This window comes from Luteococcus sp. H101 (assembly GCF_038433155.1).
GTDB lineage: Bacteria > Actinomycetota > Actinomycetes > Propionibacteriales > Propionibacteriaceae > Luteococcus.
In genome coordinates, this window is sequence record NZ_JBCDMW010000012.1 from 1 (window position 1) to 43,016 (window position 43,016).

Consider the following 43,016-nt stretch of genomic DNA (forward strand, 5'->3'; position numbering starts at 1 on the left):
CCACAAAAGGGATCCAATCAATGGCCACGGGTAAATTTAGGCATTGACCTTAGACACGCTGTTGAGTTCTCAAGTTTCGGGCACGACCCGCGCTCACATCCCACGACGCTCGCTTGGGGCAACTCGACCAACCTTACCGACTTTCATCCAAGAGTTCAACTCCGTGATTCCTGCCGGCTGGAGCGTTCCTCTCGGAACCCTCCAGTCGCTTTCAGCGACTCGTCCTACTCTATTCATCCGCATCCCCGGAGTCAAATCCGGTTCTGCTGGATTTTGCAGTCTCCACGAGAGTATTTTCAGCTCACACGGTTCCTGCAGTAGAACTTGTTGCCGCTGTGGCGACTCGGACTACTTTATTGGGTCGTCCGCATCCCGTCAAACGGGGCAGAGTCCCACACTCGGCGTCCACGAGAACCCGACATCCGCGGTCTGACATGCAGACACACTTCTTGCCGGAGCATCGTTGGAGTGGAGTGGCCTGCCGGGCTGTCCGGGCCGACCCTGAGGGCCGATCCGTCCGTCGCACCGACGAAGCTTGGACTAGATTAGTCAGCCGCCAAAGACAACGCAAATCGCGCTGCAGTGACATGCACCACAGCGCGATTCGCCTTGTCAACCGGGTTCGGGACCGCTCAGTGGCCAAACTCCAGCGCCCCGAGGGTCTTCTTGCCGCGCCGCAGCAGCGCAAACCGGCCGTCCAACAGGTCGGCCTCGGTCAGTCGCTGTTCCGGATCGGTCACCTTCTGGTTGTTCAGGTAGGCGCCGCCCTCGGCCACGGCCCGTCGGGCCGCCCCCTTGGAGGCCACCACCCCGGCAGTGGTCAGGGCATCCACGACGGTGGGCAGCTCCCGCCCCTCCACGGCGGTGACCCCCACCTCCGCCATCACGGCCGCCAGGGTGGCCGCCGGCAGTTCGCCCAGCTCCCCCCGGCCGAACAGCGCCTGGGCGGCGGCCACCGCGGCCTCCCGCTCGGCCACGGAGTGCACCAGGTCCGTGACGTCGTCGGCCAGGGCCTTCTGTGCGGCCCGTCGATGCGGCTCGGTCTGGGTGAGATGGTCCAGCTGGTCGATCTCGTCGTGGCTGCGCGGGCTGAAGACCTTGAGGTAGTCCACCACCTTGGCATCCTCCGCATTCAGGAAGAACTGGTGGAAGGCGTAGGGGGAGGTCATCGTGGGATCCAGCCAGACGGTCCCCGTCTCGGTCTTGCCGAACTTGGTGCCGTCGGCCTTGGTCAGCAGCGGGGTGCACAGGCCATGCACCTTGCCGCCCTCACTGCGCCTGATCAGCTCCACACCCGACGAGATGTTGCCCCACTGGTCCGAGGCACCGGTCTGCAGGGTGCAGTTCTTGGTGCGGTAGAGCTCCCGGTAGTCCAGCGACTGCAGCAGGATGTAGCTGAACTCGGTGTAGCTGATCCCGGATTCCAGCCGGGTGGCCACCACGTCGCGGGCCAGCATCCGGTTGATGCTGAAGTGCTTGCCCACGTCGCGCAGGAAGTCCAGCGTCGACAGGTTCTTGGTCCAGTCGTAGTTGTTCACCAGCTCGGCCCCATTGGAGCCGTCGAAGTCGACGAACTTGGTGACCTGAGCCCGGATCCGCTCCACCCACTCCTCCACCACCTCACGGGGGTTGAGGTTGCGCTCGCTGGACATCCGCGGGTCACCGATCAGTCCGGTGGCGCCGCCCACCAGCAGCAGTGGCTTGTGCCCGGCTGCCTGCAGGTGGCGCCAGACCATCAGCTGCACCAGGTTGCCGAAGTGGATGCTGGGGGCCGACGGGTCGAAGCCCACATAACCGGTGACGGGGCCGTCATCCAGGTGTGCGGCCAGCGCGGCCTCGTCTGTGGACTGGTAGACCAGCCCCCGCCATTTGAGTTCCTCCAGGACAGCATTCACCCGGCCAGCCTAGTGGACGGGTGAATGCTGTCTCGAATGGGTTTCAGCTGGCGCGGACGGGGCTCCACCCGTCGAGTTCGGCCAGCAGGCCGTCCAGCACGGTGGTGCATTCCGCCAGCTGGGTCTGGACCTGGCTGGCGGCCGTGCCACCCCGGCCGTCGCGGGCATTGATGGAGCCCGCGACGGACAGGACCTCCAGGACCTCGGGGGTGAGGCGCTCGTCGATGCCGGGCAGGTCCTCGGCGGTCAGGTCGAACAGCTCGATCCCCTTGGCCTCGCAGTACTGCACCGCCTTGCCGGAGATGTCATGGGCCTGGGCGAAGGGCACCCGCTGGCGGACCAGCCAGTCGGCCACGTCGGTGGCCAGGCTGAAGCCCTGCGGGGCACGCTCGGCCATCCGCTCGGTCCGGAAGACCAGGGTGGCGATCATCCCGGCCATCGCGGGCAGCAGCATGTGCAGCTGGTCCAGGCCGTCGAAGATCGGCTCCTTGTCTTCCTGCAGGTCCCGGTTGTAGGCCAGCGGCAGGCCCTTGAGTGTGGCCATCAGCCCGCTCAGGTTGCCGATCAGCCGGCCGGCCTTGCCTCGGGCCAGCTCGGCGACGTCGGGATTCTTCTTCTGCGGCATGATCGACGAGCCGGTGGACCAGGCGTCGTCCAGGGTGGCGAAGCCGAACTCCACCGTGGACCACAGGATCACCTCTTCGCTCACACGGGAGAGGTCGACGCCGATCTGCGCCAGCACATAGGCGGCCTCGGCGACGAGGTCCCGGGCGGCGGTGCCGTCGATGGAATTGGGCACCGAACCGGTGAAGCCCAGGTCCTGGGCGACGGCCTGCGGGTCCAGCCCCAGCGAGGTGCCGGCCAGCGCCGCCGACCCATAGGGCGAGACCGCGAGCCGACGATCCAGGTCGGTGATCCGCTGGATGTCACGCAGCAGCGGCCAGGCGTGCGCCAGCAGGTGGTGGCTGAGCAGCAGCGGCTGGGCGGACTGCAGGTGGGTGCGGCCCGGCATCGGGTCACCCAGGTGCTTGCTGGCCTGGCCGTGCAGCGCCCGCACCACGTCGCCGACCTCGGCGGCGACCACCCGCAGCTCCTCGCGCAGGTAGCTGCGGACCAGGGTGGCGATCTGGTCATTGCGCGAACGCCCGGCGCGCAGCCGGCCACCCAGCTCGGGACCCACCACCTCCACCAGACCGCGCTCCAGGGCGCCGTGCACATCCTCGTCGCCGGCGGCCGGCAGGAAGTGCCCGCTGGCCACCCGCTGGTCCAGCGTGGCCAGCCCGGCCACCAGGTCCCGGTGCTCGTCGTCGGTCAGCAGACCGGCGCGGTGCAGCGCATGCGCATGCGCCACCGACCCGGCCAGGTCGTGCCGGGCCAGCCGCCAGTCGAACTGGGTGGACTTGCTCAGGGCAAACATCGCCTCGGCGGGGCCGCCGGCAAACCGGCCTCCCCACAGCATGCCCTCGGCGTGGCCCTCTTCCTTGCTGTTCACGGCTTCTCCTGTGCTTGCGGTGTTGGCTTCTGATGGTAGACGAGGGCCCCTCGACAAGCTCGGGGACCGTGGTGGGGTGTTGCTCGGGGACCGTGGTGGGGTGTTGCTCGGGGACCGCGGTTGGGTGGTGCTCGGGGTCAGGCCGTCCCAGTCATCTCAGGGCTGGGCGCCGGAGCCCCCGCCCATACTCATGAACCGCGCGGCCAGCTTCTCCCCGCCCTTGGGGTCTCGGGTCACCAGCAGCACGGTGTCGTCCCCGGCGATGGTGCCCAGGATCGAGCTCCAGGCCACCTTGTCGATGGCCGACGCGTAGTACTGCGCGGCACCGGGTGGGGTGCGCAGCACCACCATGTTGGCCGAGGCATCGGCGCCCAGCAGCACCTCCTGGCTGAGCCGCGCGAGGCGGGCCTCCAGACCGCTGGCGTCGGGAGCTGTGTCCGCCCCGGGCGCGGCGTAGACCAGGTTGCCCTTGGGGCCACGGATCCGCACCGCGCCGATCTCCAGCAGGTCCTTGCTCAGGGTGCCCTGGCTCACGCTGATCCCCTCGTCGGCCAGCAGCTCGGCCAACTCGCTCTGGCTGGAGACCTCGCGGGACTCCACCAGGGCGAGGATCCGGGCCTGTCGGCTGGCGCGTGTGGTCATCGCTCGGCCCCTCCGCCGGGAGCATGGGCGTCCAGCGCGGCCGGCAGGGCGGCGACGAAGGCGTCGAGCTGGTCGGCGGTCACGATCAGCGGCGGCGCCACCCGCAACACCCCGGGCCGGGGGGCATTGATGATGAAGCCGGCGTCCAGCATCGCGTCGCTGACCGCGGCGGCACGGTCGTCGGCCAGCACGATCCCGCGCAGCAGCCCGGCGCCGCGGACCTCCCGGATGGCCGGGTGCCCCAGCGCCTCGACCGAGCTCTTCAGGTGTTCCCCCATCCGGCGGGCGTGGACCAGCAGGTCATCGCGTTCCAGCACGCCGATCACGGCCAGGCCGGCGATCGCGGCGACGGGATTGCCGCCGAAGGTGGTGCCGTGACTGCCAGGGGTGAGCAGGTCGGCGGCGCGGCCGGTGGCGATGCAGGCGCCGATCGGGAAGCCATTGCCCAGCCCCTTGGCCAGGGTGACCAGGTCCGCGGTGACGCCGCTGGAGGCGCTGGCCAGCCACTCGCCGCAGCGGCCCATCCCGGTCTGCACCTCGTCCAGCCAGAGCAGCGCGCCGTGGGCGGTGGTCAGCTCCCGGGCCAGGGCCAGATAGCCGTCGGGGGCCGGGACGACGCCGTTCTCCCCCTGCACCGGCTCGACCACCACGGCCGCCACGGTGTCGTCGACGGCGGCCCGCAGCGCCTCGGCGTCGCCGTAGGGGACGAAGACAACCTCACCGGGCAGCGGCTCGAAGGGCTCGCGGTACTTGGGATTGGCGGTGATGGCCAGGGCCCCCATGGTGCGGCCGTGGAAGGCACCGTCCATCGCGATGATCTTGGTCCGGCCCGTGAGCCGGGTGGTCTTGAGGGCGGCCTCGTTGGCCTCGGTGCCGGAATTGGTGAAGAAGACCCGGGCCGGGGTCTGGGGTGCATTGGCGGTGGCGATGGCCACCAGCTTCTCGCCCAGCGCGATCTGCGCCGGGGTGGCGAAGAAGTTGGAGACATGCCCCAGGCTGGACAACTGGCTGGTGATGGCGCTCAGCACCGCCGGGTGGGCGTGGCCCAGGGCGTTGACGGCGAGCCCGCTGAGCAGGTCCAGGTACTTGGTGCCGTCGGCATCCCAGACGTGCACGCCCTCGCCGCGGACGAAGACCCGCTTGGGCGCGCCGAAGGTGTTCATCATGACCTGGCCGTAGCGCCCGGTGAGGTCGGCCTGGGTGAGCTGGTTCTGGGCGGTGGTGGGAACGATCTGGCTCACTTGGCTTCCTTCTTCTGCTTGGGCTTGGAGTGGTCCATCCTTGCCGGGTCGGCCATCACCATCGTCCCGATGCCGTCGTCGGTGAAGATCTCCAGCAGGAGGCAGTGCTGCACCCGGCCGTCGATCACGGTGGCCCGCGGCACCCTGCCCTGCACGGCGCGCAGGCAGGCCTCCATCTTGGGCCGCATCCCCGATTCCAGGCTGGGCAACAGCTCGTGCAGCTCGCTGGCGGTGATCTGGGTGATCACCTCGTCGGAGTGTGGCCAGTCGGCGTACAGCCCGGCCACGTCGGTCATCATCACCAGCCGCTCGGCGCCCAGCGCGACGGCCAGGGCGGAGGCGGCGGTGTCGGCGTTCACGTTGTGAACGGCCCCGGTCCTGTCCGGGGCGACGGTGGCGACCACGGGAATCCGCCCGGCGTCGATCAGGTCCTGCACCGCGGCGGGGTTGACGCTGGCGACGTCACCCACCAGACCAAGATCAACATCCTCACCGTCGATCACCGTGCCCTTGCGCTTGGCGGTGAACAGGCCGCCGTCCTCGCCGGACATGCCGACCGCGAAGGGCCCGTGCTGGTTGATCATGCCCACCAGTTCGCGCCCCACCTGGCCCACCAGCACCATCCGGACCACATCCATGGCCTCGGGGGTGGTGACCCGCAGGCCGCCCTTGAACTCGCTGGTGATGTTGAGCCGTTTGAGCATGGAGCTGATCTGCGGGCCGCCACCATGCACCACGACTGGACGTACTCCGCAACGCCGCAGGAAGACGATGTCCTCGGCGAAGGCGTGCTTCAGCTCCTCGTTGATCATGGCATTGCCGCCGTACTTGATCACCACCACCTTGCCGGCATACTGCGCCAGCCAGGGCAGTGCCTCGATCAGGGTGCTGGCCTTGCTGACCAGGGCCTCGGTGTCCACCGCGCGCTTGTGGGTCATGACGAATACTCCGCGTTCTCCTTGACGTAGTCATAGGTGAGGTCATTGGTCCAGACGGTGGCCTGCTGCTTGCCGTGGTTGAGGTTCACCACGACGTCGACCTGACGGCCGGACAGGTCCACCAGGCTGCGGTCCTCGCCGATGCCGCCCTGCCGGTAGACCTGCACCCCGTTGAACCAGACGTCCAGGTTCTCCACCTCGAAGGCGGCGCCAGTGGTGCCGGCCGCGGCCAGCACCCGGCCCCAGTTGGGGTCATTGCCAAAGATGGCGCACTTGAACAGGTTGTTGCGGGCAATCGAGCGGGCCACCTCCAGCGCGTCGGCCTCGGTGGCGGCATTCTTCACGGTGATCGCAATGTCGTGCGCCGAGCCCTCGGCGTCGGCCAGTAGTTGCATCGCCAGGTCCAGACAGACGGCGCTCAGGGCGGTGGTGAACTCGTCGGGAAGGGGCGCGAAGCCGCTGGCGCCCGACGACATCAGGACGACGCTGTCATTGGTGGACTGGCAGCCGTCGGAATCCACCCGGTCGAAGGAGACGCTGGTGGCCTGCCTCAGCGCCTTGTCCAGGGCCAGCGGCTTGACGTCGGCGTCCGTGGTGAGCACCACCAGCATGGTGGCCAGGGCGGGCGCCAGCATGCCCGCACCCTTGGCCATCCCGCCGATGGACCACCCGTCGGGGCTGGTGTAGCTGGCCATCTTGCGCACCGTGTCGGTGGTCATGATGGCCGCGGCGGCATCGGGGCCACCCTGGGCGGACAGCCGGGCGACGGCCTGGTCCACGCCGGACAGGAGCTGGCCCATCGGCAACCGGACCCCGATCAGGCCGGTGGAGCAGACCGCGACATCGGTGACCACACAGTCCAGCCCGGCGGCCACCCGAACCGCGGTCTTCACCGAATCGGCCAGGCCCTCCTTGCCGGTGCAGGCATTGGCACCGCCGGAGTTGAGCACCACGGCCTTCAGGACGCCGTCGGAGGTGACATCCCGGGACCACTGGACCGGGGCGGCGAAGATCCGGTTGGAGGTGAAGACCGCGGCCGCATCCTGCAGCGGGCCGTTGTTGACCACCAGCGCCAGGTCCGGCTTGCCGGACTCCTTGATGCCGGCGGCCAGCCCGGCGGCGGTGAAGCCCTTGGGGGTGGTGACGCTGCCCGAGCGGTCCGGAGTGAAGTCATCCATGCTGAACTGCGACTTGCTGGTCACGGGGCAACTCCGATCGTGCTGAGCCCGGTGGCCTCGTCCAGGCCGAGGGCGATGTTCATGGACTGGATGGCGCCGCCGGCGGTGCCCTTGCACAGGTTGTCCAGGGTGCCGACGGCCACCAGCCGGCCGGCATCGGCATCCAGGGTGACGTTCACGTGCACCGCATTGCTGCCGACGATGTGCTGGCTCTGCGGCCACTGCCCCGCTGGCAGGACGTGCACGAAGGGCTCGTCGGCATAGGCGTCGACGTAGGCGGCGTGGATGTCGTCGGCGGTGACACCGGGCTTCACCGGCGCGGTGACGACGGCCAGGATCCCCCGCGCCATCGGCACCAGCAGCGGGGTGAAGCTGACGCTGGGATTGCTCCCGCCCAGCTTGGCGAAGTTCTGCAGCAGCTCGGGGACGTGCCGGTGCACTCCCCCGACGCCGTAGGCGCTGGCGGAGCCGAACAGCTCGGCGCCCAACAGGTTGGGCTTGGGGGCCTTGCCCGCCCCGGACGAACCGGAGGCCGCGGCCACCACGACGTCGTGACCGTCCACCAGGCCGTGGGTCAGCGCCGGCAGCAGGGTCAAGGTGGTGGTGGTCGGGTAGCAGCCGGGCACCGCGATCCGCTTGGTGGCCTTGAGCAGCTCCCGCTGGCCGGGCATCTCGGGCAGGCCATAGGGCCAGGTGCCCGCGTGCTCGGACTTGTAGTACTTGACCCACTGGTCGGCCGATTCCAGCCGGAAGTCGGCCCCACAGTCAATGACCAGCACATCCCCGCCGCCGGGCTGCGCGGCGATCTGCTCGGCCACCGGGCCGGAGGTGCCGTGTGGCAGGGCGAGGAAGACGACGTCGTGCCCGGCGAGGTTCCCCGCGGTGGTGGGCAGCACCTCGCGATCGGCCAGCGGCACCAGGTGCGGCTGGTGTTCGCCCAGGCGCGAGCCGGCGCTGGAGCCGGCGGTGAGGTTTCCGATGGTGATCTGGGGATGGCCGAGCAGGAGGCGCAGGACCTCTCCCCCGGCGTAGCCGGTGCACCCGGCGACTGCCACTGTGAACGTCATAGGCATAACTATGCCACAGACGGAATAACTATTCCGTCGGATTCCGAGACCGACCTTGGAGGCGGGAGTCAGGCAGCCGAGGGCAACAGCCCGTCCACCAGCGCCCCGACGGCGTGGGCGAAGGCAGCGTCCTGGTCCACCGTCGGCGCATCCAGCTTGCCGAGTTGGGCGAACAGCGCGATGTTCTGCTCCTCGGCCACGTGGCCCAGCACCAGGTGGAGCAGGGCCCGGGCACCCCAGGCCGCGGTGTCGCCGGATTCCCGGCGGGCCAGCAGGACGACGATCCCGGTCAACGGGTCCCGCTCACACAACCCGCTGGCCAGAGCGGTGGCCACCAGGTCCGCGGAGTCCCGGTGGCCCAGCAGCACCCGTCGCAGGTCATGGGCCCACGCCACCAGGGCCGCCCGCGGCTCGGCGTCGGGCTGGGGAGTGGGCAGCTCGGCCAGCACCCGGTCCGCGACGGCGGCCAGCAAGGTCTGTTTGTTGGCGACGTGCCAGTACAGCGCCCCGGCCTTGACCCCCAGCGCGTCGGCCAGCCGTCGCATGGAGAGATCCGCCAGCCCGTACTCGTCGAGGATGCCGACGGCGGCCGCGATCACCTCGTCGCGAGCCAGACTCATGAGACCCCACTTTCACCAGGACCGAGCACACGCTAACGTGACACCGTCACTTGAACACCGTTCAACACCGCCGTTGATGCCGGCACGACCCCTGGAGGAATCGTGGATCTCGACTCTATGACACGCACCGCCCTGACCGGCGAATCGATCAGCCGCGAGCAGGCGCTGGAGGTGCTGACCTGCGCCGACGAGGAGATCTTTGCGCTGGTGGCGGCCGCCTCCCGGGTGCGTCGCAAGTTCTTCGGCAACCGGGTGAAGCTGAACTACCTGGTCAACCTGAAGTCCGGCCGGTGCGCCGAGGACTGCGGCTACTGTTCCCAGCGGCTGGGCGGTGAGGCCGACATCCTCAAGTACACCTGGCTCAAGGACGAGCAGGTGCACGACGTGGTGGAGGCAGGCCTGGCCAGCGGCGTGAAGCGGGTCTGCATGGTGGCCTCGGGCACCGGCCCGTCGAACCGGGAGACGGACAAGGTGGCCGGCATGATCGAGGGGATCAAGGCCGCCCACCCGGAGGTGGAGGTCTGTGCCTGCCTGGGCTTCGTCACCGACGAGCAGGCCAAGAAGCTGCGCGCGGCCGGGGCCGACGCCTACAACCACAATGTGAACACCGCGGAGAGCCACTACGCCGACATCTGCTCCACCCACACCTACCAGGACCGCACCGACAACATCGAGAAGGTCAAAGGCGCGGGCCTGTCCCCCTGCTCCGGGCTGATCGCGGGCATGGGTGAGAGCAAGGAGCAGCTGGTGGAGGCCATCTTCGCGCTCCGCGAGCTGGGCGTGGACTCGGTGCCGGTTAACTTCCTGCTGCCCTTCGACGGCACCCCGATGGAGGGCCAGAAGACCCTGCAGCCGCTGGAGTGCCTGCGGATCCTGGCGATGGTGCGGCTGGTGCACCCGGACACCGAGGTGCGGGCCGCTGCCGGCCGGGAGCAGCACCTGCGCAGCCTGCAGACCACGGCGCTGGAGCTGGTGAACTCGATCTTCCTGGGTGACTACCTGACCAGCGAGGGCCAGGCCGGTCAGGACGACCTGCGGATGATCGCCGACGCCGGCTTCGTGGTGGAGGGTCAGGAGTCCCCCGCCGAGCGGCTGGAAAGCACCCAGGTGCCGATCCGCCGTCGCGGCGCAGGCACCGAGCTGGCACCCAACGTGTAGTTCCATCGACCACGCAACGGCCCCGATCTCCGGTTGGAGATCGGGGCCGTTGGCGCAGGGGCCTCGACACGATCGGCCGCCGTGGTCACCGGCAACGAGCGGAGGCCAGGCCGCTGCGAGTCGGTGGATCAGGCGCGCTGGACGGCCCCGAAGCGCTCGCCGGCCAGCTGCACCGCGGCATCGCGGGCGGCGGCGCTCTCGGTGTCCTTCAGCGTCTTGTCGGCGCCGCGGAAGTGCAGGGCGTAGGCCAGCGACTTCTTGCCGTCGCCGATCTGCGGGCCACGGTAGATGTCGAAGAGCTGGCAGCTCTCCAACAGCTCACCGGCACCCTCCACCAGGGCCAGCCGCAGTTCCTCGGCGGCCACGGATTCGTCGACCACCAGGGCGACGTCCTCCTTGGCCAGCGGGAAGCTGGACAACGGGCTGATCTGCCCGGCGCCAGGGGCGGCGGCCAGCAGTGCGTCCAGGTCGAACTCCACCGCACAGGTCCGCTCGGGCAGGCCGAAGTCCTTGACCACCTGCGGGTGCAGCTCCCCGGCGCAGCCGAAGACCTCGCCGTCCACCAGCAGCTCGGCGCACCGGCCGGGGTGCCACGGGCTGACCGCCGCATTGCGACGGGTGATCCGCACCCCGAGGGTCGCGGCGGCGGCCTCGGCCAGCGCTACCACATGGGTCCAGTCGGCCTTCACCGCCGAACCCTGCCAACCGGCCGGAAGCCAGTTGCCGGTGACCGCGCCGCCCACCATCGACGGCTGCTGCGGAAGCGCGGCCTGCAGCGCCGCCACGTCGGAGTCGCTGGGCCGGTCCTCGACGCTGGGCCGCGGGGCCGGCGTCGGGCTGCCCTGCAGGAAGACCCGCCCCACCTCGAACAGCGCCAGGTCATCCTGGCTGCGGGAGGTGTTGCGGCTCACGGCCTGGAAGAGCCCCGGCAGCAGGCTGGAGCGCAGGTGGCCGTGGGTGTCGTCCAGCGGGTTGGCCAGCTTGACCAGGTCCCGGCGGGGATCGTCGGCCTCCGGCGCGATCCGGGCGATCTCCTGCTCGGAGACGAAGGGCAGGCTGATCAGCTCGACGAAGCCCAGCTGCGCAATGGCGCGCAGCACGGCCCGTCGCCCCTGCTGGGCCGGGGACAGGCCACGGCCGATCGGGGCGGTGGGCACGATCCCTTGGATGGTGTCCAGGCCGATCTTGCGGCCCACCTCCTCGACGTAGTCATAGGGGTCGGCCAGGTCCGGCCGCCAGGTGGGCGGTACCAGGTCCAGGGACTCGCCGGCGGCGCTGACCTGCACCCCGGAGGCGGTGAGGATCTCGGTGACCTGCTGCGGGGAGACGTGGGTGCCCAGGATCCGGGCCGGCAGGTCGGCGGCGATGCGCTGGCCGGGCATGGCGGGCACCTGGCCCACCACGGTTTGGGCGTCCTGCAGCGTCCCGCCGCCGAACTCCACCAGCAACTCCGCGGCCCGACGGGCGGCGGCGTACCCCACGGCCGGGTCCACCCCGCGCTCGAAGCGCCGGGAGGCCTCACTGGGCAGCTTGTGCCGACGGTGGGTGCGGCCGATCGCCAGCGGGTCGAAGTGGGCGGCCTCCAGCACGATGTTGCTGGTCTGCTCGCCAACCTCGGTGCTCTGGCCGCCCATCACCCCGGCCAGGCCGATTGGCCCCGAGCCGTCGGTGATCAGCAGGTCGTCGGCCACCAGCGTGCGGGTGGCGTCGTCCAGGGTGACCAGCTTCTCCCCCGGGTTGGCCTGCCGGACCACGATCTCGCCGGTCAGCCGGTCTGCGTCGTAGGCGTGCAGCGGCTGCCCGGATTCCAGCATCACGTAGTTGGTGACGTCGACGGGCAGGGAGATGCTGCGCATCCCGCTGCGTTCCAGCCGCTGCTTCATCCAGTCCGGGCTGGGCGCCTGGGGGTCCACCCCGGTGACGGTGAGCGCCACGAAGCTGCTGCAGTTCGGGCTCTCGATCCGCACCGGCTGGCCGTCGGCCACCTCGGCCGGGCGCGGCGCGCCATAGGGGTCGGTGAAGGCGACGCCGGTGGCCTGGGCGGCCTCCCGGGCCAGGCCGCGCAGGCTCAGGCAGTAGCCGATGTCCGGGGTGATGTCCAGCTCCAGCACCTCGTCACCACCGCCCAGCAGCGGCATGGCCGCCATGCCGGGGGCCAGCGGCTGGCCGTCGATCTGGGTGGGCAGCACGATGATCCCGGAGTGGTCCTCCCCCACGCCGAGTTCGTCGGCGGCGCAGATCATCCCGTCGGAGACGTGGCCATAGGTCTTGCGGGCCGCGATCGCGAAGTCGCCGGGCAGCACCGCCCCGGGCAGCGCCACCACGACGAGGTCACCCACAACGAAGTTGTGCGCCCCGCAGACGATCCCGCGGCCGGCGGGGATGGTGCTGCCGTCCTCGGCAGTGGTCTCGGGCTCGTTGTGCTCGTCGCCGACGTCCACCCGGCACCAGTTGATGGTCTTGCCGTTCTTCTGCGGCTCGGGATTCAGGCTGAGCACCCGGCCCACGACGACGGGACCACTGACCTCGCCGCCGATGGTCTCGATCCGCTCGACGTTCAGCCCGGCGCGGGTGAAGGCGGCGGCCAGCTCGGCGGTGGTCAGGTTCTCGGGCAGGCTGACCAGCTCGCGCAGCCAGGAAATCGGGGCCTTCATCGTGCTCCTCCCAGAAGCGAACGGCTGAAACGGATGTCGCCCTCGACGAAGTCGCGCAGGTCGGGGGCGGAATTGCGGGTCATCACGGAGCGGTCGACGCCCATCCCGAAGGCGAAGCCGGAGTAGACCTCGGTGTCGATCCCGCAGGCGGTCAGCACTCGCGGGTTGACCACGCCGCAGCCGCCCCACTCGATCCAGCCCTCGCTGCGGCAGGTGCGGCAGGGGCGCGACGGGTTGCCGACGCTCTCCCCCCGGCAGACGAAGCACTCGACGTCCACCTCGGCGCTGGGCTCGGTGAAGGGGAAGTAGTGCGGGCGCATCCGGGTGCGGATGTCGTCGCCGAACATCGCCTGGGCGAAGTGGTCCAGCGTGCCCTTGAGGTGGGCCATGGAAATGCCCTTGTCCACGCACAGTCCCTCGATCTGGTGGAAGACCGGCAGATGGGTGGCGTCGTACTCGTCGGCCCGGAAGACCTTGCCGGGGCTGACCACGTAGACCGGCAGCTCACGCTCCAGCAGGGTGCGGATCTGCACCGGGCTGGTGGCGGTGCGCAACAGGGCGCCGTTCTCGACCGGGTCGATCCACAGGGTGTCCTGCAGTGCACGGGCGGGGTGTTCGGGGTGCAGGTTCAGGGCGTCGAAGTTGTACCACTCGGCCTCGGCCTCGGGCCCGTCGACCACCTCCCAGCCCATGGAGACGAAGACGTCGGCCATCTTCTCCATCAACGCGGTCACCGGGTGCAGCGCGCCCTGCGGATGGGCCGCCACCGGCAGGGTCATGTCGACGGTCTCGGCCGCCAGCTGCGCCTCCAGCTCCGCGGCGGCCAGCACCTTCTCCTTGGCGGCGATCGCCTGGTTGATCTGGCCGCGAGCCCTGCCGACCCGGGCGCCGGCCTCCTTGCGGGCCTGCGGCGGCAGCGCGCCGATCTCCCGGTTGGCCAGGGCGATCGGCGAACGATCGCCATTGTGCTCGATCCGGGCCTGCTTCAGCTCGGCGGTGGTGCCGGCTGCCTCGATGGCGGCGAGCGCCTCGGCGACCATCTGCTCCACCTGCTCGGCCTTCAGCGGCGTCACCTGGACGGGGTCATAGTTCGTGTTCGGCCCGCTCATGGGCTCCTCTTCTCCTGGTTTTCGGGCATGCCTGCCCGGGGGTTGGCGTGCGGGGTTCACCCCCGACCAAGGACCTGCGGAATCAGCTGGCGTCCAGACGCCGACGAGCCTCCCCACAGCCGTCACCCGGCCGGGGGCTCAGAAATCGACGTCCCACCATGCGGCCGAGAATATCAGCCCACCCGACGCTGGGCGCTCGCGGTCGCATAGAGGCAGACCGCGGCGGCGGTGGACAGGTTCAGGCTCTCCGCCTGGCCCCACATCGGCACCCCGACCACCTTGTCCGCCAGGGAGCGCTCCCGTTCGGGCAGGCCCCAGGCCTCATTGCCCATGATCCAGGCGGTGGGCCGGGCCAGCTCGCCGGTCAGCTCGTCCAGGTGGGCTCCCCCGCCGTCGGCGGCGAAGACCTGCATCCCCTGCTGGTGCAGCCAGGTCACGGCGTCGCCGATCTCCACCCCCACCACGATCGGCAGGTGGAAGATGCTGCCCACGGTGGCCCGCACCGTCTTGGGGTTGAAGACCTCCACCGATCCCTTGGTGAAGACCACGGCGTCGGCCCCGAAGGCGTCGGCGCACCGGATCACGGTGCCGGCATTGCCCGGGTCCCGCACCTGGGCGCAGACCACCACCAGTTTGGGGGCGGTGATCTCGTCCAGGTGGGACAGGTCCTGCCGGCAGATTGCCACCACGCCCTGCGGGGTGACGGTGTCGCTGAGCTGCACCATGTCGTCGGGATGGGCCCGCCAGCACAGCTGCGGATCGGCCATCGCCAGCAGTTCGGCGTGGGCGTGCTGGTCGTCGACGATCACCGCCTCCACCAGTTCCGGGCGGCGCAGCGCCTCCCGCACCGCCTGGGCGCCCTCGGCCAGGAAGAGCCCCTGCTCGTCGCGCTCCCGGCGGGCCAGAAGCCGCCGAGCCGAGCGCTGCTGGCCCCTGGAGATCAGGGGTAGCACGCTCGGCTCGTCGAAAGTCATGCCGAAACCCTAACGTACGCGGGCCCCGGCGGTTCAGCCTGGATCAGGCAGCGGCCTGCTCGGGCTGGTTGGCCTTGGCAATCTCAACCAGGGCGGCGAAGGCCTTCGGGTCGCTGACGGCCAGCTCGGCCATCATCTTGCGATCCACCTCGACGCCGGCATTCTTCAGGCCGTTGATGAAGCGGTTGTAGGTCATGCCCTCGGCGCGGGCAGCGGCATTGATCCGCTGGATCCACAGCTGACGGAAGTCGCCCTTCTTCTTGCGACGGTCGTTGTAGGAGTAGGTCATCGAGTGGAGGACCTGCTCCTTGGCCTTGCGGTACAGGCGCGAACGCTGGCCGCGGTAGCCCGAGGCCTGCTCGAGGATTTCGCGGCGCTTCTTCTGCGCATTCACAGAACGCTTGACGCGTGCCATGTCTTACTCCTTGTGGTTGTGCCGGCCGGTCACGAGGCTGCTCGTGCGGGCCGAAGTGCGTGGTGCCGCGTGCCTGCGGCGGTGGTCCGGGGATCCCGGCGGGTACTGGACGAGCCAGCGATGATGCCGAAGCGCTGCGGTCAGCGGCCCTTCATCTTGCCGAGCAGCTTGCGCATCTTCTTGGCGTCGGCGCCCTCCAGCATCTTGTCGCCGGACAGGCGACGGGTGCGGGTGGTGGCCTTGTGCTCGTTCAGGTGGCGCTTGCCGGCCTGACGGTGCGAGAGCTTGCCGCTGCCCGTGACCTTCACGCGCTTCTTGGCACCGGAGTGCGTCTTCATCTTCGGCATGGTTGCCGCTCCATTTCATTCTTCAGGTGGCCCGTCGCAGGCTGCTGCGACGGGTGAACCGGTTGCCCGGCTCTGGGGTGGGCCTCCCCAGCGAAGGAGACCCGTGGTCTGTCACAGATCGATGTCAGGATCCATGTTGTCGGCGGGGCCGCGCTTCTTCTTGGTGGCCGACGGCACGTGCTGGGCACGCAACTCGGCCTCCGCCTGGCGCTCGGCCTCCTGGGCCGCGGCCCGCTCCGCCATCCGACGGTCCCGCTCGACCTTCTCCTCGACCCGGGCCTCGGTCTTCTTCTTCGTCGGGCCCAGCACCATCAACATGTTGCGCCCGTCCTGCTTGGGCGCCGACTCGATGAAGCCGAACTCGGTGACGTCGTCGGCCAGCCGCTTGAGCAGGTTGAAGCCCAGCTCCGGGCGGGACTGCTCCCGGCCGCGGAACATGATGGTGATCTTCACCTTGTCACCGGCCTTGAGGAAGCGGACGACGTGACCCTTCTTGGTCTCGTAGTCATGCTCGTCGATCTTGGGACGAAGCTTCATTTCCTTGATGACCGTGTTGGTCTGGTTACGACGCGACTCGCGGGCCTTCTGGGCGTTCTCGTACTTGAACTTGCCGTAGTCCATGAGCTTGGCCACCGGCGGCCGAGCCTGCGGAGCCACCTCAACCAGGTCCAGGTCGTGTTCCCGAGCAAGCTGCAGCGCCTGGTCGATCTTCACGATGCCCACCTGTTCACCGGCAGGCCCGACCAGACGGACTTCCGGTACACGGATCCGCTCGTTGATGCGAGGTTCGTTGCTGATTGCGTCCTCCAAGGTTTGAAATCTGGATGATCGGCCACCCGGGACCGCCACACCCCACAGGAAACGAAAAAGGCTCCCGCAGCAGCGGAAGCCTGACACCCGTCGGCCGAAGCATCGCGCGTCGAACACGCAACACCGGCGACGGTGGGTACCGACCCGCCGAGCTGGACCCGGCCGGGTGGGAGGTCAGGCCTCCACTTGTGTGGCCGACGACGAGCGCGACCAATCCCGATGATGATATCCCAAGCCCCCCGGCAGCACGAAATCGGGCCTCGACGGGCTCTGCCGACGACGGTTGGGCACGACCGGCGGTGGCTGGCCCGGGCGACGACGGGTGTTCAGGACTCGTCGGCCAGGAACATCCAACCGAACTGACCCGGCTCCACCTCCACCAGTCGGTGCCCCTGTGCCAGCTCGGCCACCAGCTCCGGCCCCAGCTCGAAGGGCACTGGACCGGCCGGGTCCAGCAGCAGGTGACTGGCGCCGGTCTCACCGACGGTGGCGGCCAGGTCATCCAGGGTGCAGGGCACCGGCCGCGCGTCGGCGCGCCAACCGGTCAGCGAGTCGATCCCGGTGAAGGCGATCAGCGCCCGCTCCCCCGTCGCGCTGGCCACGGTGACGGCGGCCATCTCCGCATGGCGCTCGGGGTCCGGGCCGGCCATCGACTCGTCGCCGCTGGCCACGATCGGCATCAGCAGGCGGGAGGTGCACAACCGCACGATGGCGCGCAGGTAGCCCAGCTGGTCGGTGGCGGCGGCGATGGCCTGCCGCACCTGCGGATCCGGCTCGCCATGGTCGCCCTGGAAGGCGGGATTGGGCTGGGCCAGCCGCTGGCCGTGGGCGACGCCGTGCGAATCGCTCACTGGATGCCGTGCTTGTTGAGGATGGCGTTGACCTCGTCGTCGTCATCCACCACGGGCGCGGACTGCTTGGCCGCGGGCTGCGTGCCGGCGGGCTGCGTGCCGGCGGCCTGACGGGCGGAAATCATCGGCTCGTGGCGCTGCCCGGGGGCCTGGCCACGTCGGGACATCCGGGCCGCCTTCAGCTGCTCCTTGGTGCGGGGCCGCAGGATGGTGCCGATCAGCCAGAACAGCAGCCCGACGCCGATCAACGAGAAGCCGATGATCATCGGATTGCTCATCACGGTGCGCTGCGCCCAGTCATAGATGGAGCGGGCACCATTGCCGGCCAACCCCATCAGGCCGCTCAGGTAGAGCCCCACCAGCATCAACACCACCCCCAGGCCACGCAGCAGCACCCGGGCGCCGTGGCCCATGGACCAGCGGGTCCAGGTCCAGAACAGGGTCAACAGGCACAGGACGACGGTGGCGGCAATCACCAGCACATTCATGGAGGGCATGACACCATGCTGGCACACCCCGCCGGCGCACCAGCTCCGACCGGCCGACGTGGCGCGCACCAACCGGGCCGGTGAGTCCGCGTGTGGTCAGCCCCGATGGCTGTCGATCAGCTCCTGCAGCTGGGCGATCCGCTGGTCGGCCACCGGACCCTCGGAACGCTGGATGGCCAGCGCCAGCTGGGTGCGCCCCTCCGGGTGCTCCGCGGTGGGGGCCAGCCGGATGTAGGCCCACGGGTCGCCGTCGCCCATGTGCGCCCCCAGCACCTCCGACCACGCGAAGCGGCGGGTCCACACGGCATTGCGGACCGTCAGCCCTTCGTCGGCGACGACGATGGTGCTCAACCCCACCGACATCATCATCCCGACCATCACGGCCAGGAAGAACAGCAGGGTGAGCACCTGGGGCAGGGTGAACAGGCTGCGCAGCTGCGGACCGAGCGCGAACCACAGGCCGAAGGAGAACAGCACCAGCACCGTGGACATCACGGCGCCCATCATCAGGGCCGGGCGGGAACGGAACTCCACGCGGCCCGGCTGCCGGCTCACAGCCGACACGCAGCGATGTCGGTGAGCAGGATGGCCCGCGCCCCGGCGGCCCACAGCTCATCCATCATCTTCTGCGCATCCTTGCGGGGCACCATGGCGCGCACCGCGAACCAGCCGTCCTTGGCCAGGCTGGAGACCGTCGGCCCCTCCAGCCCGGGAGTGATGGCGGTGGCGCGGTCCAGGTTCTCCTGGGCGACGTCGTAGTCCACCATCACGTAGTTGCGGGCCACCAGCACACCGGACAGGCGTCGCTTCAGCAGGTCCAGCAGGGCGGTGGGCACCTCGCCGCGACGCTGGATCAGGATCCCCTCGGAGTGGCAGATCACCTCGCCGAACAGCTCCAGCCCGGCCTTGCGCAGGGTGGTGCCGGTCTCCACCACGTCGGCGATGGCATCGGCCACGCCCAGCCGGATGGCGGACTCCACCGCCCCGTCCAGCTTGATCATCCGGGCCTCGATGCCGCGCTCGGCCAGGTAGCCCTGCAGCAGGCCCGGGTAGGAGGTGGCGACGCGCTTGCCGGCCAGCGACTCCAGGGTCATCGCGGCGCCGCCGGGCGCGGCGAAGCGGAAGCGGGAGCGGCCGAAGCCCAGGGCCATCACCTCGTCGGCATCGGCGCCGGAGTCCAGCAGCATGTCCCGGCCGGTGATCCCGATGTCCAGGGTGCCCTCCCCCACATAGACCGCGATGTCGCGCGGGCGCAGGTAGTAGAACTCGACGTGGTTGTCCTCGTCCACCAGGACCAGTTCCTTGGAGTCGGTGCGCTGCCGGTAGCCGGCCTCGCGCAGCATCTGGGCGGCCGACTCGCTCAGCGCCCCCTTGTTGGGCACCGCGATCTTGAGCAGCTGCTCCTGCGACATGGACGTGTCTCCTTGGTCTTGCCGATGGGGTGGGTTGGTCAGAGATAGCGGTAGAGGTCGTCCAGCTCCAGGCCGAGAGCCAGCATCATCACCTGCACGTGGTAGAGCAGTTGGCTCATCTCCTCGGCCGCCTCCTCCCGGGACTGGAACTCGGAGGCCATCCAGACCTCCGCGGCCTCCTCGACGATCTTCTTGCCGATCTCATGCACACCGGCATCCAGCCGCTTGACGGTGCCCGAGCCCGCCGGCCGGGTCTGGGCGGTCTCGGTCAGCTGGGCGAAGAGTTCCTCGAATGACTTGCTCACGATGCACACCCTATCCGGGTGCGCTGGGGCTGCCCGCACGGTGCCTGCGCCGCGGACACGCCCGTGGCGGCGGGGGTTGTCCGGGTCAGGTCAGGGCGACGCCCAGCACGGCGTCGACGAAGGTGGCCAGCTGGGCGGGAGCCTGGGGATCCAGGCCGTCAGGGCCAGCAGCCAGGCTCTGGGAGGCCCAGGCGTCGATCTCCCGCAGGGCAGCCGGGGCGTCCAGGTTTGTGCGCAGCGCCGTGCGCGCCGCCTGGATGGTGTCGACGACGCCCACCGCGGCCGACAGCGCGACGGCGCGGCGCCACTGGTCCAGCCGCTCTTCGGCCGCGGCCAGGTCCGCGGCGGTCCACTCCCAGTCGCTGCGGAAGTGGTGACCCAGGAGCGCCAGCCGGATGGCCATCGGGTCATGGCCCTGCTGGCGCAGCCGGCTGACCAGCTCCAGATTGCCCTTGGACTTGCTCATCTTCTCCCCGTCGAGCGCCACCATGCCGGAGTGCAGGTAGACCTCGGCAAAGGGCTGGCCGGTGGCGACGGTGCCCTCGGCGGCGCACATCTCGTGGTGCGGGAAGGCCAGGTCCGAGCCGCCGCCCTGGACGTCGAAGTGCGCGCCCAGGTGCTGCAGCGCGATCGCGGTGCACTCGATGTGCCAACCGGGCCGGCCGCGTCCCAGCGAGGAGTCCCAGGCGGGCTCGCCGGGGCGCTCCATCCGCCAGACCAGACAGTCCAGCGGGTGCTGCTTGCCGGGGCGCTGCGGGTCTCCGCCCATCTCGGTGAACCTGGCCACCATCTGGTCGGCGCCCAGCCGGCCCACCTGACCGAAGCCGGGGGCCAGATCGCACCGGAAGTACCAGTCGGGGTGCTCGGGATCCTCAACCTGGTAGAGGGTGCCGCTGTCCTTCATGGACTCCAGCAGCCGGACCACCTCGGGGATGGACTCGACGGCGCCGATGTAGTCGTCGGGCGGGATCACCCGCAGCGCCTCCATGTCGGTGCGGAAGAGCTGGGTCTGGTCCTCGGCCAGTTCGGTCCAGTCCTGCCCGGTGGCCTCGGCCCGCTCCAGCAGCGGGTCGTCGACGTCGGTGACATTCTGCGCGTACTGCACCGCCAGCCCCAGGTCCCGCCAGACGCGGTTCAGCAGGTCGAAGGCGACGTAGGTGTTGGCGTGGCCCAGATGGGTGGCGTCATAGGGGGTGATGCCGCAGACGTAGAGCCGCGCGGTGCCCTCGGCGGGGCCGGCCGGCACCAGCCGGGAGCGGGCGGTGTCGTGCACCTGCAGGCGCTGGGGGGCGTCCGGGGTCTCGACGTCGGACTGCGGAATCTGGGGTGCGGGCCATGCCTTCATGCCCCCAAAGGTAGCGGCCGACGGCAAGATCCCGGAACGCAATGACCGGGATGAGAGGTCAGATCGGCGGCCACGGGATGACGGGCCAGGCATCTCCCGGTTCCGGGAAGTGCCCGTCGGCCAGCAGGCCCAGGGCGCGCTGCTCGCAGGCCTCCGCCTCCCGGGCCCCGAGCCACGGGTCCAGCACCTGAGCGGCCACCTCGACGGTGCGGCGCAGCAGGTCGGTCTCCGCGGGGGTCAGTGGCTCACCGGCCCACCCCCACAGGATGGTGCGCAGCTTGGGTTCGGCGTGGAAGCTCACCCCGTGGTCACAGCCCAGCACGCCGTCGCCCCGCCGGATCACGTGACCGGCCTTGCGGTCGGCATTGTTGGCCACCACGTCGAACAGCGCCAGCCGGCGCAGCCCGGGATGGTCGGCGTGCACCAGCACCACCTCGTGGTCCTCGTCGTCCAGCCCCAGCACGACGCCGAACCATCCGTCGGGCACCTGGTCCACCGGCACCAGGGCCGCCAGGTCATCCCCGTCGGCCTCCACCCAGCGCTGCACCGAACCTGGGCCCAGTGGCGCGTCGTCGGCCCAGCGGGTGGGCGGCACGACGTCGAAACCGGCGGCCCGGCTCAGCTCGTAGGCGGCCACCTCGCGTCGGCCCAGGGTGCCGGACGGGAAGTCCCACAGCGGCGCCTCGCCGGCCACCGGCTTGTAGACCACGTGGCCGCCGTCACCCTCCTCCGCCAGGAAGGTGGCATTGGAGGCCTCCACCAGCCGCCCCAGCAGCCGCATGCTCACAGGAACAGTGGCCGGCGGTAGCCGTTGGCCCGGGGACAGATGTGTCCGGTGGGATTGATCGGCTGGCTGCAGAAGGGGCAGGCGGGCCGTCCGGCGTGCACCAGGGCCCGCGCCCGGGCGGTGAAGTCCCGCGCCTGGTCGGCACTGAGGGTGACGCTCAGGCACTCGGCGGCATTGGCCACCTGCGCCAGCTCGTCGAAGTACTGCCCGGCCTCCTCGGGAATGTCCAGGTCCTCGTCGTCGGCGACGCTGAACAGTTCCACCTGCACGGCCTCCAGCTTCCCGTCCCAGGCGATGGTCATGGTGCCCGCCCGGAAGTCCTCCTCCAGCGGCGCGTCCAGCGGGTCCAGGTCCCGCGCCGCCACCCGTTGCGGCGGGATCTGGGCGGTGCCGTCGGTCAGCTTGGCCAGCTCGTCCAGGATCCGTTCCAGGTGGTCGGCCAGCACCTCCACCTGCTGCTTCTCACAGACCACGCTGACCAGCCGGTTGCGCTCCCGGGCCTGAACGAAGAAGGTGCGCTGCCCGGGTTGGCCCACGGTGCCCGCGACGAACCGGTCGGGGAACTCGAAGCGATGCGTGATGCGCGGCATGGCTCCACTCTAGGTGCTGGGTCTAGGCGCTGGTCCCGAGGCCACCGCCCAGCTCGGGGCCGGCCGGGGCGCCGGGCAGCCGGTGCTTGAGCTGACCGGCGGTGGTGTTCATGGCCAGCACCATCGGCGGCCGACCCTCGGCCCGTTGCTGATCGGACGGGTAGTGGATGATGCTCACCGAGGCCGGGTCCACCACGATCCGCTGGAAGTCGTCCAGCCGCTGGCCCAGCGCGTCGGAGAGCAGGGCCTTGATCGGGTCGCCGTGGCTCACCAGCAGCCAGACCGGCTCCCCGTCGGGCTGGGCCTGTCCGAGCCGACGGTTCCAGTTCGCGACGCCGGACACCATGCGTTCGGCCATCTCGGCCATCGACTCCCCGTCGGGGAACCTGACCCGGGAGGGTTCGGCCTGGACCCGGCGCCACAACGGCTCGGCGGCCAGCTCGGCCAGGCTGCGTCCGGTCCAGTCGCCGTAGCCGCATTCGGTGAACCGGCCGTCCTCGGTGACCGGCACGTCCAGCGCCCCGCTGGCCAGCGCCAGTTCCAGGGTCTGGCGGCAGCGTTGCAGGGGCGAATGCACCGCGGCCGCCAGCCGCACGCCGCGCAGCCTCTCCCCGACGCCCATCGCCTGCGACTCGCCCTGCTGGTCCAGCGCGATCCCGGGAGCCCGGCCGGCCAGCGTGCCGGCGGCATTGGAGGTGCTGCGGCCGTGGCGCACCAACAGGAGGATGGTCATGGCCCGAGCCTATGCGGATAGTCTCGGTGACATGCAGACCCGACGTGTTGGCCGCAGCGGCCTGGCGGTCTCCCGGCTGGGGCTGGGGACGATGACCTGGGGTGGCGACACCTCCACCAGCGACGCCCGCGCCCTGGTGCGCACCTTCGTGGAGGCCGGCGGCAACCTGGTGGACACCGCCCCTGCCTACGGCCACGGGCTCGCGGAGAAGATCCTGGGCAAGCTGATCCACACCGACCTGCGTCGCGAGGAGCTGGTGATCGCCACCAAGGGCGGCTTCGGCGTGCGCCACGGCAAGCGCAGCGTCGACGTCTCCCGCGGCGCCCTGCTGGACGACCTCGCCGGGAGTCTTCGTCGGCTGCACACCGACCACGTCGACCTGTGGCAGGTCCACGCCTGGGGGGAAGCGCCACTGGAGGAGACCCTGGCCGCGCTGGACCACGCGGTCAGCAGCGGCATGGCCCGCTATGTCGGCGTGTGCAACTACATCGGCTGGCAGACGGCCAGGGCCGCCACCTGGCAGCAGGCCGTGCCCGGCAGGGCCCCGCTGACCAGCGGGCAGGTGGAGTACTCGCTGCTGGCCCGACGCGCGGAGCTGGAGGTGCTGCCCGCACTGCGCGCCCACCAGATGGGGCTGTTCCCCTGGTCCCCGATCGGCCGGGGCGTGCTCACCGGCAAGTACCGCACGGGCACCCCACGCGGCTCCCGCGGCGCCAGCGACCACTTCGGCTGGTTCGTCCAGCCCTACCTGGAGGCCAAGTCCCGCGCCATCACCGACGCGGTGGTTCGGGCCGCCGAGGGACTGGACCTCACCCCGGAACAGGTGGCCCTGCTGTGGGTTCGTGATGCTCCCGTGGTGACCGCGCCGCTGCTCGGTGCCCGGACCGTGGAGCAGTTGCAGCCCTACTTGGCAGTGGAGGACCAGGTGCTGCCCGAACCGATCGTCTCCGCGCTGGACGACGTCACCGGCGGCCCCAACCAGCTCAGGCCGACGGCGCCAGCGTCGAGCGCACCTTGATCACCTTGCGTCGCAGCCAGGCCTGCGTGGACCCGTCCCGGTAACGACGCAGCCGTTGCAACTCCCAGTGGCCGTATTCGGCCTCCTCGGTGAGCAGTTTGCGGACCTGGTTGCGGGTCACAGTGTGCGCCAGGGTGATGGACTGCACCTCGAAGGTGCGCCCGTCGACCTCCTCGATCCGCACCTGACGAGCGGCGATGTAGCCGATCCGGTCCTCGATGCCCATGCTGCCCTCCCGCCCTGCGCGTTCCGCCATGATGCCACGCCGACTGCCCGGAGGCTGGCGGCCCGGCCCGGGATGTGCGTCGCGCCCGGTGGGCCTGCTATTGTTCACTGCTGTCGCTGACCAGTTCGGCGCCGCACCTGTCCGGGTGGCGGAATGGTAGACGCGCTAGCTTGAGGTGCTAGTGACCGTTATAGGTCGTGGAGGTTCAAGTCCTCTTCCGGACACCAGCTGAAATCCCGTCCGACAAGGAAATGTGTCGGACGGGATGTTTTGCGTCGCGGGCCTTTCCGGTCGACGAGCCGGCCGCGCCCGAACCGCGGAGGAGAACGGATTCTTAACGCCAGCTGAAAACCGGGAGGATTCTTTCAGAATCGATGTCCACGAGTGGGTGATCAGGCGCAGGGTGGGGTTTACTGACCGTGCATTTCCGACGTGACGGGCCGGGGGGTCGCCACCGGGAGCGCACCATCCAACCCCCTGACAATTGGAGATTGCCTTGCGAACCCCCCGTCGCACCATGGCTGCCACCGGCCTGACCACCGCCGCCCTGATCGGTTCCCTGTTCGCCGCCGCACCGTCCCCAACCATCGCTGCCCCGACGCCGGCGTCGGCCCCGGCGGCCCCGCAGGCGGACCCGATCCCCTCCTCCAAGCAGGTGGACGTCCCCGCCGCCAACGGCACCGTGACCGTGAACGGCGCCCAGCAGCGGGTGATCGCCCAGCTGGGCGCCACCAATGCCACCTTCACCATGGCCGGTGTGACCTGGGGCTCGCTCAAGGGAGAGGTCACCGTCCAGGTCCGGGCCCGGAATGCGGCCGGCTGGCAGCAGTGGCAGACCCTGGACTTCGAGCAGGAGACCGACGCCCGCAGCACCCAGCGTCGCCAGGGCACCAGCGCCAGCTTCTTCGGCTCCTCCACCGCCGTGGAGGTCCGGGTGCTCACCAGCCCCCTGTCCCCGGGCAGCATCGGCCAGGTCAAGGTCTCCCTGATCGACTCCCGGGTCCAGCCCGGCGACGCCACCACCAGCCGGCGACAGCTGTCCGCCGCGGCCCAGAACAGCACCGGCACCCCCGCCCGGCCGAAGATCGTCTCCCGGGCGGGCTGGGGCGCCAACGAGTCGCTGCTGCGCTACAACGGCTCCAACTGCGTGAACGCCACCATCGACACCACCATCAAGGCGGGTTTCGTCCACCACACCGAGGGCACCAACAACTACACCGCCGAGCAGTCCGCCTCCATCCTGCGCGGCATCTACGCCTTCCACGTGAAGGACCGCGGTTGGTGCGACGTCGGCTACAACTTCCTGGTGGACAAGTACGGCACCATCTTCGAGGGCCGCCACGGCGGCGTCGAGAACCCGGTGCACGGCGCCCACGCCACCAACTGGAACACCGACACGGTGGCCGTGAGCGTGATGATGAGCTCCACCAAGGTTGCCCCCAGCTCCGCCGCCATGAATTCGGTGGCCGACGTGCTGGCCTGGAAGCTGGCCGGCAACTACCGCGACCCGTTGAGCACCCTGACGCTGGCCGGCAAGAGGATCAACCGCATCTCCCGGCACGGCGACGTGATGAGCACCGACTGCCCTGGCACCAACATCACCAACTACATGCCGACCCTGCGCAAGCAGGTGGCCACCAAGATGGGTGACTGGAAGAGCCCGATCTACCAGCGCTGGATCGCCGAGGGCGGCGAGGCGGATGCCGGCCCGGTCCACATCCTGGAGCGGCCCTGGAATGGCGGCCGCACCACCACCTTCACCAAGGGTGGCATCTTCCAGACCCCGGGCGGGTCCACCTACTGGGTGACCCGCTCCGCCGACGCGCTGTACCGCGCGTCGGGCTCCTTCCAGAAGCTGGGCTGGCCCACCTCCAAGACCGTGATGGCCAATGCTGGCAGCTCCACCCGCTTCCAGAAGGGCACCATCCACGTCAGCTCGGCCGGCGCCCAGATGACCACCGGGGCGATCGACAGCTGGCTGCGCTCCCACCCCACCCAGTTCGCCACCCTGGGCTACCCGACGGCGCCGGCCACCAGCACCATGAGCGCCGCCAACAACGCCACCATCACCCAGCGCTTCCAGAACGGCACCCTGAGCGTCGTCAACGGCACGGTGACCATGACGCTGAGCAGCATGGGCAGCGGCAAGCAGGGCGACCTCAACGGCGATGGCCGGGCCGACGTGATCAGCGTCGCCCGCGACGGCAGCATCACCTGGTTCCCCACCCAGGCCGACCGCACCTCCGGTGCCGCCCGCGGTGGCAGCACCATCGCGGGCGCGCCCTTCACCTGGATCTCCCAGACCCCCGACCTGAACGGGGACGGCTACCAGGAGCTGATCGCCCGACGCACCGACGGCACCCTGTGGTCCTGGGAGGGCCGCGGCAACGGCAAGTACACCGCGATGCGTCAGGTGGGTCATGGCTGGGCCACGGTGCGCCAGATCAATGTGGTGCCGGACATGGACGGCGACAAGCTGCCCGAGATCGTGGCCATCTCCGCGGACCAGCGGCTGATGCGCTACAGCCTGGGGCGGGACCTCAAGGTGATCCGCACCCTGCAGATCGGCAAGAACTGGGGCAAGGTGGTGCACATGACCAGCCTCGGGGACTACCGCAGCGCTGGCGTGACCGACATCCTGGGCGTCACCCAGGACGGCAAGCTGCTGGACTACTTCGGCAGCCGCAGCGGCGTGCTGGTGGGCTACCGTCAGGTGGGCCAGAACTGGCACGGCTTCACCCAGATGTACTCCATCGGTGACCTCAATGGTGACGGGCGGTGGGACCTGATGGGCAACCGCGCCACCGGACCGCTCTACAACTACCTGAACCTCAAGGGCACCTGGTCCGGTTACGTGCCGATGCTCCCCGAGGTCTCCGCGCTGGGTCTGGTCCGCTGACCCTCCTACTGACGGCGACGCACCGGTTCTGGCAAGGCCAGGCCGGTGCGTTCCAGTTCCAGGGCGGCCAGCTGGCGCACCACCGCCGCATTCCCGCGACGCCACTCGCCCACCGGGTCCGGGGTGATCCGGGCCAGCTGGGCCATCGGCACATTGGCCATGGCGCGCAGCGCGAACAGGTCCAGGTCGGCGTCGGCGTCGATGAAGGTCCGAGCGGCCGCGGCCTGCCGGATGAAGCGGATCCGCCGGGGCAGCCACAGCGCCAGGATGGTCAGGGTGGGCAGCAGGAAGACCAACCAGCCGCTGACCAGCGCCAACCGGTGCACCAGGTCCACCTGGGCGGCGCTCTGCTCGCTGATCTGCTGCAGCCCGCCGGCCATTGATCCAAACGGGTCCCCCAGGTTGTCGCCCAGCCCGGGCAGTTGGCCGATCCGCTCCTCGGCCTGGCGCATCTGCTCCGACATGGAGTGTGCCGCGTTACCCGTCTGCCGGGCCGGCACGGCCAGCTTCTCCACGGCGTGCGCCAGCAACCGGGCACCCAGCGCCCAGCAGACCACCGAGCCGAGGACGAACAGGTCTCCGGTCAGCTGCCGCGCCATCTTCCACCCGGGCCTGGCGTACACCTGCATGGCATCCTCCGTCTGCTGGTCAACCGTCTGTGCCGGGAGAACTCCCGGACCTTCAGGGTAGCCATCATGCTCACGCCACCCGGTTGCGTGGCGTGGCAATCCGCCAACAGCCCAATTCGTCGCGACGGGCCAGCCCGGCCTCCTCCAGCCGGGAGAGCCGGGCCAGCACCGTGGCCATCCCCAGGCCGGTGAGCCGCGCCACCTGACCGGCGCTGATCCCGTCCCGGGCCGGCAGGGCTTCGCGCACCTGGAGCAGGTCCGGCTCCAGGTCATCCAGCGGCCGTCGCGGCCCGCCGACGGGCAACATCGGGGCGCTGACCAGCGGTTCCACCAGCGCCAGGACGTCATTCACGTCGGTGACCAGGGTGGCCTCGCCGTCCCGCACCAAGCGGTGCGGGGTAACGCTCAGCGACGAGCGGACCGATCCCGGCACCGCCATCACCACCCGTCGGCAGGCATTGGCCCAGGAGGCGGTGTTGTTGGCGCCGGAGCGCGCCGCGGCCTCCACCACGATGCTGCCGCCGGCCAGGGCGGCGATCAACCGGTTGCGGGCCAGGAAGGCCACCCGGGTGGGACGCAGCCCACAGGGCACCTCGCTGACCAGCAGCTGCTCGGCGGCCAGCTTGTCGAAGAGCACCTGGTTGCCCCGCGGATAGGGCTCGTCCAGACCGCAGGCCAGTACCGCGACGGTGCGGCCCGGTGCGGCGATGGCGCCGCGGTGGGCACTGCCGTCGATCCCGTGGGCACCGCCGGAGACGATGGTCCAGGGCGCATGCCCCTGCCCCGCCTCCGCCAGCCCCATCGCCAGATCGGTGGCCACGTGGTCCCCGTACTGGGTGCTGGCCCGCGAGCCGACGATGGCCACCGCCCGTTCGCACCACCGGGCCAGGTTTCCCGGCCCCCGCAGCCACAGGCCATGCGGCATCCCACCCAGACCCTGGTGCTGGACCCCGTCCAGGACGTCGAGCGCCGCGGGCCACTCGTCGTCGCCGGGAATGATGAAGCGCACCCCATGCCGCTGGGCGAGCGCCAGTTCCGCGGGCAGGTCCAGTTGACGGGCCCGGGTTGCCCACCGGCCCTCCAGGGCGCCGGTGCGCAGGGTTTCCCAGACCTCCGCGGCACCGTGCTCCCGGACCCGGTCCGCCAGCTGCCAGGCCCCGGCCTCGCAGGCCATCGTCAGCCCGGCGCGGGCCAGCCGTTCCTCAGTCCACCCGGTGTTCATGCCGCCTCCCCCGCTCTTCCCCGACGCATCTGCAGCGCCGCATGCATGTCATCCCGGAGCACGGTGGCGTGCCCCTCCAGATCCGCGATGGTCCAGGCCACCCGCATCACCTTGTCCGCACCGCGGGAGCTCAGCAGCCCCGTGACCAGCGCCCTGTCCAGCAGGTCCAGGCCCTGGGCGGTGGGCAGGCTGCCCCGCAGGTAGGGGCCCGGCACCTCGCCATTGGTCAGCCAGGGCGTGCCCCGCAGCCGATGTGCCTGCCGTTCCCGGGCCTGTACCACGCGTTCCATCACTTCTGCCGTGGTGGTCCGCTGCCCGACCGCCGCCGCCAGGTAGGCGCGGCGCACCGGCACCAGGTTCTCGGTCAGGTCCATCCGGTCCAGGATCGGCCCGCTGAGCCGCTCCACATAGCGCCGCACCTGCATAGGGGCGCAGGTGCAGACGGCTCCGGCGGTGCCGTGGTTGCCGCAGGGGCACGGGTTGGCGGCCAGGACCAGCTGGAAGCGGGCCGGGAACCGGGCCTGGACCTGGGCCCGGTCAATCCGCACCCACCCCGACTCCAGCGGAGTCCGCAGGGCGTCCAGCTTGGTGGCGCCGAACTGCGGCGCCTCGTCCAGGAAGAGCACACCCCGGTGGGCCAGGGAGACCGCGCCCGGCCGCGGCACCCGCACCCCAGAGCCGATCAACGAGGCCAATGTCGCGCTGTGGTGCGGGTCCGCGAAGGGCGGCTCGCTCACCAGACCGTGGTTGAGGTCATGCCCGGCCATCGAATGGATGGCCGAGACCTCCAGGGACTCCGCCCGGCTCAACGGCGGCAGCAGCCCCGGCAGCCGTTCGGCCAGCATCGTCTTGCCCACCCCCGGCGGCCCGCTGAGGAAGAGGTGGTGACGGCCCGCGGCGGCCACCTCCAGGGCGTACTTGGCGTCCTCCTGGCCCACCACGTCGGCCAGGTCCACCCGATGCCCCGGCTCCGCCGCACGCGCCTCCTGCGGGGCTGGCAGGGCCACGGGCCGCCCGTGCAGGACCTCCACCATGTCGGTCAGGCAGCGCACGCCCCAGATGGTCATGCCGTCGGCCAGGGAGGCCTCCCCCACCTGGCTGGCCGGCACCACGGCCGCGTCGAAGCCGGCATCCTGCGCCGCCAACAGCCCCGGCAGGATGCCCCGCACCGGCCGCACCCGGCCGTCCAGCCCCAACTCCCCCATCAGCACCACCCGGGCGGCGCGCTCCCGGGGGACCATGCCGGCCGCGGCCAGCACCGCGGTGACGATCGCCAGGTCATAGTGGCTGCCGCCCTTGGGCAGGGTGGCCGGGGACAGGTTGATGGTCAGCAGCTGGCTGGGCCAGGCGATCCCGGCGCTGCTCACCGCGGCATGGCACCGGTCGCGGGCCTCGTACAGTGCCGTGTCCGGCAGACCCACCAGCACTGTCTTGGGCAGGCCATTGCCGATGGCGGCCTCCACCTCGATCATGGTGCCCTCCATCCCCACCAGCGCGACGGACCAGGCGGCCGCGGCGGTCATCGGGTGATCCCGCGGGCGTGGGTGATCCGGTGCGAACCCCCGGGCTGCCGCAGCACACCGACGGCATCCAGCCGGATCTCGTCGGCCCAGGGCTCCATCCCGGCGTCGTGCTGCTCCCGCAGCCAGAGCTGGGCCAGCCCGCAGAGCCGCGCCACCTTGGCCCGGGTGAGCGCCTCCAGTGGGTCGCCGAAGCCCAACCCGGAGCGGTACTTCACCTCGACGAAGACCAGCGCCGTGCGTCCCCGGGGCAAGGGTTCCCGGGCGATGATGTCCAGTTCGCCGTCGCTGCACCGCCAGTTGCGCCCGACGATCTCCCAGCCCAGCGTGCGCAGATGGGCATCCGCCAGGTCTTCCCCCAACCGGCCCAGCTGCTGGTCCCGGCTGTGCGTGGGTGTCCGCTCGTCCATTCCCAAACCACCTCCGCAAACAGTCTTTGCAAGAGGGGCCGTTTTGCGTCAGCCATCCACAGGAACAATTGACCCACTGGGGCTGTGGAAAACCGGGGCATCAGCCCCGGGGGCAGGCCGGAGCCTCAGTCCTGGTCGTCGGGAACCTGCAGGTCGGAGTGGGCAATCTCCTCGATCGACACGTCGCGGAAGGTGAGCACCTTGGCCGACTTCACGAAGCGCGCCGGCCGGTACATGTCCCAGACCCAGGCGTCGCCCATGCTGACCTCGTAGTAGACGTCGCCACCCTCGGTACGGACCTTCAGGTCCACCGCATTGCACAGGTAGAAGCGCCGCTCCGTCTCGACGGCATAGGTGAAGATCCCGACCACGTCCTTGTACTCGCGGTACAGGTCGAGTTCCAGCTTGCTCTCGTACTGCTCAAGGTCTTCGGCGCTCATGGTGGTGCAACTCTAGCGCGCGCGACGTTGGCGAAGCGCAGCCGATGGATCTCGCACGGGCCATGCTGGGCCAGCCTCTCCTGGTGGAGCTTGGTGGTGTACCCCTTGTGCACCTCGAAGGCGTAGTCCGGGTAGGTCTCGGCATAGTCGGTCATGATCCGGTCCCGGGTGACCTTGGCCACCACGGAGGCGGCGGCGACGCAGGCCGCCACCCGGTCCCCCTTCCAGACGGCCAGCCCGGGGATGCCCAGGCCGTCCACCGGAAAGCCGTCGGTGAGCACATAGGAGGCGGGCTCGGAGAGCCGCAGCAAGGCCCGCCGCAGGCCCTGGATGTCGGCCTCGTGCATCCCCAGTGCGTCGCACTCGTCGGGCTCGATCCGCACCCAGGCGACGCTGACCGCCTTGGCCATCACCTCGTCGTAGACGCGCTCCCGGGCCCGCGCGGTGAGCAGCTTGGAATCGGCCAGCCCGGTGATCCGCCGGGCCGGCGTGTCGGCCAGGATGACCGCGGCGGCCACCAGCGGGCCGGCGCAGGCTCCGCGCCCCGCCTCGTCGGCACCGGCCACCGGCGCCAGCCCGGCCCGCGCCAGGGCTCGCTCGTAGCCGTAGATTCCCTTGCCCGGCCGGATCACGCCCGGTCAGCCACCGATCTTCACGGTGGGGTTGTCCGGCGCCGGCTGGCTCGCGGCGGGCACGGAGGCGAAGGTCTGGGGGGTGGAGAAGGTGGTCCACCGGCTGACGGGGGCGGCGATGGCCACCACCGGTCCCACCACCCTGCTGGTGGGCACGAAGGCGCGCATCCCCTTGGGGGTGCCCTCGTCCAGGTGGATCCGGGAGTCACCGGAGGCATTGCGGTGGTCACCCAGCACGAAGATCCGGTCCTTGGGCACCACCACCTCGAAGGTCTGCTCCGACGGGCGCACCTGCTGGCCCGCCTCGTCGGTGAACAGGTAGGCCGTCTCGTCCAGGGGCTGCCCGTTCACGCTGATCCGGCCCTGCGCGTCGCAGCACTTCACCCGGTCACCCGGCATCCCGATCACCCGCTTGACCAGGTGATTGGTGCTGGTGGAGGGCAGCACGCCAACCTTCTCGGCCACCTTCCCCACGGCCGAACGCTCCTTCGGCCGCTCGGTGATCCAGTTGTCCGGGTCCTCGAAGACCACGATGTCGCCGCGGTTGAAGTCGGTCAGCTTGGAGACCACCACCCGGTCCCCCAGGTCCAGCGTGTTCTGCATGGAGCCCGACGGGATGATGAACAGCTGCCCGACGAAGGCGCGCAGCACGGCCGAGATCACCAGGGCGCCCACCACGATCACCACCAGCTCGGTCAGCGCGGACCGGATCCGCGCGCCGGCGCTGCGGGGGGTCTGCACCTCGTCGACGGGCTGCTCGTCGGGGGCCTGCTTGCTCAAGGGTTCACCTTCCACACGGTGCCGTGCGCGCCATGCGTCGGCTGGGGACATTGTAGGTGCCCGCCAGGGGCTCCGGAAAAGGCGACAGGGCCCGCTGCCGAAGCAGCGGACCCTGATGCGACGTGCGTGAGCGCAGGCTCAGGCGCGCTTCTCCTTGATCTTGGCAGCCTTGCCGTGCAGGCCACGCAGGTAGTACAGCTTGGCGCGGCGGACATCGCCACGACGCTCGACCTCGATCTTGTCGATGATCGGGGAGTGCAGCGGGAAGGTGCGCTCCACGCCGGTGCCGAAGCTGACCTTGCGGACGGTGAAGGCCTCCTGGATGCCACCGGCATTGCGGGCGATCACGACGCCGGCAAAGACCTGGACGCGGGACCGGTTGCCCTCGACCACCTTGACGTGCACCTTGACGGTGTCACCCGCCCGGAAGTCGGGGATGTCGTCGCGGAGGGAGGCCTTGTCGATCTCCTGGATGAGCTTGCTCATGTTCTCTTCCTCGCCGGTGCCACAGGCCACCCTGCTGATGTCTTGGTCATGGGTCTCCGCGCCTCCGGGCGATCCCCCTGTGGCAGGAGCCGGACGACGTAGAGCAACAGCTGGACATTCTTCCACATGGAGGCCCATGGGGAGAAATCCCCACCTCCCCGGCTGGCATTCGACCCGTCGACGCGAAAGACTGCCTGATGACTGGGCATTCGACCAGTCGCCGGATGCCGGACAACCCAGCGGAGGAGGGATCGTGGACCAAGAGGCCTTCGACGCCTTCTACACCGCCTCCTTCTCCCGCGTCGTCAATCAGATCTACGCCATGTGCGGCAATCTGGCCGAGGCCCAGGACTGCACCCAGGAGGCCTTCGTCCGGGCCTGGGACAAGCGCACACAGCTGGACCAGAGCGAATCCCCGGAGGCGTGGGTACGCACCGTCGCCTACCGGCTGGCGGTCAGCCGCTGGCGCAAGGCCCGGCGCGCCTTCCGGCAACCGGACCGGGCGGTGGAGATGCGGCCCGGCCAGGAGCCGAGCCCCACCCGCGTCGCCCTGGAGCGTGCGCTGGCCACCCTGCCCGAGGAACAGCGACGGGTGATTGTGCTGCACCACCTATGTGACATGGGCGTCAATGACATTGCCGCCGAGCTCGGCGCGCCAACCGGTACGGTGAAGGCGCGACTCTCCCGGGGACGGGCGGCCCTGGCCAAGGCCTTGGGCGATCCCGAGGACACCCGGCTTGGCTGAGTCAGGAGAAAAAGCCGAGAATTCATGCAACCACGGGCGTCCGTGGGGCGTAGACATGATGACCGGGCCTGCGGCACCACCCCAGCGCCGCCGAACCGCCCGGGGGAATGACCACAGGACAGGAGGTGCGCCATGACTGCTCGGCCACCCCACGCCGACGACTTCGACGCGCGCGCCGACGCGCTCTTTCGCGATCTCACCCGTGAGACCGACGACCTGCTGACCGTCCCCAGCCCGGCCGAGATCCGCCGTCGCGGAGACCAGCGCCGTACCAGGCGCCGCACCGGGATCGCCGTCGGCACCCTGGGCATTGGCGTCCTGGCCGCGGCCTCCGCCTTCAGCCTGACCGGTGGGCCGCTGAGCGCCAAGCAGGCGACGATCGACCCCGCGGGTTCCCCCTCCCCCACCCGAGTGCAATTGCCCACCAGCCGCCCCAGCCAGGCCACGGCCCCGGCCAGTTCGGGCCCGGCCACGCCGAGCGCGAGCCCCACTGCCAACCAGCCCAGCCCGGCAGCCAGCTCCATGCCGGCCAGCACCGCCACCCCGACGGCCACGGTCACCACCACGGTGACCAGCACCCCGTCGGCCAGCGGCGCGGCCCCCAGCAGCCCGCAGCCGGCCGCCTCATCCCTGCCGGCCACCGCACCGGCCCCAACCGGGCAGGACCTGCCGACGGCCGCCGACCTCTCCCGGGGCAGCCGGGGCGAGCTGCGCCAGGACGTCGAGGCCACCGAGCTGCCGCAGGAGCCGTTCAGCATGTGCCAGGTGGACATCAAGGACCTGGCCCACAAGAACCTGACGGTGCGCCACTTCACCAGCTCCGACGGCAGCACCAGCGCCTACGCCGTGGTCTTTGGCTATGACACCGCCGAGCAGGCCGTCGCGGCCCGACGGGTGCTGCGCGGCTGGTACACCGGTTGCGCCGCGCGCTTGCAGGCCGCTGGCAAGCCGGATGCCAAGCAGACCGGCGCCTTCACCATCCCGCTGTCCGGCCGGGCCGGCCAGCTGGTGGACCCGGTGGACGGGGCCAGCTTCCGCCAGGTCTCGCACGCCGTGGAGGGTGGCACCGGCGTCTTCGAGGAGGCCACCGTGATCCAGGCCGCCAACCGGCTGGAGTGGGTGGTCTACACCGTGCAGGGCAGCGACAACAACTGGGACACCGCCGCCGGCGGGCCGGTAGGTGCCATCTACCCGGGTATCGCGCACGCCCAGAGCTGGGCCGACACGTTGCTCCCCTGACCAACCCCGTCGCGGGAACCCTCAGGGGACACGAAGTCACGGGAAACCCCGGGGACACGAAACGGACCGGGCCGGTCGGGATTGCTCCCGACCGGCCCGGTCTTCGTGCTGGGTGCTGGGACTACTTGCCGTCGCCCTTGAACAGCGACTTGATCAGGTCCCGGTTCAGCTGGCTGATGCTCTCCAGCGGAATGCCCTTCGGGCAGACCTGGGCGCACTCACCGATGTTGGTGCAGCCGCCGAAGCCCTCTTCGTCGTGCTGCGCCACCATGCCCTTGACGCGGCTGTACCGCTCGGGCTGGCCCTGCGGGAGCATGGCCAGGTGGGTGATCTTGGCAGAGGTGAACAGCATGGCCGAGCCATTCGGGCAGGCCGCGACGCAGGCGCCACAGCCGATGCAGGTGGCGTTGTCGAAGGCCTTGTCCGCCTCGCGCTTGGGTGCGGGGGTGGCGTGGGCATCCGGGGCCGCGCCCGTGTTCACCGAGATGTAACCGCCGGCCTGGATGATCCGGTCGAAGGCATTGCGATCCACGACCAGGTCCTTGATGACCGGGAATGCGCCGGCCTTCCAGGGCTCGATGTCAATGACCGCGCCGTCCGCGAAGGACCGCATGTGCAGCTGGCAGGTGGTGGTGTGCTGGCCGCCGTGCGCGATGCCGTTGATCACGACACCACACATGCCACAGATGCCCTCACGGCAGTCGTGATCGAAGGCGACTGGTTCCTCGCCCTTGAGAGTGAGCTCCTCATTGAGGAGGTCGAGCATCTCGAGGAAGGACATGTCCTCGCTGACGCCGTCAAGAGGGTAGGTGACCATCTGGCCCTTGGCGTTGGCATTCGCCTGACGCCAGATTCGAAGTGTGACCTTCACTTGTAGCTCCTCTGCTTGAGCTCGATCGCCTTGTAGACCAGGGGTTCCTTGTGCAGGATCGGCTTGCCGCCGTCGCCGCCGAACTCCCAGGCCGCCACATAGGCGTACTGGTCGTCGTGGCGCAGCGCCTCGCCCTCTTCCGTCTGGCTCTCGCCGCGGAAGTGACCACCACAGGACTCGCGGCGGTGCAGGGCGTCGATGCACATCAGTTCGCCCAGCTCCAGGAAGTCGGCCAGTCGGCCGGCGCGCTCGAGGGTCTGGTTGAAGTCCTCGTTGACACCGGTGACCTTCATGTCGGTCCAGAAGACCTTCTTGAGCTCACGGATCTTGGCGATCGCGGTCTTGAGGCCCTCCTCCCGACGATCCATGCCGCAGTACTCCCACATGATCTGACCCAGTTCCTTGTGGATCGAGTCAACCGTGCGGGAACCGTTGATGCTCAACAGGGTGTTGATCCGGTCCGTGGCCTCCTTGACGGCGTCCAGGACGGCCGGGTCGTCGTCGGCGATCCGACCGTGCTTGGCCGCGTCGGCCAGGTAGTCGTTGATCACGTTCGGCAGCACGAAGTAGCCGTCGGACAGGCCCTGCATCAGCGCCGAGGCGCCGAGGCGGTTGGCGCCGTGGTCGGAGAAGTTGGCCTCGCCCGTGCAGTACAGACCGGTGATGGAGGTCATCAGGTCGTAGTCGACCCACACGCCACCCATGGTGTAGTGCACGGCCGGGTAGATCCGCATCGGAGTCTCGTAGGGATTCTCCGCGGTGATCTGCTTGTACATGTCGAACAGGTTGCCGTACTTGGCTTCGACGGTCTTCTGGCCCATCCGCGCGATGGCGTCGGAGAAGTCCAGGTAGACGCCGCGGCGCACCATCCGCTCCTGGCCGGTGTCCGGATCGATCTCCTTGACCGCCGGGCCCACGCCGCGACCCTCGTCGCACATGTTCTTGGCCTGACGCGACGCGATGTCACGCGGCACCAGATTGCCGAAGGACGGGTAGATCCGCTCCAGGTAGTAGTCGCGGTCCTCCTCGGGGATCTGACGGGGATCCTTGTCGCAGTCCTCGGCCCGCTTGGGCACCCAGATCCGGCCGTCATTGCGCAGCGACTCGGACATCAGGGTCAGCTTCGACTGGGACTCGCCGTGCACCGGGATGCAGGTGGGGTGGATCTGCGTGTAGCAGGGGTTGCCGAAGTAGGCGCCCTTGCGGTGTGCCCGCCAGCCGGCGGTCACATTGCAGCCCATCGCATTGGTGGACAGGAAGAAGACGTTGCCGTAGCCGCCGGTGGCCAGCACCACGGCGTCGGCGGTCCAGGCCTCGATCTTGCCGGTGACCATGTCACGGGTGACGATGCCGCGGGCAACGTCGTCCTTGACGATCAGCTCGATCATCTCGTGCCGGGTGTGCATCTTCACGGTGCCGGCGGCCACCTGGCGCTCCAGCGCCTGGTAGGCGCCGATCAGCAGCTGCTGACCGGTCTGGCCGCGGGCGTAGAAGGTGCGCTGCACCTGCACGCCGCCGAAGGAGCGGGTGTCCAGCAGACCGCCGTACTCGCGGGCGAAGGGAACACCCTGGGCGACGCACTGGTCGATGATGTTCTTGCTGACCTCGGCCAGGCGGTAGACATTGGTCTCGCGGGCGCGGTAGTCGCCGCCCTTGACCGTGTCGTAGAACAGCCGGTAGACCGAGTCGTTGTCATTGCGGTAGTTCTTGGCCGCGTTGATGCCGCCCTGGGCCGCAATGGAGTGGGCCCGACGGGGGCTGTCCTGGTAGCAGAAGTTCTCGACGTGGTAGCCGGCCTCGCCCAGCGTGGCGGCAGCGGCGCCGCCAGCCAGGCCGGTGCCCACGATGATCACCTTCAGCTTGCGACGGTTGGCCGGGTTGACCAGCTTCGCGGTGAACTTGCGGGTCTCCCAGATCTTGTCGATCGGCAGGTCCTTGGGGGCCTTGGTGTCCTCGATGTCGTGGCCGACCACCCAGTAGTCAGCAGCGTCCACCTCGGCGGTGGCCCGGGCCGGAGCCGCGGTGGCCCCGTTGAACTGGTTCTCGCTCATCGTCCAATCACTCCAGTCAGGATCATCACCGGCGGGATCATGAAGCCGATGAACAGCAGGCCGGCGATGATCGCCGAGAGGCTCTTCAGCAGCTTGCGGGAGCCGGCGCTCACATTGGCACCCAGGGTGATGAAGGCGCTCGCGCAGCCGTGGAAGATGTGCAGGCAGACGGCGGCCATGAAGACCAGGTAGGCCAGCACGACCCACCACTCACCGAAGCCGGCCACCACGCGGGCGTAGGGCTCCAGGTCCTTGACACCGTCGGCATAGCCGGGGCGCAACACCTGGGCGGTGTAGTGCAGCAGGTGCATGACCAGGCCGAGCACCAGGATGATGCCACTCCAGATCATGGAACGCGCCGCGAAGGAGGGCTCCATGTTCTTCTTGTTGGAGTAGCGGGCGCCACCGACGTTCTTGCTCTTGCGGCCGGTCAGCTTCGCGGCCGACCACATGTGCAGCACGATGCAGGCCAGCAGGAAGATCCGGAAGGCCCACAGGAACCACATCGGGGGCACGATCGGGTACAGGAAGCGGCGCAGGTAGTGCGAGTACTCGTTGAACTCGGCGCCGTTGTCGGGAAGCAGCAACTTGGTGTTGCCGAACATGTGCATGAGCAGGAAGCCGATCAGACACAGACCGGTGACGGCCATGAGGGCCTTCATCGCCACTGTGGATCGGGCTGCTCTCTGATGGTTGGTAAGAGTTGTCGCCACAGGCTCACCCTAGACAATCCCGATCCGAAGTGGGACCCGGGGTGCCATATGTCGGCCGAAAATCTTTGAATTGTTATCAATCCCACGCTGACTTGGGCGAAGACCCCTGAAAGGCGCTATTTAGGAAAGATAATTGGGCCGTAATTAGGCCAAGATGTCCGGCCGTCGCAGGCGGGTGAGCTCGACGGCCTGCTCCCGTCGCCAGGCCGCGATCCGGGCGTGGTGACCGCTGAACAGGACCTCCGGTACGTCCAGCCCACGCCAGCTCGGCGGCTTGGTGTAGACCGGGTATTCCAGCAGGTGGTCCTGCCCGTCGGAATGCGATTCCTCGGTCAGGGATTCCGGGTTTCCGATCACGCCGGGGATCAGCCGGACGATGGCCTCGATCATGGCCAGGGTGGCCACCTCGCCCCCATTGAGGACATAGTCGCCCAGGCTCAGCTCCCGGACCTCCATCCGGGTGGCGGCGTGCTCCATCACCCGGCGGTCGATCCCCTCATAGCGGCCGCAGGCGAACAGCAGGTGCGGCTGCTCGCTCAGCTCATAGGCGATCGGCTGGCTGAAGGGGATCCCGGACGGGGTGGGCACCACCAGGGTGGGCGGCTGCTCCAGCCCGTCGAGCAGCGCGTCGAAGCACTCCCCCCACGGCTCGGGCTTCATCACCATCCCGGCACCACCGCCATAGGGGGTGTCGTCGACGGTGTTGTGCCGGTCATGGGTCCACTGCCGCAGGTCATGCACCCGCGCCTGCAGGAGGCCCTTCTCGATCGCCTTGCCCACCAGGGACAGGCTGAGCGGGGCGAAGTACTCGGGGAAGATGGAGACGACGTCCAGCTGCATCCGGGGGCGCTCGGGGCTCACTCGGCCACCTCGGCGCCCTCGTCGTCCAGCAGCCCGGGCACGTCGGCCAATTGGACGGTGCCGGCCGCCAGGTCAACGCCGGGCACCAGCTCGCTGACGAAGGGCACCAGCCGTTCCCCTCGCTCGGTCGCGATCGCCAGCAGGTCCTGGGCGGGCAGGTGCACCACCTGGCTCACCCGGCCGACCTGACTGCCGTCGGCGGCCAGGGCCATCAGGCCCACCAACTGCCGGTCGTAGTACTCGTCCTCGTCGCTGGGCAGCTCGTCGGCGTCGATGTCGGTCACCAGCACCTGGCCCCGGGCCTGCTCGACGGCGGTGCGGTCCGGCAGTTCCGCGAAGTGCACCAGCAGGCGCCCGGAGTGCCAGCGGGCCGTCTCCACGGTGAGGGTACGACGCGTGCCCTCCACCCGTAGCACGGAGCCGGGCGCGAAGCGCCGCTCGGGCTCGTCGGTGCGCAGGTCCACGGCCACATCCCCGCGGATCCCGTGGGCGCGGCCGATGCTGCCCACCACCACCTCAACCTGCTCTGCCATCTGGCCCTGCTTTCTCGTGCGGGTAGAACTCGTGCGGGAGAAACCGAGCGCCCCGCACCGTCTGGTGCGGGGCGCTCGGCGCAAATCTACTGCTTCAGCGGCGGAAGCCGCGGCCACCGCCGCGACGGTCCACGTCGACGAAGTCGACGCGCACCTGCTCCCGGCCGGCCAGGGCGGCCACCACGGTGCGCAGCGCCGAGGCGGTGCGACCCTGACGGCCGATCACCTTGCCGATGTCGGTGGGGTTCACCCGGACCTCGAGCATCCGGCCGCGGCGCAGGTCCTTGTCCTTGACGACGACGTCGTCCGGATTCGTGACGATGCCACGCACCAGGTGCTCCAGGGCGTCGGCCAGCATGATCAGGCCTCGGTGGACGCGTCGGCCGCACCCTCGGCCGGAGCCTCGGCGGACTCCTCGACGGGCTTCTCGGCGGCGTCATCCTCGGTGGCCTCGGCGGTCTCGGCCGGGGCGTCCTCGGACTTGGCGGCCTTCTTGCTGATGGCCTCGGCCTTCGGCGCGTCGTCAGCCTCGGCCAGAGCGGCATTGAAGCGCTCCAGCTTGTCGGCCTTCTCCGGCTGCGGGTCGACCCCGGCGGGGGTCTTGTCGCCGGAGAACTGCTGCCAGTCACCGGTGCGCTTCAGGATGGCGACGACAGCCTCGGTGGGCTGCGCGCCGACGCCGAGCCAGTACTGGACGCGCTCGGAGTTGACCTGGATCACCGACGGGTCATTCTTCGGGTGGTACTGACCGATCTCCTCGATCGCCTTGCCGTCGCGCTTGGAGCGCGAATCGATCACGACGATGCGGTAGTGCGGGGAGCGGATCTTGCCCAGACGCTTCAGACGAATCTTGGTTGCCACGTGTGTGGTTCTCCTGTTGGAAATGGCCCGGGACAGCCCCGGAACCAGGCGGGTGACCCTTCCAAGGCTTGTGGGGCAGGCCTCGTGGGGTCGGATGAATCCGCGTCGCCGGGGTTAGAGGGCGCCAACGACACAGACGCTCGGCCCATTCTGCCAGATTCTGGGCGGCGGAGCCATTCCGGCGCCCCGTCGGCTCCCCGGCCTCAGGATCCGGCGGCCTGCTTCACGATCCGGCCCCGCAGCACCACCAGGTGCGGGTGCCGGGCAATCCCCAGATTGGTCCGCGGATCCTCGGTGAAGACCACCAGGTCGGCCCGGGCCCCCTCGGCCAGGCAGGGCCGGCCCAGCCAGTCGCGCGCCCGCCAGGACGCCGCCCCCAGGGCAAAGTCCGGCCCACCCACCTGGCCGAGCAGCTCGATCTCCTGCCCCAGGATGCCGTGCGGCATCACTCCCCCGGCGTCGGTGCCGGCATAGATCGGCACCCCGGCCTCGTGGGCCTTGCGGAAGCGGTCCAGGCGGGTGTCGTAGAGCTCCCGCATGTGCTTGGCGTACTGCGGGAACTTGGCCTCGCCCCCAGCCGCGATGTCGTAGAAGTTCTCCAGGTTGACCAGGGTGGGCACCAGCGCCACCTGGCGTTCGGCCATCTGGTCGATGACGTCCTCGCTCATCCCGGTGCCGTGCTCGATCCCGTCGATCCCGGCCGCCACCAGCTCGGCCACCGACTCCTCGCCGAAGCAGTGCGCCGTGACCCGGGCGCCCACCTGGTGGGCCCGCTCGATCGCCTCCCGGGCCACCTCCACCGGCCACAGCGGCGCGAGGTCTCCCTTGTCCCGGTCGATCCAGTCGCCCACCAACTTGACCCAGCCGTCTCCGGCCCGGGCCTGCTTCTCCACGGTGTCCACCAGGTCCTCCGGCTCCACCTCGTCGGCGTAGTTGCGGATGTAGCGCTTGGGCCGGGCGATGTGCCGGCCGGCCCGGATCACCTCGGGCAGGTCCTCGCGCTCGTCGATCCACCGGGTGTCCGAGGGGCTGCCGGCATCGCGGATCAGCAGGGTGCCGGCGTCGCGATCCGTCACGGCCTGTTCCTCGGCTTCGTCGGCGGGCACCGCGCCGTGCTCGTCCAGCCCGATGTGGCAGTGGGCGTCCACCAGGCCGGGCATGATCCAGCAGTCAGTGGCCACGGTGATGGCGTCGTCGATCCGCTCGAAGGTGACCACCCCGTCGTGCACCCACAGGTCGGTCTTCTCCCCCGACGGGAGCAGGGTGCCGCTGAGGTGGAGGCGCACCTCGGGCCCGTCGGGCACCACCTGTTCCCCGATGTGGGTGTGGGTGTGCCCGTCGTGCGTGTGGGTGTGGATGGGGCTGGGCATGGACGCGTGCTCGTGATGGGCGCTCATGTGCCCACTATGGTGCACCACCGCGTCGACGGGAAGACCCGTGCCGAGCACGAGCACCGCCCCGCTGCGCGAGGCGGACGCAGAACCCCTCGACAAGCTCGGGGACCGTGGTTGGGTCAGACTGGGGGCTTTCTGCAGAGGATCGCCGTCGGGCCCGGGAGTCTCGCAGCGCGGTTCCGCGAGGAGACGCGAGCGAGCGAGCGTCGACGAGACGCAGCGCCAGAGACTGCCGGACCGACGACGAGCCGGGACCCCGCAAAGGGACCCCTCGACAAGCTCGGGGACCGTGGCTGGGTCAGCTCTTGGGACCTCCTGGAGAGGATCGGGGGGGGGGGGGGGGGGGGGGGGGGGGGGGGGGGGGGGGGGGGGGGGGGGGGGGGGGGGGGGGGGGGGGGGGGGGGGGGGGGGGGGGGGGGGGGGGGGGGGGGGGGG

Annotated in this window: 45 protein-coding genes and 1 tRNA gene; 6 read left to right on the top strand and 40 right to left on the bottom strand. The window is 69.8% G+C overall.

Features of this window, described 5'->3' with window-relative positions; all coding sequences use genetic code 11:
* Nucleotides 1–632: 632 nt before the first annotated feature.
* From tyrS to AAEX60_RS04195, 8 genes are all read right to left on the bottom strand, one after another.
* Complete coding sequence (gene tyrS, locus AAEX60_RS04160) at nucleotides 633–1,895, bottom strand: tyrosine--tRNA ligase (RefSeq protein ID WP_342101420.1); 1,263 nt, start codon at nucleotides 1,893–1,895, stop codon at nucleotides 633–635.
* Between the two features lie 43 nt (nucleotides 1,896–1,938).
* The gene (gene argH / locus AAEX60_RS04165; RefSeq protein WP_342101470.1) at nucleotides 1,939–3,354 is read right to left on the bottom strand and encodes an argininosuccinate lyase; all 1,416 of its coding nucleotides are present in this window, start codon (nucleotides 3,352–3,354) and stop codon (nucleotides 1,939–1,941) included.
* A gap of 189 nt (nucleotides 3,355–3,543) precedes the next feature.
* Nucleotides 3,544–4,029, bottom strand: a complete 486-nt coding sequence (locus tag AAEX60_RS04170) for an arginine repressor (protein WP_342101421.1) — start codon at nucleotides 4,027–4,029, stop codon at nucleotides 3,544–3,546.
* The gene (locus tag AAEX60_RS04175) at nucleotides 4,026–5,270 is read right to left on the bottom strand and encodes an acetylornithine transaminase (RefSeq protein WP_446721256.1); all 1,245 of its coding nucleotides are present in this window, start codon (nucleotides 5,268–5,270) and stop codon (nucleotides 4,026–4,028) included. The genes AAEX60_RS04170 and AAEX60_RS04175 overlap by 4 nt, the downstream gene beginning before the upstream one ends.
* Nucleotides 5,267–6,208: an acetylglutamate kinase gene (argB, locus tag AAEX60_RS04180; RefSeq protein WP_342101422.1), complete on the bottom strand. Its 942-nt coding sequence runs from the start codon at nucleotides 6,206–6,208 to the stop codon at nucleotides 5,267–5,269. Before argB ends, AAEX60_RS04175 begins: the two co-directional genes overlap by 4 nt.
* The gene (gene argJ / locus AAEX60_RS04185) at nucleotides 6,205–7,386 is read right to left on the bottom strand and encodes a bifunctional glutamate N-acetyltransferase/amino-acid acetyltransferase ArgJ (protein ID WP_342101472.1); all 1,182 of its coding nucleotides are present in this window, start codon (nucleotides 7,384–7,386) and stop codon (nucleotides 6,205–6,207) included. Before argJ ends, argB begins: the two co-directional genes overlap by 4 nt.
* 20 nt (nucleotides 7,387–7,406) lie before the next feature.
* Complete coding sequence (argC, locus tag AAEX60_RS04190) at nucleotides 7,407–8,453, bottom strand: N-acetyl-gamma-glutamyl-phosphate reductase (RefSeq protein WP_342101423.1); 1,047 nt, start codon at nucleotides 8,451–8,453, stop codon at nucleotides 7,407–7,409.
* Nucleotides 8,454–8,521: 68 nt separating this feature from the next.
* A complete protein-coding gene (locus AAEX60_RS04195) occupies nucleotides 8,522–9,073 on the bottom strand; it encodes a TetR family transcriptional regulator (RefSeq protein WP_342101424.1) in 552 nt (183 codons plus the stop codon).
* A gap of 117 nt (nucleotides 9,074–9,190) precedes the next feature.
* Here AAEX60_RS04195 and bioB point away from each other — a divergent pair, with 117 nt between their 5' ends.
* Nucleotides 9,191–10,231 carry a biotin synthase BioB gene (bioB, locus tag AAEX60_RS04200; RefSeq protein ID WP_342101425.1) on the top strand — a complete coding sequence of 347 codons (1,041 nt, stop codon included), beginning with the start codon at nucleotides 9,191–9,193 and terminating at the stop codon, nucleotides 10,229–10,231.
* Between the two features lie 128 nt (nucleotides 10,232–10,359).
* Here bioB and pheT read toward each other — a convergent pair whose 3' ends face one another.
* The 15 genes from pheT to AAEX60_RS04275 form a co-directional block, all read right to left on the bottom strand.
* Nucleotides 10,360–12,885, bottom strand: a complete 2,526-nt coding sequence (gene pheT / locus AAEX60_RS04205; RefSeq protein ID WP_342101426.1) for a phenylalanine--tRNA ligase subunit beta — start codon at nucleotides 12,883–12,885, stop codon at nucleotides 10,360–10,362.
* On the bottom strand, nucleotides 12,882–13,994 hold the full coding sequence (gene pheS, locus AAEX60_RS04210) for a phenylalanine--tRNA ligase subunit alpha (protein ID WP_342101427.1): 1,113 nt from the start codon (nucleotides 13,992–13,994) through the stop codon (nucleotides 12,882–12,884). The genes pheT and pheS overlap by 4 nt, the downstream gene beginning before the upstream one ends.
* A 173-nt stretch (nucleotides 13,995–14,167) precedes the next feature.
* Nucleotides 14,168–14,968 carry a TrmH family RNA methyltransferase gene (locus AAEX60_RS04215; RefSeq protein ID WP_342101428.1) on the bottom strand — a complete coding sequence of 267 codons (801 nt, stop codon included), beginning with the start codon at nucleotides 14,966–14,968 and terminating at the stop codon, nucleotides 14,168–14,170.
* Nucleotides 14,969–15,011: 43 nt separating this feature from the next.
* On the bottom strand, nucleotides 15,012–15,383 hold the full coding sequence (rplT, locus tag AAEX60_RS04220; protein ID WP_342101430.1) for a 50S ribosomal protein L20: 372 nt from the start codon (nucleotides 15,381–15,383) through the stop codon (nucleotides 15,012–15,014).
* Between the two features lie 140 nt (nucleotides 15,384–15,523).
* Nucleotides 15,524–15,730, bottom strand: coding sequence for a 50S ribosomal protein L35 (gene rpmI / locus AAEX60_RS04225; protein WP_342101432.1), 207 nt, complete (start codon nucleotides 15,728–15,730; stop codon nucleotides 15,524–15,526).
* A gap of 111 nt (nucleotides 15,731–15,841) precedes the next feature.
* Nucleotides 15,842–16,579, bottom strand: a complete 738-nt coding sequence (infC, locus tag AAEX60_RS04230; RefSeq protein WP_446721257.1) for a translation initiation factor IF-3 — start codon at nucleotides 16,577–16,579, stop codon at nucleotides 15,842–15,844.
* Between the two features lie 287 nt (nucleotides 16,580–16,866).
* Nucleotides 16,867–17,391 carry an SseB family protein gene (locus tag AAEX60_RS04235; protein WP_342101436.1) on the bottom strand — a complete coding sequence of 175 codons (525 nt, stop codon included), beginning with the start codon at nucleotides 17,389–17,391 and terminating at the stop codon, nucleotides 16,867–16,869.
* Nucleotides 17,388–17,888 carry a hypothetical protein gene (locus AAEX60_RS04240; RefSeq protein ID WP_342101438.1) on the bottom strand — a complete coding sequence of 167 codons (501 nt, stop codon included), beginning with the start codon at nucleotides 17,886–17,888 and terminating at the stop codon, nucleotides 17,388–17,390. The genes AAEX60_RS04235 and AAEX60_RS04240 overlap by 4 nt, the downstream gene beginning before the upstream one ends.
* Nucleotides 17,889–17,975: 87 nt before the next feature.
* A complete protein-coding gene (locus AAEX60_RS04245; RefSeq protein WP_342101440.1) occupies nucleotides 17,976–18,434 on the bottom strand; it encodes a PH domain-containing protein in 459 nt (152 codons plus the stop codon).
* Nucleotides 18,431–19,291 (bottom strand): ATP phosphoribosyltransferase, encoded by an 861-nt coding sequence (hisG, locus tag AAEX60_RS04250; RefSeq protein ID WP_342101441.1) that lies wholly within the window; start codon nucleotides 19,289–19,291, stop codon nucleotides 18,431–18,433. Before hisG ends, AAEX60_RS04245 begins: the two co-directional genes overlap by 4 nt.
* Before the next feature lie 38 nt (nucleotides 19,292–19,329).
* Nucleotides 19,330–19,596, bottom strand: coding sequence for a phosphoribosyl-ATP diphosphatase (locus AAEX60_RS04255; RefSeq protein WP_342101442.1), 267 nt, complete (start codon nucleotides 19,594–19,596; stop codon nucleotides 19,330–19,332).
* An 85-nt stretch (nucleotides 19,597–19,681) separates the two neighbouring features.
* Nucleotides 19,682–20,941, bottom strand: a complete 1,260-nt coding sequence (mshC, locus tag AAEX60_RS04260; RefSeq protein WP_342101443.1) for a cysteine--1-D-myo-inosityl 2-amino-2-deoxy-alpha-D-glucopyranoside ligase — start codon at nucleotides 20,939–20,941, stop codon at nucleotides 19,682–19,684.
* A gap of 58 nt (nucleotides 20,942–20,999) precedes the next feature.
* A complete protein-coding gene (locus AAEX60_RS04265; protein ID WP_342101473.1) occupies nucleotides 21,000–21,722 on the bottom strand; it encodes an SCO1664 family protein in 723 nt (240 codons plus the stop codon).
* Nucleotides 21,723–21,724: 2 nt separating this feature from the next.
* Nucleotides 21,725–22,318 carry a DUF3090 domain-containing protein gene (locus AAEX60_RS04270; RefSeq protein ID WP_342101446.1) on the bottom strand — a complete coding sequence of 198 codons (594 nt, stop codon included), beginning with the start codon at nucleotides 22,316–22,318 and terminating at the stop codon, nucleotides 21,725–21,727.
* A 22-nt stretch (nucleotides 22,319–22,340) separates the two neighbouring features.
* Entirely contained in the window at nucleotides 22,341–23,051 is a 711-nt protein-coding gene (locus AAEX60_RS04275) for an MSMEG_4193 family putative phosphomutase (protein WP_342101447.1), read from the bottom strand.
* 31 nt (nucleotides 23,052–23,082) lie between these two features.
* Between AAEX60_RS04275 and AAEX60_RS04280 the strand changes: the two genes are divergently transcribed.
* The gene (locus tag AAEX60_RS04280; protein ID WP_342101448.1) at nucleotides 23,083–24,069 is read left to right on the top strand and encodes an aldo/keto reductase; all 987 of its coding nucleotides are present in this window, start codon (nucleotides 23,083–23,085) and stop codon (nucleotides 24,067–24,069) included.
* On the opposite strand, the gene AAEX60_RS16390 is transcribed toward AAEX60_RS04280, so the two are convergent.
* Nucleotides 24,035–24,325 (bottom strand): DUF5703 family protein, encoded by a 291-nt coding sequence (locus AAEX60_RS16390; RefSeq protein WP_446721258.1) that lies wholly within the window; start codon nucleotides 24,323–24,325, stop codon nucleotides 24,035–24,037. The two genes, AAEX60_RS04280 and AAEX60_RS16390, sit on opposite strands and share 35 nt — an antisense overlap.
* Before the next feature lie 109 nt (nucleotides 24,326–24,434).
* Here AAEX60_RS16390 and AAEX60_RS04290 point away from each other — a divergent pair.
* Both AAEX60_RS04290 and AAEX60_RS04295 read left to right on the top strand, forming a co-directional pair.
* A tRNA-Leu gene (locus tag AAEX60_RS04290) sits at nucleotides 24,435–24,522 on the top strand.
* 269 nt (nucleotides 24,523–24,791) lie between these two features.
* The gene (locus AAEX60_RS04295; RefSeq protein WP_342101449.1) at nucleotides 24,792–27,194 is read left to right on the top strand and encodes an FG-GAP-like repeat-containing protein; all 2,403 of its coding nucleotides are present in this window, start codon (nucleotides 24,792–24,794) and stop codon (nucleotides 27,192–27,194) included.
* Between the two features lie 5 nt (nucleotides 27,195–27,199).
* Here the strand turns inward: AAEX60_RS04295 and AAEX60_RS04300 are convergent, their stop codons facing one another.
* The 8 genes from AAEX60_RS04300 to rplS all read right to left on the bottom strand — a co-directional run bounded on the left by AAEX60_RS04300 (nucleotide 27,200) and on the right by rplS (nucleotide 33,313).
* The gene (locus tag AAEX60_RS04300) at nucleotides 27,200–27,823 is read right to left on the bottom strand and encodes a hypothetical protein (protein ID WP_342101450.1); all 624 of its coding nucleotides are present in this window, start codon (nucleotides 27,821–27,823) and stop codon (nucleotides 27,200–27,202) included.
* A gap of 70 nt (nucleotides 27,824–27,893) precedes the next feature.
* A complete protein-coding gene (gene dprA, locus AAEX60_RS04305) occupies nucleotides 27,894–29,045 on the bottom strand; it encodes a DNA-processing protein DprA (RefSeq protein WP_342101451.1) in 1,152 nt (383 codons plus the stop codon).
* On the bottom strand, nucleotides 29,042–30,568 hold the full coding sequence (locus tag AAEX60_RS04310; protein ID WP_342101452.1) for a YifB family Mg chelatase-like AAA ATPase: 1,527 nt from the start codon (nucleotides 30,566–30,568) through the stop codon (nucleotides 29,042–29,044). The genes dprA and AAEX60_RS04310 overlap by 4 nt, the downstream gene beginning before the upstream one ends.
* Nucleotides 30,565–30,975 (bottom strand): YraN family protein, encoded by a 411-nt coding sequence (locus AAEX60_RS04315; RefSeq protein WP_342101453.1) that lies wholly within the window; start codon nucleotides 30,973–30,975, stop codon nucleotides 30,565–30,567. The genes AAEX60_RS04310 and AAEX60_RS04315 overlap by 4 nt, the downstream gene beginning before the upstream one ends.
* Before the next feature lie 125 nt (nucleotides 30,976–31,100).
* The gene (locus AAEX60_RS04320) at nucleotides 31,101–31,415 is read right to left on the bottom strand and encodes a DUF2469 domain-containing protein (RefSeq protein ID WP_342091180.1); all 315 of its coding nucleotides are present in this window, start codon (nucleotides 31,413–31,415) and stop codon (nucleotides 31,101–31,103) included.
* Nucleotides 31,412–32,047 carry a ribonuclease HII gene (locus AAEX60_RS04325; RefSeq protein ID WP_342101454.1) on the bottom strand — a complete coding sequence of 212 codons (636 nt, stop codon included), beginning with the start codon at nucleotides 32,045–32,047 and terminating at the stop codon, nucleotides 31,412–31,414. The genes AAEX60_RS04320 and AAEX60_RS04325 overlap by 4 nt, the downstream gene beginning before the upstream one ends.
* A 6-nt stretch (nucleotides 32,048–32,053) precedes the next feature.
* Nucleotides 32,054–32,878, bottom strand: coding sequence for a signal peptidase I (lepB, locus tag AAEX60_RS04330; RefSeq protein ID WP_446721259.1), 825 nt, complete (start codon nucleotides 32,876–32,878; stop codon nucleotides 32,054–32,056).
* An 87-nt stretch (nucleotides 32,879–32,965) separates the two neighbouring features.
* Nucleotides 32,966–33,313: a 50S ribosomal protein L19 gene (gene rplS, locus AAEX60_RS04335; RefSeq protein ID WP_342101456.1), complete on the bottom strand. Its 348-nt coding sequence runs from the start codon at nucleotides 33,311–33,313 to the stop codon at nucleotides 32,966–32,968.
* A gap of 253 nt (nucleotides 33,314–33,566) precedes the next feature.
* Here rplS and AAEX60_RS04340 point away from each other — a divergent pair, with 253 nt between their 5' ends.
* Both AAEX60_RS04340 and AAEX60_RS04345 read left to right on the top strand, forming a co-directional pair.
* Nucleotides 33,567–34,058, top strand: a complete 492-nt coding sequence (locus AAEX60_RS04340; RefSeq protein WP_342101457.1) for an RNA polymerase sigma factor — start codon at nucleotides 33,567–33,569, stop codon at nucleotides 34,056–34,058.
* A 132-nt stretch (nucleotides 34,059–34,190) separates the two neighbouring features.
* Complete coding sequence (locus tag AAEX60_RS04345) at nucleotides 34,191–35,297, top strand: hypothetical protein (RefSeq protein ID WP_342101458.1); 1,107 nt, start codon at nucleotides 34,191–34,193, stop codon at nucleotides 35,295–35,297.
* Between the two features lie 121 nt (nucleotides 35,298–35,418).
* On the opposite strand, the gene AAEX60_RS04350 is transcribed toward AAEX60_RS04345, so the two are convergent.
* From AAEX60_RS04350 to AAEX60_RS04385, 8 genes are all read right to left on the bottom strand, one after another.
* Complete coding sequence (locus tag AAEX60_RS04350) at nucleotides 35,419–36,168, bottom strand: succinate dehydrogenase/fumarate reductase iron-sulfur subunit (protein ID WP_342101460.1); 750 nt, start codon at nucleotides 36,166–36,168, stop codon at nucleotides 35,419–35,421.
* A complete protein-coding gene (locus AAEX60_RS04355; RefSeq protein ID WP_342101461.1) occupies nucleotides 36,165–38,219 on the bottom strand; it encodes a fumarate reductase/succinate dehydrogenase flavoprotein subunit in 2,055 nt (684 codons plus the stop codon). Before AAEX60_RS04355 ends, AAEX60_RS04350 begins: the two co-directional genes overlap by 4 nt.
* Complete coding sequence (locus AAEX60_RS04360; protein WP_342101463.1) at nucleotides 38,216–38,881, bottom strand: succinate dehydrogenase cytochrome b subunit; 666 nt, start codon at nucleotides 38,879–38,881, stop codon at nucleotides 38,216–38,218. Before AAEX60_RS04360 ends, AAEX60_RS04355 begins: the two co-directional genes overlap by 4 nt.
* 195 nt (nucleotides 38,882–39,076) lie before the next feature.
* A complete protein-coding gene (gene trmD / locus AAEX60_RS04365) occupies nucleotides 39,077–39,772 on the bottom strand; it encodes a tRNA (guanosine(37)-N1)-methyltransferase TrmD (protein WP_342101475.1) in 696 nt (231 codons plus the stop codon).
* Between the two features lie 17 nt (nucleotides 39,773–39,789).
* Complete coding sequence (gene rimM / locus AAEX60_RS04370; RefSeq protein ID WP_342101464.1) at nucleotides 39,790–40,326, bottom strand: ribosome maturation factor RimM; 537 nt, start codon at nucleotides 40,324–40,326, stop codon at nucleotides 39,790–39,792.
* Nucleotides 40,327–40,420: 94 nt separating this feature from the next.
* Entirely contained in the window at nucleotides 40,421–40,684 is a 264-nt protein-coding gene (locus tag AAEX60_RS04375; protein WP_342101465.1) for an RNA-binding protein, read from the bottom strand.
* Between the two features lie 2 nt (nucleotides 40,685–40,686).
* Nucleotides 40,687–41,187, bottom strand: a complete 501-nt coding sequence (gene rpsP, locus AAEX60_RS04380; RefSeq protein WP_342101467.1) for a 30S ribosomal protein S16 — start codon at nucleotides 41,185–41,187, stop codon at nucleotides 40,687–40,689.
* 203 nt (nucleotides 41,188–41,390) lie between these two features.
* A complete protein-coding gene (locus AAEX60_RS04385; protein WP_342101468.1) occupies nucleotides 41,391–42,584 on the bottom strand; it encodes an amidohydrolase family protein in 1,194 nt (397 codons plus the stop codon).
* Nucleotides 42,585–43,016: the final 432 nt, after the last annotated feature.

What these genes read in the sequence shown, in the direction of transcription:
- AAEX60_RS04240 (WP_342101438.1), bottom strand. Translation starts at nt 17,888, where the DNA reads ATGCCCTCCATGAATGTGCTGGTGATTGCCGCCACCGTCGTCCTGTGC.
- AAEX60_RS16390 (WP_446721258.1), bottom strand. Translation starts at nt 24,325, where the DNA reads ATGGCGGAACGCGCAGGGCGGGAGGGCAGCATGGGCATCGAGGACCGG.
- AAEX60_RS04385 (WP_342101468.1), bottom strand. Translation starts at nt 42,584, where the DNA reads ATGAGCGCCCATCACGAGCACGCGTCCATGCCCAGCCCCATCCACACC.
- argC (WP_342101423.1), bottom strand. Translation starts at nt 8,453, where the DNA reads ATGACGTTCACAGTGGCAGTCGCCGGGTGCACCGGCTACGCCGGGGGA.
- AAEX60_RS04345 (WP_342101458.1), top strand. Translation starts at nt 34,191, where the DNA reads ATGACTGCTCGGCCACCCCACGCCGACGACTTCGACGCGCGCGCCGAC.
- pheT (WP_342101426.1), bottom strand. Translation starts at nt 12,885, where the DNA reads ATGAAGGCCCCGATTTCCTGGCTGCGCGAGCTGGTCAGCCTGCCCGAG.
- AAEX60_RS04265 (WP_342101473.1), bottom strand. Translation starts at nt 21,722, where the DNA reads ATGCGGCTGCTGGGGCGGCTGGTGGAGGCCTCCAATGCCACCTTCCTG.
- AAEX60_RS04360 (WP_342101463.1), bottom strand. Translation starts at nt 38,881, where the DNA reads ATGAAGGCCCTCATGGCCGTCACCGGTCTGTGTCTGATCGGCTTCCTG.
- rimM (WP_342101464.1), bottom strand. Translation starts at nt 40,326, where the DNA reads ATGGCAGAGCAGGTTGAGGTGGTGGTGGGCAGCATCGGCCGCGCCCAC.
- trmD (WP_342101475.1), bottom strand. Translation starts at nt 39,772, where the DNA reads ATGCAGCTGGACGTCGTCTCCATCTTCCCCGAGTACTTCGCCCCGCTC.
- AAEX60_RS04315 (WP_342101453.1), bottom strand. Translation starts at nt 30,975, where the DNA reads ATGGACGAGCGGACACCCACGCACAGCCGGGACCAGCAGCTGGGCCGG.
- AAEX60_RS04280 (WP_342101448.1), top strand. Translation starts at nt 23,083, where the DNA reads ATGCAGACCCGACGTGTTGGCCGCAGCGGCCTGGCGGTCTCCCGGCTG.
- AAEX60_RS04375 (WP_342101465.1), bottom strand. Translation starts at nt 40,684, where the DNA reads ATGCTGGCCGACGCCCTGGAGCACCTGGTGCGTGGCATCGTCACGAAT.
- argJ (WP_342101472.1), bottom strand. Translation starts at nt 7,386, where the DNA reads ATGGATGACTTCACTCCGGACCGCTCGGGCAGCGTCACCACCCCCAAG.
- AAEX60_RS04270 (WP_342101446.1), bottom strand. Translation starts at nt 22,318, where the DNA reads ATGCCGCGCATCACGCATCGCTTCGAGTTCCCCGACCGGTTCGTCGCG.
- argH (WP_342101470.1), bottom strand. Translation starts at nt 3,354, where the DNA reads ATGCTGTGGGGAGGCCGGTTTGCCGGCGGCCCCGCCGAGGCGATGTTT.
- AAEX60_RS04320 (WP_342091180.1), bottom strand. Translation starts at nt 31,415, where the DNA reads ATGAGCGCCGAAGACCTTGAGCAGTACGAGAGCAAGCTGGAACTCGAC.
- lepB (WP_446721259.1), bottom strand. Translation starts at nt 32,878, where the DNA reads ATGTCCCCAGCCGACGCATGGCGCGCACGGCACCGTGTGGAAGGTGAA.
- dprA (WP_342101451.1), bottom strand. Translation starts at nt 29,045, where the DNA reads ATGAACACCGGGTGGACTGAGGAACGGCTGGCCCGCGCCGGGCTGACG.
- mshC (WP_342101443.1), bottom strand. Translation starts at nt 20,941, where the DNA reads ATGAAGGCATGGCCCGCACCCCAGATTCCGCAGTCCGACGTCGAGACC.
- AAEX60_RS04310 (WP_342101452.1), bottom strand. Translation starts at nt 30,568, where the DNA reads ATGACCGCCGCGGCCGCCTGGTCCGTCGCGCTGGTGGGGATGGAGGGC.
- rplT (WP_342101430.1), bottom strand. Translation starts at nt 15,383, where the DNA reads ATGGCACGCGTCAAGCGTTCTGTGAATGCGCAGAAGAAGCGCCGCGAA.
- AAEX60_RS04300 (WP_342101450.1), bottom strand. Translation starts at nt 27,823, where the DNA reads ATGCAGGTGTACGCCAGGCCCGGGTGGAAGATGGCGCGGCAGCTGACC.
- AAEX60_RS04355 (WP_342101461.1), bottom strand. Translation starts at nt 38,219, where the DNA reads ATGAGCGAGAACCAGTTCAACGGGGCCACCGCGGCTCCGGCCCGGGCC.
- AAEX60_RS04215 (WP_342101428.1), bottom strand. Translation starts at nt 14,968, where the DNA reads ATGACTTTCGACGAGCCGAGCGTGCTACCCCTGATCTCCAGGGGCCAG.
- AAEX60_RS04275 (WP_342101447.1), bottom strand. Translation starts at nt 23,051, where the DNA reads ATGACCATCCTCCTGTTGGTGCGCCACGGCCGCAGCACCTCCAATGCC.
- AAEX60_RS04170 (WP_342101421.1), bottom strand. Translation starts at nt 4,029, where the DNA reads ATGACCACACGCGCCAGCCGACAGGCCCGGATCCTCGCCCTGGTGGAG.
- argB (WP_342101422.1), bottom strand. Translation starts at nt 6,208, where the DNA reads ATGACCCACAAGCGCGCGGTGGACACCGAGGCCCTGGTCAGCAAGGCC.
- pheS (WP_342101427.1), bottom strand. Translation starts at nt 13,994, where the DNA reads ATGAGCGGGCCGAACACGAACTATGACCCCGTCCAGGTGACGCCGCTG.
- AAEX60_RS04195 (WP_342101424.1), bottom strand. Translation starts at nt 9,073, where the DNA reads ATGAGTCTGGCTCGCGACGAGGTGATCGCGGCCGCCGTCGGCATCCTC.
- hisG (WP_342101441.1), bottom strand. Translation starts at nt 19,291, where the DNA reads ATGTCGCAGGAGCAGCTGCTCAAGATCGCGGTGCCCAACAAGGGGGCG.
- rpmI (WP_342101432.1), bottom strand. Translation starts at nt 15,730, where the DNA reads ATGCCGAAGATGAAGACGCACTCCGGTGCCAAGAAGCGCGTGAAGGTC.
- rplS (WP_342101456.1), bottom strand. Translation starts at nt 33,313, where the DNA reads ATGAGCAAGCTCATCCAGGAGATCGACAAGGCCTCCCTCCGCGACGAC.
- bioB (WP_342101425.1), top strand. Translation starts at nt 9,191, where the DNA reads ATGACACGCACCGCCCTGACCGGCGAATCGATCAGCCGCGAGCAGGCG.